This is a genomic window from Micromonospora sp. NPDC049529 (assembly GCF_055586685.1).
Genome location: NZ_JBVJHT010000005.1, coordinates 240,514 through 298,184 on the forward strand (window position 1 = coordinate 240,514; position 57,671 = coordinate 298,184).

The following is a 57,671-nucleotide window of genomic DNA, read 5'->3' on the forward strand; positions in this document are numbered from 1 at the left end:
AGGGACCAACGACCAACCAGGGGCCCTCACCCGCCCCCAACCCCCCCCCCCCCCCCACCACCCCCCCCCCCCCCCAGTTCTGTCACGTACGGGAGAACTGCGATCAGATCGGTACCGACACCCGTGGTGATCAGGTCCTGGACCTGTCCGGCCGTCAAGGTTCCGGTGTCGCCGAGGATGTCGACGGGCCGCCCTCGGCGCCGTACGCCGCACGGGCTTCGAGCAGTTCGGGCAGGTGCTGCCGACTCCAGGCACGGGCGGCGTCGACCAGCGTCAACAGGGTGCGACCGAGCGGGGTGAGCTCGTACTCGACCCGGGGCGGATTCTCGTCGTACGCGGTGCGGGTCACCAGGCCGTCGCGTTCCATCGCCCGCAGGGTCTGGGTGAGCACCTTCGGGGTGATCGCGCGCAGGGGCAGCCTGATCTCCCCGAACCGCCGTCGGCCGTGCTCCAGGCAGAGCAGCACCATCCCGGTCCACTTGTCGCCGATCTGGAACGGCAGAGCACTGCTCGGACACATCGGGTCGAACATGTCCGGGTCCAACGGCTGGGCCATGGGCCGGAACCCTATCCCAGTACCTTTGAGGTAACCAGTATCCCGTGGATAGCGTCTCCGAACATGGCACCGACAACCAGAGACGGGGCGGGATCATGAGCGACATCGTCATCTTCGGCGCCGGTGGCCGAGCCGGCCGGGCGGTCACCGCCGAGGCACGGCGGCGTGGGCACCGGGTGACCGCGGCCGTGCGGGATCCGCAGCGGTACCGACACCTGCCGGCCGAGGGAGTCCGGGTGGTACGCGGCGACGTCACCGACGTACGCGATGTTTCCCTGATCTCGCGCGACCACGACGCCGTGGTCCACGCGGTCTCCCCGGCGTCCGGCCCGGCGGCACTCGCCGCCCTCGACCACTTCGACGCGGAGTTCTTCGTCCGGGCCGCCGACGCCCTACGACAGGGGATGACCGAGGCCGGCGTGCCCCGGCTCGTGGTCGTCGGTCTGTTCGCGAACCTCGACGACGGCGCCGGACGCCCCATCATGGACGATCCCTCGCTCTTTCCCGCCGCTCTCCGGCCGTTCGCCCGAGCCCACGGGGCCGGCCTGGACCGGCTGCGGGCGACGGCCGGTGCGCTCGACTGGGTGATGCTCACCCCACCGGCGATGCTGGACGCCAACGGCCCCCGCACCGGTCACTACCGGATCGGTGGCGACACCCTGCCACCCACCGAGCCCGTGCGGCTCTCCTACGCCGACCTCGCCGTGGCGGTGCTCGACGAGATCGAGGCGGCCCGCCACCACCGCACCCGCGTCTGCGTCTACCACTGACTCGGTCCACGGTGACGCGCGTCGGGTCGGGATCGGCCCGGAACCCGTCGGGGTGGACGCGGGGGCTTGGTCACCTACGGGTCGCTCTCCGGGCCCCAGACCGGCTCCGAACCGTCCGGGCGCGGGTTCACCGCCCACCAGTCGACCCAGCGCCGAGGCGCCCGGCGGGTCCAGACCAACGGCTCCCGGGCGGCGGGCAGCAGCGCCGCACCGGCCGGGGTGAGGCTGACCTCGCGGGTACTGCGCTCGAACAGGGGGCCGCGCAGGTCCTCCTCCAGGCGCCGGATCTGTCGACTCAGCGACGGCTGGGAGACGAAGAGCCGTTCGGCGGCGCGAGTGAAGCCGAGTTCCTCGGCGACCGCGACGAAGTAGCGCAGCAACCGGGTGTCGATGTCCACGTCACCGTCTCCAGGTGGCGCCCGAGAGGGCGTTCGATTGATGCCCCGAGGCTATAACCGTGGGTCTTGGACGACGCCGGACCGCCCGGTGTGTGATGGGTGGGCGGACGGACCACCACCGCCGGCAGCCGCCACGGTGCCGCCGAGCACGGTGAACGAAAGGCTGGGAAGTTGACCACTGAAGCGGGCCGATTCGTACTCATTGCCTGGCTGATCCTGTCGCTGACCGCCTGTACCCACTCGGGGGAAGCCGAGGCACCGCCGGCACCGATCCCGGCCACGACAACTCCGGGCGGCACCCCGGCAACCGGCGGGCCCTCCGGCCCGGCCCCGGCCGCCGCGGACCGGGCGGAGGTGGAGGGGGTGGTGCGGCGATTCGAGGCCGCGGCCAACGCCGGTGACGAGAACGGGGTACGGGCGGTGTTCGCCGAAAGCGCCCGGTTCGACAGTGTGGGCCGGATCTACCCGTCCCGGGCGGACATCATGGACCGTTTCCTCGTACCCGAGGTGCTCCGGGCCGGCGGCCGTTACCAGGTGGTCGACAGCGGCTGGAACGGTGAGCGTTACCGGGTCGACTACGAGTTCGTCACCCGGTCCGGCGGTCGGGAAAGCTTCTTCTACGACTATCTGGTCCGTGACGGTGTGATCCACGACGTCGTCGGTCGGTACAACTGACACCCATCACGATGACGGTCGGGCCCCGGAGCCTGCCCGAACGCGCACCCGGCCCGGCGAAGCCCCTCAACCGGCGTCGACTGCCCTGGCGAGGGCGTCGGCCGTGGCGGCGCGGGCCGGATCCGGATCGGCCCAGGACCAGTTGGGGTGCGCCCGGTTGGTGAGCAGGGCGAGGACGAGTTTGCGGTGCGGGTCGACCACGAGGGACGGGCCGGCGAAACCGGTGTGGCCGAAGGCGCGGGCACTGGCCAGGCGGCCCATGAACCACGGCTGGTTGAGGACGACACCGAGGCCGTGCGCGGAGGTACGGTTCGGGCGCTCGGGGTCGACGGCGGGTTTGCCCGCGTTGGCGTTCTCCAGCATGCGGCGCACGGTGGCCTCGGCGAGGATGCGTTTTCCCCGGTAGGTGCCGCCGTCGAGGAGGAGCTGTCCGATCGCGGCGAGATCGGCGGCGGAGGCGAAGATGCCGGCGTGTCCGGCGATCCCGCCGAGGTGGTTGGCGACATCGTCGTGGACGGTGCCACGGAGCAGACCTCGGGAGGAGCGGGCGTCGGTGGCGACGAGACGGGTCGATCTCGCGGTGGCGGGCAGCCAGGTGTTCGGGGTGAAACCGGTGTCGCGCAGGCCGAGCGGGCCGGTGAGGTTGCTCCTGAGGGCCTGGTCGAGGCGCTGACCGGTGACCTTCTCGACGATCTTCCCGGCGAGCATGAGGCCGACGCTGGAGTAGCGGAACGTGTCGCCGGGGGTGGCACCGGAGACCAGCGGGGTGGTCATGACGGCCTTCCACCGGGCGGCGTTGTCGGGCAACCCGGTGACCTTGGCGCCGACGGGTAGCCCGCCGGTGTGGGTGAGCAGCATGGCGACGGTGACCGCCGGTTTGCCGGTGCCGGTGAACTCGGGCAGGTAGTCGACGACCGGGGCGTCGAGGTCGACCCTGCCCCTGTCGACCTGTTGCAGGAGCAGGATCGCGGTGTAGACCTTGGTGACCGAGGCGAGATCGAAAATCGAGTCGGGGCGCATGGGCACCCGCTGGGCGGCCGGGAGGAGTTTCGGGCCGGCGCCGTAGCGCAGGGCTTCGCCGACGGCGGTGTGGACGGTCGTCCTGCCGTTGACCAGGACGAGGGCCACCGCGCCGGGGAAGCCGGAGTGTTGCACGGTCTGCGGGGTCGCCGGAAGGTGACGCTGGAGGACCCTGGTCACCTCGGCCGCGTACGGCGCCTGGTTCGCGGCGCCGGCCGACGCACCCGCCGTGGCGCTGGCGCCCGGTGAGCCGCTCGGTGCCGAGCCCAGCTTCGCGGTGTCGCCGACGGTGCCGGTCGCGCCCGCCGCACCGGTCGGGTCGGACGATCCGGTCCAGGCCGACCCGCCACCGGCAACGTCGCCGCGACCGCAGCCGGTCACCGTGACAGCGGCGGTGGCCAGACCGGCTCCGAGCAGCGTACGACGGGCCAGCGTACGACGCGACACATGCATGACCGCGATGGTGGCACCACCCGTTCGAGTGCCGCGATCCGGGTCGCCCCGTGACCCGGAGGCGATCAGGCGAGCAGCCGGGTGGCGTCTTCGGGGCGCCCGTCGACGTACGCGGCGAGCACCTCGGCGAACAGGTCGGCGGGCACGATCCGTACGCCCAGTTCCTCGGCCTTGGTCGCCTTGGAGCCGGCGCCCTCGCCGACCACCACCAGATCGGTGCGTTTGGAGACCGAGCCCGACGACTTCCCACCGAGCCGCTCGACCGCCTCGTTGCCCTCGTTGCGGGACAGGCCGGGCACCGAGCCGGTGACGACCACCGTCATCGGGGTGCCGTCGGGGCGTCGCAGCGGCAGGACCGGTGCCGGCGCATCCACCCCGGTCGGGTCGGTGCCGGCACCGGAGTCGACCGGGGCGACCCGGCCGGAACTGCCGGGCTCGGTCATGTTGACGCCCCGGGCGACGAGCTTGTCGATGACCGGGGAGAGGTCGGCCAGCTCGGCGGCGATGGTGACCGCCCGTTCCGGGCCGACGCCCTCGACCTCCTGGAGCTGCTCGACGCTCGCCCGGCGCAGCGCCTCCATCTCGCCGAAGTGGCGGGCCAGCCGACGCGACATCGACCGGCCGGTCATCCGGACACCGAGTCCGGTCAGCACCCGCGACAGCGGTTGGGCCTTGGACCGTTCGAGGTTCGCGACGAGTTTCGTCGCCGAGGTCTCGCCCATCCGGTCCAGTTTCGCCAGGGTCGTGACGTCGAGGTCGTAGAGGTCGGCCGGGTCCGTCACCAGACCGGCCGCGACCACCGCGTTGATGATCTTGTCGCCGACACCCTCGATGTCCATCGAGTCGCGGGCCGCGAAATAGGACAGGGACTCGGCCGCTCCGCAGGCCCGGCCCAGCGTGCACCGCCACCGCTTCTGCGACCGGTCTATCTCGCCACCGCAGCGGGGGCAGTGCGTCGGCGCCTCGAACGGCACCGAATCCGCCGGCCGCTCGTCGAGTTTGGCCCCGGTGACCTCCGGGATCACCTCACCCGCCCGACGTACGAACACGGTGTCGCCGGCCCGCACGTTGCGCCGGACCAGGTCGTCGAAGTTGTGCAGCGTCGCCGAGGTGACCACCACCCCGCCGACCTGCACCGGTGCCAGAACCGCGACCGGGGTGATCAGACCCGTCCGGCCGACCTGCACCTCGATCCGCAGCAGGGTCGTGGTGCGGGTGTCGGCCGGGAACTTGTAGGCGATCCCCCAGCGGGGTGCCCGGCTCGAAAAGCCGGCCAGATCCCGGTCGGCCGCATGGTCGGCCTTGATCACCGCACCGTCGACCGCGAACCCGAGCTGGCCGCGTCGTTCGTTGAGCACCTCGACGGCGGCGAGCGCGTCGTCGATCGTGTCGCAGACCGGCATCCCGGCCGGTGAACCGGCGGTGGTGGCGACACCGAGGCCGCCCACGTACGCCATCTCGGCGGAGTGGCGCCGGTCGGCGTCGACCACGTCGCCCACCACGCCGTACGCGTAGAAGGACAACGGCACCTCGTACGCCCGGTCCTGGGCCCGCAGGCTGCCGGCGGCGGCGCTGCGCGGATTGGCGAACGCCGGCTCACCGTGCCCGGTGCGCAGCTCGTTGGCGCGCTCGAAGTCGGCGTCGGTCATGAAGACCTCGCCCCGGATCTCCACGGTGACCGGCTCGGCCAGCCGCTGCGGCAGGCCCACCACCAGCCGTGCCTGGGTGGTGACGTCCTCACCGGCCCGCCCGTCGCCCCGGGTGACCAGGAGGTTCAGCCGACCGTGCAGGTAACGGGCCGAGACCGCGAGACCGTCGATCTTCGGCTCGACGGTGAAACCACCGGCCGGTCGGCCGAGGAGCTTCTCCAGCCTGGCCCCCCAGGTGCGCAGTTCCTCGGCGCCGAAGACGTTGTCCAGACTCAGCATCGGCACGGTGTGCTCGACGTCGCCGTTGATCCCGACCCCGGCGGCCACCAACCCGGTCGGCGAGTCGTCCAGCCGCCACTGCGGCCGGGCCGCCTCGGTGGCGCTCACCCGGGCCATCAGCGCGTCGTAGCTCGCGTCGTCCATCGCCAGGTCGGTGCCGTTGTAGTAGCTGGCCGCCGCGGCGCGGATCGCGTCGATCGCCGCCCGGTAGTCGGCCTCCGTGTCCAACGGTGCGGCCTGGCTCGCGTCGACGACCGGATCGACGCTGTCGATCAGCTCGGCACTGTCGATCGGCGCGGTGGCGTCGATCGGCTCGGCCGTGTCCGTCGGCACGGCGGTGGCGATCGACTCGGTCACCTGACCGGCACCGGAACTCTCCATCGACGTGGACCTCTTCCCCGTGTCCGTCGACGCCGCAGGCCGGCGCCGACTCGCCCCACCACCGGCAACGCCCGACCGGGCATCGCGATGAATACCAGGCCAGCCTAGAGGCCGGGTACGACACGTACGCCGACCCGGCCGACACCCAGCTCAAGCGGGTACGCAACGGTCGATTCGAGGCGCGGCCGACCGACCGGTGACCCGCTCCTTCCGGCCGGCCGGCGGCACCCCACCCGGCGTCACGGAAAGTCTGCCGGACCGATCCGGCAAACCCGATGAACCGTCCCGACCCAGGTACGTAGTAGGGGAGACCTTCCCCGGTCGAGCGCCGGCTGCCGGCGCCCGCACGAGCCGGGCACGGGACGGCCGGTTCGACGAGGAGAGGTCCACGATGGTCGGTGGCGCCGGACGATGGCGCGGACGGTCGGCGTCGCTGGGTACGCGGGCCGTACTCGCCGGCCTGCTGCTGGTGGTGGTGCCGCTCGGCCAGGCGCGAAGTCCCGAGGCGTACGCGGCGGCAGCCGCGACCGAACCGATCCCCGCGACCGAACCGACGCCCACGACCGATCCGGCTACCGTGGCCGAGCCGAGCGAGCGCTACTACGTGGTCGGACCGGGGGTGGACGGGCAGCGGGAGTACCTGTACGCGATCACGGCGCAGACCCTCGGTGACGGCAACCGCTACCGGGAGATCTTCGAGCTGAACCGGGACCGGTTACAGCCGGACGGTGGGCGGATGACCGACACGCTCGAACTGCGGCCGGGGTGGGTCCTGCTGCTGCCACCCGATGCCAACGGACCCGGCGTCCGGGTGGGCAGCCCGCCGGCCGTACCGACGCCGGGCGGGGACGGCAGCGCCGAACCGGCGCCCGTACCGTCGCCGGAGGCCGCCACCGACGGGTCCCGGGACGGCTTCGTCGGCTACCTGTTCCGGCTCGGCGCGTTCGGGCTGATGGTGCTGCTCCTCGCCGTCGCGTTGGCCGTGATCCGGCACCTTCGCCGTCGCCCGGTGACCGTCGCGGCCCCGGATCCCGCCCCGGCCACAACCGAGCCTGCCCCGACCGAACGCGCCGCCGCCCCGGTGCCGGTCTCGACATCGGATGCCGATCCGGCCGACGTACTCGCGCAGCCGCAGCCGCAGCCGCAGCCGCAATCGCAATCGCAGCCGCCACTGCCGGGAACGGAGCCGGACCTGGACCCGGAGCCGGGAACGGAGTTGGAGACGGAGACGGCGGGTCCGGCGCGGGTGGGGGAGCCTGCGGAGTTGCGGGCGGAGCTGGGGCAGGGGGCGGACCGGGTCGAGGTCCGGCTGATCGGTGCCGGTCGCGCGGGCGATGTCGCGGCGTACGCCTGGTTGCCCGCCGGTGAGCGGTTGCCCGGCGCGATGCCGGTGATCCTGGGGCGGCGCGGACACCTCCGGCTCTGGGCGGATCTGGCCCGGACACCGGAGGTGCTGACCATCAGCGGAGCACCCGAGGACTGTGCGAGGCAGGCACTCGCCATCGTGCGGCAGTTGCGTGACGAGGGGGTCGGCGTCACCGTCGTCGGCGGGGTGCTCGGCGAGGCCGTACCGGACGGCTGCCGCCGGGTCGACGCCTTCCCGACGCTGCCGGCGCAGGAGGCCGGACCGGCCGGTCCGGCGGACGGGCCGGGCATCGTGGTCAGCGGCGGATTGCGGGGCGCCGACCTGCGGGTCGCGCGGGCGATGGCGGCGGCCAGCGGTGGGCGGATGGTGCCGGTGCTGGTCGGGAAGGTGCTCCGGGCCCGCTGGTCGCTGCTGGCCCTCGGCTCCGAGACGGCGCCGGTCCGGGACGAGTGAGATTGAACCGGAGTGCCCGCCGTGCCGTAGTGCGGGCGGGCGCCGGTCGGCGCACGGTGCGGACGATCGCGCCCGAGCGAAGGAGAGTGCCGGTGGCGGCGCAGCGGCGGTCCTCGACCCGGCGATGGTGGTTCCCGGTCCTTGCGGTCGCGGTGCTGCTGGCACTGCCCGCGCGGGCGATCGCCGCCCCGGTCGCACCGGGCGAGGGCTACCTCAAGTACTACGTGGTCACCTCGTCCTACCAGGGCGAACAGGAGACTCTCGACCGGATCTCGCTCCGGTTCCTCGGCACTGCCGAACGGGCCGACGACATCTTCGACCTCAACGTCGGGCGCCGGCAGGCCGACGGCGGCACACTGACCGAGCCCGGTCCACTTCCCGGCGGTTGGCTGATCGTGCTGCCCTGGGACGCGGTCGGCGAGGGAGTCCGGTACGGGCTGCTCTCCGCAGCCCAACTCGGCCCCGGACCCGGTTCCGGACCGGGAACCGGGTCGCCGCCGTCCACCGGTGCTCCGATCGCCCCGCCGGTGGCCACCGCGCCCGGTGCGGGCAGCCCGGCTGGACAGTGTGCCGCCGCCACCCCGGTCACCGGTCCGGCCCGTACCGAGCGGCGGTTGGATCCGGGACCGGCCTGGGCTCGTACCGAGGGCGAGGGCGTGATGGTCGCCGTGGTGGACTCCGGTGTGGACGGCGGCCGGGCGGGGTTGACCGGACGGCTGGCGGCCGGCGTCGACATCACCGAGGGCAGCGCGCGGGGCGACGCGGACTGCCTGGGCTCGGGAACCGTGCTGGCCGGGATCATCGCCGGACGCGACGGCGAGGGCGCGGGCGGCATGGCCCCGGCGGCCACCGTGCTGCCGGTCCGGGTGGTCGCCGGTACGCCGCCGGCCCGGTCGACCGATGTCGAGACCGGGATCCAGGTGGCGATCTCCGCCGGGGCGGGCGTGATCGCGCTCGGTGGCCACATCGCCCTCGACGACCCGGTGGTGACGGCGGCGGTCGAGTCCGCGCTCAGCCACGATGTCGTGGTGGTGGCCGGCGCGGCGGTCGGCGACGGCTCCACCACCGGGTCGTCGACCGAGCCGGCGACGGCGCTGTTACGGGTCGGCGGGATGCGTGCCGACGGCCAGCCGACCGAGGGCTACCGGCCCGGGGCGGTGCAGGTGCTCGTCCCCGGCGTCGACCCGCCCGCGCCGGACGCGGGTACGCCCGCCGCCAGCGGCACCCCGTACGCGGTCGCGTTCGTGGCCGGTACGGCCGCGCTGGTCCGGTCCGCGTTCCCGAACCTGAACGCCGAGCAGGTGGCCCACCGGATCAGGGCGACCGCCGACCCGGTGGCGGTGAAAGCACCGGATCCCGGCACCGGTTGGGGTGTGCTGGATCCGGCTGCCGCCGTCACCGCCGTACTGGTGGAGGAGGGGCGGCCGGCCGGGGCGGCACCCGACGACGGCGGACCGGGACCGGTCCGGGTGACGGTTGTCGTCGTGCTCGTGCTGCTGTTGGCCGGCGCCGCCGTCGTACTGGCCCGGCGAGCGCACCGCACCGCCGCAACCGCCGGGACTGTCGAGGTGCCGGCCGGCCCGGAGCACGTCGACCGTTCCGCTGATCCGGAGCAGGCCGGTCCGGAGCAGGTAGACGGTTCGGCCGGTGCGGAGCAGACAGGGCCGGCCGCCGGTGCCGTACCCGTCGACCTGACGGGCGGGTCCGGCGTGTCCGGATCCCGGCCGTAGGGCCCGGTCGAGCCGTAGGACCGGCCGCAGGGCCGGACAACCCCAAGGAGCTGTCATGGCGGTGCGTGTCCGTAACCGGGCGGTGGGACGGCTGCTCGGCTCGGCGACCTGCACGGTCCTGCTGGTGCTCGGCTCGTCGCCCGGACCCGGGTACGCCGCCGACGGTGAGCCGCCCGCCCTGCCCACGGTGACCAACAGTTGCCTCGGGCCGTCCCCGGTCCCGTTCGCCGGGGTCCCGTGGCCGGTGGCCCGGCTGGCGCCGCAGGCGGTCTGGCCGTTGAGCCGGGGCGCGGGTGTGACGGTGGCGGTGATCGACACCGGGGTCAGCGCGGCGGCGACCGGACTGGCCGGTGTGGTGCTGCCCGGCCGGGACGTGGTGGCCGGTGGCCGGGCCGACCGGGACTGCCGGGGCCGGGGCACCGCGCTCGCCGGCATCGTGGCCGCCCGTCCGGTCACCGGGACCGGTGTGGTCGGGCTGGCGCCGGCGGTGTCGGTGCTGCCCGTGCGGATCGTCGACGACCAGGGCCGGTTGCAGCCGAGGTACCTGGCCGACGGGATCCGGGCGGCGGTGGACCTGGGCGCCGAGGTGATCCTGGTGGGCACCGGGGTCGAGGTCGCCGACGCCGAACTGCGGGCCGCCGTCAACGAGGCGGTGGCCCGCGACATCGTCGTGGTGGCGGCCATCAGCGACCAGCGCGGGGCGAACCCGGCCGCCGGCGCCCCGGTGGTCTGGTACCCGGCCGGTTTCGAGCAGGTCGTCGCCGTCGGCGGGATCGACGCCGACGGCCAGCCCACCGAACCGGTCGTCGAGGAGTCCGGGTTGGACCTGGTCGCGCCGGGGGTGGCGGCGATCAGTGTCGGGCCGAGCGGTCCCGGGCACTACCGGATCGGCGGTGCCGCGGTGGCGGCCGCGTACGTGGCGGGTGCGGCGGCACTGGTCCGGTCGTACCGGCCGGCGATGAGCGCCGCCGACATCCGCGCCCGGCTGGAGTTGACCGCCGAACACCCGCCCGGAGCGGCGCGTACCCCGGCGCTCGGGGCGGGCGTGGTCGACCCGTACGGCGCGGTTTCCGTGCTCGACCCCGGTCAGGCGGCACGCCCGGTCGAGGCCCGGCCGGCCCCGGCGGTGTTGCCGGTCGTGGCCGCGCCGGACCCGGCGGTCGGCCGCGCCGCCGGAGTCGGCGCGGCCGTCGGCGTCGGTACGTTGCTCGCCCTCGCCGCCGCCGTCACGATCCGGGCCGGCCGGCGCCGTCGCTGGCGGGTACGCTGACCGCCCCCTGATCGGCCGGCGGGTCCACCCACGCGGTCTGGATCAGGCGACTGCCCCGCCGGGTGCAGAGCAGTGCCCGACCCGGCGGCAGGATGCGCGGCTTGGTGTTGCCGAGCAGCGGGCCCTCCGACGGTGGGCAGGAGAGCGCCACGTCCGGGCTGTTCGTCTCCTGCAACCGCCGGATCAGCGGGTCCATCGACATTCGCATCACCCCGGCCGCGCCCCGGGTCAGCACCAGGTGGAAACCGATGTCGGTGCCCTGCGGCAGGAACGGGATCAGCGGTTGCAGCGGGCTGTCGTGCCCGCTGAGCAGGTCGTAGTCGTCGACCAGCACGAACAGGCGCGGGCCGGCCCACCAGTCGCGGCGGCGCAGCCGCTCCGGGGTGATGTCCGCACCCGGCACCCGGCTGCGCAGGCCCTCGACGGCCTGCGCGACCGCCTCCTTGGTGGAGTCGGGGGAGACGGAGTAACCCAGCCGGTACTCCGCCGGCACCGACTCGAACAGCTGCCGGCGGAAGTCGACCACCATGATCCGCGCCTCCTTCGGCGTGAACCGTCGGGTCACCGCCGCCGCGAGGTGGCGCAGCAGCGCGGTCTTGCCGCTCTCGGTGTCACCGAGGGCGGTCAGGTGCGGCACCTCCTCGAAGTTGTGCCAGACCGGCCGCATCCGCTCCTCGTCCAGGCCCAGGGCCACCCGAAGGTCACCGTCGGGCGCCGGCAGTTCGGTCGCCGGCAACACCGCCGGCAGCGTACGCACCGACGGGGCGACCGGGCCGTCCCAGAAGTCGCCGACCATCGCCGACAGCCCACGGGCCCCGTCGGCGACCGTGTTCGGGTCGGCCAGCCCGTCGATCCGGGGCAACCCGCCGAGGAAGTGCGTCTTCTGCGCGGTCAGACCCCGGCCGGGAATGTGCGGCACCGTCGCCGCCAGGCGCAGGTCGATCGCGGAGTCGACCGGGTCACCGAGACGCAGTTCCAGCCGGGTGCCGATCTGGTCGCGCATCCCGTGGTGCACCTCCGACCAGCGGGCCGTGGTCAGCAGCAGGTGCACACCGAAGTTCAGGCCCCGGGCGACGACCTGCCGGATCGCCGCCTCGCCCGCCTCGAACTCCTGCCGCAACGTGAACCAGCCGTCCACCACCAGGAACACGTCGCCGTACGGGTCGTCGGTGATCGTGCCGTCGGCCCGGCGCTGCCGGTACGTCGCCATGCTGTCCACCCCGAGGGTGCTGAACCGTCGCTCCCGGTCGGCGATCAGGGCGGCGATCTCGGCCAGCGTCCGGCTCACCCGGTCGGTGTCCAGCCGGCTGGCGACACTGCCCACGTGCGGCAGGTCCGCGATCGACGCCAGCGCGCCGCCACCGAAGTCCAGGCAGTAGAACTGCACCTCGCGCGGGCTGTGGGTCAACGCCAGCGCGCAGATGACCGTACGCAGCAGGGTGCTCTTGCCGCTCTGCGGTCCACCGGCCACGCCGAGGTGCCCGCCGACCCCGGACAGGTCGATCGTCATCAGCTCCCGGACCTGCTCGAACGGCTTGTCGACGAACCCGACCGGCACCACCAGCCGGCCGTTGCCGGGCCAGTCCGGCGCCCGCAGGCCGTCCTCCGGGTCCGGGGCGAGCGCGGGCAGCAACTGGTCCAGGGTGGGTGCGGCACCCAGCGGCGGCAGCCACACCTGGTGCGCCGGCGGTCCCTGGTCGGTGAGCTGGTCCACCACGACCGCCAGCACGCTGGCCGTGTTCGCCTCCGGCTCGGCCCCGTCCGCCGCGTCCGGCGCCACCGGGGTCTCCTCCGGCACCCGGTACGGCACGTGGTCCAGCAGGTACGGCACCACCTGCTGCTGCACCACCTCCTGGCGCACCCGCGCGGTCTTCGGCCGGTACGCCCCGGAGACGTACGCGGCCTTGAACCGGATCAGGGTCGACACGTGCGTACGCAGGTAGCCGTTGCCGGGCTGGGACGGCAGTTCGTGCGCGTCCGGCACCCCGATCACCGACCGGGACTCCATCGCGGAGAAGGTCCGCAGGCCGATCCGGTACGACAGGTGCGATTCGAGCTGGGCGATCCGCCCGTCGTCGAGGCGCTGGCTGGCCAGGAGCAGGTGCACCGCCAGCGACCGGCCCAGCCGGCCGATCATCACGAACAGGTCGATGAACTCGCGGTGCGCGGCGAGCAGTTCGCTGAACTCGTCGACCACGACGAACAGGGTCGGCAGCGGGTCGAGCGGCGCGCCCTGGGCCCGCGCCCGTTCGTAGTCCAGGGCGGAACTGAAACCGCCCGCCTGGCGCAGCAGTTCCTGCCGCCGGACCAGCTCGCCGTGCAGCGCGTCACGCATCCGGCTGACCAGCGCCGCCTCGTCGGCCAGGTTCGTGATCACCGCCGAGGTGTGCGGCAGCCGGTCCAACCCGAGGAACGTCGCCCCGCCCTTGAAGTCGACCAGGATCAGGTTGAGCGTCTCCGAGGAGTGCGTCGTGGCCAGGGCCAGCACCAGCGTACGCAGCAACTCGCTCTTGCCCGACCCGGTGGCGCCGATGAGCATCCCGTGCGGGCCCATCCCGCCCAGCGCCGACTCCTTGATGTCCAACTCCACCGGCACCCCGTCGGAGTCGATCCCGATCGGCACCCGCAGCCGGTCGGCCGGTGCCCGGGTCGCCCACATCCGGGACACGTCCAGCCGGCTCAGGTCGCCGATGTCGAGCAGGGTCGCCAGGTCGAAGTCCGAGGTGAGCGCCTCGGCCGCCGGCTCGGTGGCGATGCTGAGCCGGTACGGCGCCAGGATCCGGGCCACCGCGCGGGCCTTGGCCACGCTCAACCCGTCCGCCTTCGCCAGGGGCGAGCGCGTCTCCCGCCCCACCGAGTCGTGCCGGACCATCTCCACCTGCCCGTCGGCGACGTCCAGCCAGAGCAACTCCCTCGGGGTGGCGCCGGGTGCGGTGCCGAGTTCGACCAGCAGCGCGTTGCGGTAGCCGCCGGAGGCCATCCGGGCGCCGGTCGGGATCCGCCCACCGTCGCAGATCACCAGCACGTACGGCTCGTCGCGGCTCGGGGTGGCGCCCTGCTCGTACCGGGGGCGGGCGGAGAAGGTCTCGCCGAGCAGCCGCTCGACCTCCTCGATGTTCTCCGCGACCAGGCGGGCCGAGCCGGCCGCGTCCTGGTCGACCGGGTGCTGCACGTGCGGCAGCCACTTGGCCCACTCCCAGGCGGTGGCGCCGTCGCCGCCGAGGCAGAGGGCGATCAGCACCTCCTCCGGGGCGTGGAAGGTGGCGAGCTGGGTGACCAGCGCCCGGAGCACCGAGCGGCGTTCGTCGTCGGCGCCGGTGATCCGGATCTGGGCGAAACCGCGCAGGAAGAGGGCGACCGGCTGGTCCTCGATGGTGCTGTACGCCTTGATGAACCGGCGCAGCGACTTGGCCGACAACGGCTCCAGGTCCTCGATCGGCTTGGTCTGCATCGGGGCGATCCGGGTCGCCAGCCGCTGCCGGCCGGTGCCGACCCGCAGTTCCAGGAAGTCGGGGTGGGTGCCGCGCCGTTCCCAGCGCCGGGTGGTCATCGCCACCGACCAGAGGGTGCCCGGCTCCGGGTGCCGCCAGGCGCTGGCGTCGCGCTGCTGCCCCACGTAGCGTCGGACCCGCCGCCGGTTCTGGGCCAGGTAGCGCAGGTAGTCGCGCCGGTCGCCGCCGAGGCGGCGCTTGCGGTCGCCGCCGCTCATCGCCATCTGGCCGACCATCATGCCGCCCATGGCGACGACCAGCAGCCCGGCCATCATCCAGGTCATCGGCCCGCCCCGGGACGGGCCGACGAACATCAGCATCATCACCCCGGACATCAGCATCATCGGCAGGAAGGTCATCGCCCCCCGCAGCCCGCCCGGCTGGATCTCGGGCAGCTCGGGCGGCTCCTGGAGGCTGATCTCACCGGACGGCATCTCCGGCCCGTTGCGTCGGGCCGGGCGCCGGAACACGACCGTGGTCACCGCTGGCTCACCTGTCCGGGGATCGGGCCCTGCGCGCGGGGCCGGCGCGCGGTACAACGGCCCGACACCGGTGTCGGGTCAACCGGTCGGCGAAAAACCTTGGTTGGGCAACGGGTCCGGCAAAAAACCTCGATCGGTGGTGAACCGACGCGCGGGCGGTCCGTAGTGAGGGCGTGACCATCGTCGCCAGTGGAGAGATGTGCCGGTTGGTGGTGTGTGGACCGGACCGGCAGGTCGAGGTTGCCGTACCGGCCCAGGTGCTGGTCGCCGACCTGATGCCGGCGCTGCTGCACCACCTCGGCGAGAACCTGGCCGACACCGGCCTGCTGCACGGCGGCTGGGTGTTGCAGCGGCTCGGGTCGCCGCCGTTCGACGAGGACGGCACCGTCGCCTCGCTCGGCCTGCGCGACGGTGAGGTGGTCCACCTGCGGCCGCGTTCGGAGCAGATCCCGCCGGTCGACTTCGACGACCTGATCGACGGCATCGCCACCGGGGTGCAGTCCCGCGCCGGCCGGTGGCGCCCGGAGATGGTCCGCTGGGCCGCGCACGGCCTGCTCGCGGTCCTGTTCGGGGTCGGGCTGACGGTCCTGGTGCTGGCCGGTCCACCGGGGCCCCGGGCACTGACCGCGGGTGGTCTCGCGCTCGCCTGCCTGGTGACCGCGTTCGCGGTCACCAGGGCCGGCGGAGACCGGGTGTTCGGCCTGATCTGCGCGTTCGCCTCGATCGGGTACGCCGGACTCGCCGGCGCCCTGGTACCGGACCTCGATGCCGCCAGCCTCGGGGTACGACTGGGCGGACCGGAGCTGTTCGCCGGTTCGGTGGCGGCGCTCGCGGCGGCCAGTATCGGCCTGGCCCTGGTCGGCTGGGCCGGTCCGCTCTTCGCCGGGATCCTCGGCACCGGCCTGTTCGCCGCCGGTGGTGCCGCGCTGACCGCGTTCGTACCGCTGCCCACCGACCGGGCCGCGGCGGTGGTCGCGGTCGCCGCGACCGTCGCCGGCACGGCGGCGCCGATGCTCGCGTTCCGCCTCGCCGGACTGCGCCTGGCCCCGCTGCCGACCGAGCCCGAGCACCTCCAGGAGGAGATCGACCCGGAGCCGAGCGAACCGCTGCTCGCCCGCACCGCCGTCGCCGACCGCTACATGACCGGGCTCTACGCCGGGCTGGCGCTCGTCGTCGGGATCGCCCTGGTGCTGGTCGGGTCGGCGGGCGGCTGGGCACCGGCCACCCTGGTCCTGCTCGTCGCGCTGGTCCGGGTGCTGGCCGCCCGGCCGATGAACAGCGGCTGGCACCGGCTGGCGATGGCCGCCCCGGCGGTGGCCGGACTGGTCGCGGTGACCCTGGAGGCGGCGGCCGGCGCCCAGCCGTGGCCCCGGCTGCTGGTGCCGGTCGCGCTGGTGCCGCTCGGCACCGTACTGCTGATGGTGGTGGCCCGGATCATGCCGGGGCGGCGGATGATGCCGTACTGGGGTCGGATCGGTGACCTGAGCCAGACCGTGGCCACGGTGGCGATGTTCCCCGTCCTGCTGGCGGTCCTCGACGTGTACCGCTACGCCCGGTCGCTGGGGGGCTGAGGGCGATGCAGTCGCGTCGGGACCAGGTGCAGGCCCAGTCGTACGTCCTGGGGCGGTTGACCTCCGCGCTGGTGGCGGCGGAGCCGGAGGCGGCGGAGAACCCGCACCGCCGGCTCCTGATCGGCACCGTCGCCGGGACACTGATCGCCGCGCTGGTGGTCGCCGGGTTCGCCGTCTACGGCTTCCTGCGGCCGGGCGGTGCGACCAGTTGGCGCAAGCCGGGCACGGTGGTGGTCGAGAAGGAGACCGGCAGCCGGTACGTCCTCGTCGACGGCCGGCTGCGCCCGGTGCTCAACTACAGCTCCGCGCTGCTCCTGTTCGGCAAGAAGCCGGCCGTCACCAGCGTCTCGGCGGCGTCGCTGCGGTCGGTGCCCCGGGGCCAGTCGGTCGGCATCGTCGGCGCCCCCGACGCGTTGCCCGCCCCGACCGCCCTCAACGGTGCGAGCTGGACGGTCTGCGCGGTCGCCGGTCGCGACGCCGCCGGCACCCTGGCCACGGCCACCACCCTGACCGTGGACCGGAACCCGGCCGGCCCGGCGCTCGGCCCGGATCAGGGCGTGGTCGCCCGAGCGCCCGGCGGGGAAACCTTCCTGGTGTGGCGGGGCCGGCGGTTCGCGCTGACCCAGACCTGGCTGACCCGGGTGTTCGGCTACGACGGCGCACCGGCACCGGTCGAGCCGGGTTGGCTGGACCAGTTGCCGGCCGGCTCCGACATCGGGCCGCTGGCGGTGCCCGGCCGGGGCGAGTCGGGTCCGGTGATCGACGGCGCCCAGACCCAGATCGGCCAGCTGTTCGTGGCCCGGATCGCCGGTACGGCCGAGCGTCACTACCTGCTCCAGCGGGACGGGTTGAGTCAGCTCACCCCGACCGGGGTGGCGGTGGTGTCGAGCGACCCGGAAACCGCGCGGGCGTACGGGGCGCGGCCGGTCGTACCGACCGAGCTGACCGCCGCCGCGCTGGCCGGACTGCCGGGGTCGAAGGAGGCCGTGCTCCCCGGTGACCTGCCGGAGACACCACCGGCGGTCGCACCGGCGGGCCCCGGCCGGGTGTGGTGCGTACGCGGGGGAGAGGCGGGCGGCGGAGTCCGGTTGACCGCCGAGGCGCCACTGCCGCCCGGTGCGGTCGCCGTCGGGGACGGTGTCGGGGTGACCCGTACCGCCCGGACCGCCACCGCGGTCGCGGTCGCGGCCGGTGTCGGCGGCCTGGTCCGGCTCGGTCGGCCCGGTCAGGCGCCCGGCACGAGCTACTTCGTGGTCACCGACGCGGGAATCAAGTATCCGCTCGCCGATCCGTCGGTGGCCCAGGCGCTGGGATATCCCACGTCGGTCGCGGCGACGGTGTCGCCGGCACTGCTGGAGCTGCTGCCCACCGGGCCGCTGCTCGACCCCCGACGGGCGCGGGGGTGACCGAGACGGCAAACCGGTCCGGCAGCACCGATTCCAGCAACAGCCAACCGAACGGTACGAGAGGACGTGTGTGATGACCCAGCCGAACGAGGTAGACGAGGCCAGCATCCGGCAGTTGCTGGCCGCCTTCGAGGTCGCGATGGCCGACTGCAACGCGGCCGACCGCAGTGTCGACGCGGTCTCCGGGTCGACGCCGTGGCACGGCGAGGCGGCGGTCCGCTACATGCAGGAGTTGCAGAACTGGCGCGGCGGCCTGGCCCAGGTGCGCAACGGCCTGGAGCAGCTGCGGGCGTCGATGACCCAGCACCTTCAGGTCTCCAGCAACGCCGAAATGGAATCGGCCGCGCACGCGAAGTGGTACCAGCCCTGATCCCACGGGTGTTCCCCGTGCCGGCGCCCGCCGGCATCCCGGTCGACGACGAGCAATTCCGACGAGTAGCGAGGAGTGACGCATGGCAACCTACGGCCTGAACCCGGACGGCCTGTTGGCCAGCGGTGAGGAACTGCGTGGGGTGACCCGGTCGATCGAGCAGGCGTTGGCCGACCTCGACCAGGTGGTCAACAAGTTCATCACCGCGAACGTGGGTAACACCGCGGCTTCGTACCAGACGGCGCAGAACACCTGGCACCTGGGCATGGGCCAGATGAACGCCGCCCTGAACTCGGGTGCCTCCGCGATCGACCAGATCCGGGACACCTACCAGGTCGCCGACACCCAGGGCGCGGCCCTGTTCGACGGCGCGATCTGAGTCCACCGGCCGGGTGGGTGGCCAGCGGGTCGCCCGCCCGGCGTGGTGCCGATGTTCCACTTCCTTGAGGACGGTGAATCGTGCCGATCAGTGTTGACGAGGCGTTCCTGCGGCGGGTCGCGGCAGAGAACCAGCTGCTCGGGGGCGAGGCCCCCGGTGCGGCGAACGGGCCGATCGACGCCTTGATCATCAAGCCCGGGCATCAGAACTTCGTGGTGGGGCAGAACCTCGCCGCCTCGATCAAGGCACAGGGTGGGGTCGTCAAACAGCGGCTCAACCAGCTCGGGCTGCTCTTCACCACCCGTGGTCAGCAACTGCGGGGATTCGTCGACACCACCGACGACGTCGAGTCGCTCAACGAGATGACGGTCGCCGAGTTCCAGGCGCGCATCCCCAACTTCTAGTCCGTACGCACCTGCCGGCACCGGGCCGGCCGGACCGGCCACCGTCGCCGGACCGGCCGTCCCGGCACCGGTGACCTCTGGAAAGGACGACCCATGACCCAGCCATCACCGGGTATGAACTGGGTGCCGGCGCTGAAGGACATCCTGGGTGCGGACGACGACGTCGACACCACCCGGATCACCAGCCCCGCATGGGTGCAACTGGACACCTCGTACTGGATCTCGGCGAGCACCCAGTACAACACCGAGGGGTCCCACCAGCGGCCGTGGGACCACTGGATGCCGGGCGACCCGGCGCACGCCGGCTGGAACCGGATCACCCTCTACCGCAAACGCAACACCGACACGATCGAGAACTTCCAGCTCATCCGTGGCTTCATCTCGTTCTACGAGGGCGGTGAGACCGGCCCGGCCCGGCAGGCGCAGATGTTCGTCGCGATGAGCGACGAGACCACCTCGCAGATCCTGAGCAACCCGTTCCTGGACCCGCAGAGTCTCTACGACGCCGCGCACCTGTTCTACGAGGTGACGAACTGGCTGATGAACACGGGCCAGCCCAGGGTGCAGTCACTGGTCAGCGAGATCGACCAGGAGTCCAACGGATTCGAGGGCTCGGCCGCGGACGCCTTCATGTTCGCCATGGAGGACATCAACCGGACGATGCTCTACCTGAAGGAGAACATCACCGAACCGGACGACTGGATCGAGTTCATCAACGGCAGCGGGGACGCGGTCGGCACCTTCAAGACCGCGATGGTCGACGCCTGGACCGCGTTCAAGACGTACGAGTTCTACGACCCCAACTGGCTGGTCGGGCAGATCGTCCAGTCGATGGAGCAGCAGGTCGACGCGTACGACCGCACGGTCAAGTTCCCCGGTTTCTTCACCGGCGGCACCACCACCGGCGGGTACGACGAGGTGTGGAACTTCAGCTTCCCGGACCAGAACCTGCCCGGACCGTACGACCTGATGCAGCCCTCGGAGTGGCAGCGGCTCGACGTCGACACCAGGACCCAGTGGAGCAACGAACTCGCCACCCTGAACGCGGCCTCGTTGACGGCCACCAAGGCGTTGATGGACAACTTCGCCACCACCACCGACAAGCTGCAACGGGTGATCCCCGACCTGTACCGGGGCACCTTCTACGTGCCGCCGCCGGACCCGTCGCAGATCCCTCCGCCGGGCGGCGGTGACGGGAACTTCGGCATCAACTCCGGTGGCAACAACGGTGGCATCGACACCTCGGGGTTGGGCAGCGGTGGCAACAGCGGCGGTGGCAACACCGGTGGTATCGACACCTCGGGTCTCGGCTCCGGTGGCAACAGCGGTGGCGGCGGTGGCGGCGGCAACACCGGCGGGATCGACACCTCGGGTCTCGGCGGCAACCAGTTCGCCTCCGGTTCGAACACCGGCGGCCCGGGCGGTATCGACACCTCCGGTCTCGGCGCCGGTGGCGGCAGCACGGGCGGGATCGACACCTCCGGCCTCGGCGGCGGGACGTCGATCGGTGGGATCAGCGGTGGCTCGAACTCCGGTGGCCTGAACCCCGGCGGCCTGGATCCGGGTGGCCTCAACCCCGGCGGTGGCGGGACGTCGATCGGTGGGATCGGCGGTGGCTCGAACTCCGGTGGGGCGGCCGGTGGGATCACCATTCCCGGCCTGGGCAGCGGTGGCTCGTTCACCGGCGGCACCGGCGGCGGTTCCGTCGGTGGCGGCGTCGGGCAGAAACCGCCCGGTCTCGGCTCGGGCCTGGGCTCGGGGATCGGATCCGGTTCGGGGTCCGGCGGCTCCGGCTCCAATTCCGGCTCGGGGATCGGGTCCGGCTCCGAGGAGGGCGGCGGGCTCGGCAGCGGTGGCTGGGCCGGCATTCCCGGCCTCGACGATCCGAGCCTGGGCGGCGGCTCGGTCCCGAGCAGCCAGTTCCCCTCCCAGATCGATCCGGGCAACCTCGGCTCGGGCACCTTCCCCTCGGCCGGCTCCGTGGTCGGCCCCCTCGGCACCCCACCCCCGGGCTATGCCGGCGCGGGCGCGCTCAACGGCCTCGCGATGGGCGGCGTGCCCGGTGGTGGCTTCAACGCCGGTGGTTACGGCCTGGAGAACCTGCCCGGCGCGATCGTCACCCCCGGTCCCGGTGCCAACGGCGCGATGGGCGGCATGGGTGGGATGCCGTTCATGCCACCGATGGGCGGCATGGGCGGGATGGGCAGCCCCGGCAACGGGGACAACAAGGAGCGCGAGCGAACCACCTGGCTGGCCGAGGAGGAGGAGGTCTGGGGCACCGACCCGGACTGCGCGCCGGCCGTCGTCGGGCGCGACGACAGCACCGAGTACGACCAGTCCGAGACCCAGACCCGGCAACCGGCCCCGACCCGTGGGCCACGGTCGCCGTACGGACCCTCGCGGGGCACCACCCGAGGCCGTTCCTGAGCGGAAGGAGTACCCGACCCATGTCCAGCCCGTTGCACAACCAGATCGAGCAGGCGTACGCCGAACTCGAACGCAGCCAGGCCGCGCTCGCCGGGGTGCAGGAGGAACTTGAGGGTGCCCAGACCACGGTGACGTCGAAGAACCGGGCGATCACCGTCACCGTGGACAGCCGTGGGGACCTGGTCGACATCAAGTTCCTCACCAGGTCGTACCGGACGATGCCGTCGGCCGAACTGGCCACCCTGCTGATCGAGACGATCGGCGAGGCGCGGACGAAGGCGCAGGCGGCGGTGGCGGCGACGTTCCAGTCCGTACTGCCGACCGGCATGTCCGCACTGGACATGATCAACGGCACGGTCGACTTCGAGGAGATGATGCGCGAGGCGATCCGGATCGCGAACGAGCCGTTCCCCGGTGACGAGCCGACCGGGCAGCCGAAGGCGGGAGGTGGCAGGTGACCGAGCCGATCATCTCCGCCGACACCGCCCGGCTGCGCGCCGAGGCGTTCGCCAGCTACCTGGAGCACATGAAGGGCGTGGTGGACGAGTTCGACGCGGAGCGGGCCGCGAACACCCCGGTGGTGCTCAGCGTCCGGGGTGAGGTGGACGAGGCGATCGTCAAGGACGTGGACCGGGACCTGCCCGAGACCCTGTTCGTCCTCGCCGGCCTGCGGGACCTGTCCCTCGGTGACGGTTCGCGCGTCGAGGAGCTGCGTCGGCTGCTGGAGACGTACGAGGCGGACAACGTCGACACCGCCGGTGGCTGGAGCGGCAGCGGCGACGGTCCGAGTCTGACGATCTGACCGACCTGCGGGGCACGGACGACGGACGGAGGTGAGCTGACCGAATGGCGATCGAGGCGTCGGACCAGCTTGCCGGTTTCCTCAAGTGGGTCTCCGGGGAGGACTTTCCGGGGGCCAACGAGGATCGGCTGTTCGCGATGTCGCGGGCCTACCAGGGGGCGGCCGACGGGGTCGAGGCGGCGATTCCGTTGCTGGTCAGTGCCGTCGAGTCGATCCGCGAGGGGGTCTCCGGGCAGGCTGACGAGGCGTTCGTCGAGTCGATGCGGGCGTACGTCGACGAGGAGCCCGGCTTCCTCGCCGCCGCCGGCCTGCACATGCGCAAGCTCAGCGCGAAGAGCCAGACCAGCGGCACCCAGGTGCAGTACGTCAAGATGACCCTGATCGGCGCGATTATCCTCCTGCTGATCGAGTTCGCGGTCGCGCTCGCCTTCTCGTTCTTCAACCCCGGCGCGGCGCTCAACTGGCTGGCCGCACGGGTGGCCATCTTCCGCTTCCTGGTCCGTACCCTGCTCGGACGCCTGCTCATGCACGTGGTGATGAACCAGATCATCGGCATCGGCCTTCAGGTGCTGCTGGACCTGATCGTGCAGCGGTTGCAGATGGCGATGGGTACCCGTGACCACATCGACACCTCGCTGACCCGCCAGGCGGCGATCGCCGGTGCCGTGGGTGGCGCCATCGCGACGGTCCTCGGCCCGGCCGCGAACCGGATCTTCCGCCGGTTCGGCGGCGAGGTCGCGGACGCGGTCGTGGACAACATCCCCACCCCGAAGCCGCCACCGAAGACCTTCCTCGACGCCCTCCTCACCCCGGCGCCGAAGCCGACGGCTAGGCAGGCGGTGGTCGAGGGGGCCGAGGAGCTGGTGGTCGAGGCGGGCACCGAGGTCCTCGCCGAGGGCACGGTCAACGCCATCAACGGCGAGGGCTTCAAGGTGACCGGTGCGGCGGCCACCTCCGGCATCCTCTCCGCCGGTGCCAGCATCGCCGGCACGAACGTGGGCAACGCGATTCGCCCCGGTCCGGACTCCGACCAGAACGGCGGCGCCGACCAGCCGACCAAGTCGACGCCGACGGACGTACCGGTGCCGGTGCTCACCCCCGGCGGCCCGCCGCCGGGTGGTCCGAAGGGCGGGCCCGACAATTCGGGTACGGCGACCGGCGGCGGCCCCGACGGTACGGCGGACACCGGCCCCCCCACCTCCACCCCGCCCACGTCGACCCCGACTCCGGTCGGCACCGTCGCCGGTACGGGTCCCACCAACGGCCCCGCCCCCGTGTCGTCCGCGTCGACGGCCGGGCCGGTGTCGAGCTCGAACGATCCGCGCACCCCGAACGACTCCGTTTCGGACGGCTCGGCCAACCCGGACGGTCCCGTTCTCAACGGCCCGCCCGCCAACGGTCCGGTGCCGGGCGGTCCGGCCTTCAACGGTCCGGTGCCGAGCCTTCCGGTCACCTCCGTCGACGGGGTCGGGCCGACAGTCGACGGCGGCGGGTCGGTCGGCGTGACCCCGACCACCACCGCTTCGTTCGACTCCCCGGTGTCCGCCTCGCCGACCATGTCGACGGGGCCAACGGTGACCGGCGCACCCGCCTCGGCCGGCGTCGGTACGGGTGCCACCCCGACCTCCCACACGTCGTCGACGGCGACTGCCAACGGCGTCGGCGGCTCCAGCGGACCGACAGCGGTCTCGCCGAGCGCCGTGTCGAGCAGCACGACGGCAGCCGCGACGAACAACACGCCGGCGAATCCCACCTCCACCTCCAGCGGCACCGCGTCGACCTCCACGACGACACCCTCCAGCGCCAGCACGGCCAGCAGCCCCAGTTCGACCAGCAGCCCCAGCACGGCGGGCAACACCAGTTCGACCAGCAGCGTCAATTCGGCCAGCAGCACGGCCGCGTCCAGCAGCACCACGGCCGCCGGGCCCGGCGGGCGGACGGGTCCGACGGCGATCAGTTCCGCCGCGATCAGTTCCAGCAGCACCGTTCCCGGCGCGATCAGCTCAGGTGCCCCCGTTCCCGGCACGGTCGGATCGACCGCGGCCGGACCCACCGCGGTCGATCCGGCCGGTACCCGCCCCGCGACCTCCCGCCCGGCGCCCACCGCCCCCACCCAGATCGCTCCCACCCAGACCACCCCCGCCCCGACGAGCCCGAGCCCAAACGCGAGCCCGAGCCCAAACGCGAGCCCGAGCCCAAACGCGATCGTGGCTCCGGATCCGACCACGTCGGGCAAGCCGAGCGAACCGACTCCGACTCCGACTCCGGAGAGCGGCCAACCGGCTTCCCGGACCGACCACCAACCGTCGTCCGTCAACGACCCGCCGACGCCTCCGGCCCCCGCACCACCGCCGGTCGCGTACGTGCCGAACCCGACCGGTGTGGACAATCGCCGTCGCCCCGTACGGCACCGGCCGGCGAACCCGCGCGACCGGCGAGCCTGGAACCGGCTGCACCCGCGTACCCGACGGGGGAACGTCTTTCCGTTCACGTCCCTGGTCCGGGGCGGGCCTACACCGGTCACGTCCCCGGTCAAGGCCGGGTTGACCGGCCCGGCCCGGGTGGCCGACCTGACCCGGGGCGCGGACGGCACCTGGTACGCCGACGGCGTACCCCTGATCGTGCGGCCGGTGCCCGGCCGGGCCGGTGTCGGGCTGCTCTCCGACGCCGACTGGGCCCTGGTCCGGGGCCGGCCACTGCCGGACGGCGCGGGAGCGGCGGTGCTGGTGCACGGCGCCGGCGACCGGGTCCGGGCGGCCGTCCGGCACGCCGACGGCACCTCCGCCGAGGTGCTGCTCGATCCCGACCAGGTGGCCCGGATCGTGGCGGAGGTGGCCCCGCCCGACGCGCCGCTGGCGCTGGTCTCGTGCGCACCGACCGCACTGGCCGGGGGGTTCGCGCAGCGGCTCGCCTCGGCCCGGGGGACGGACGTGCTGGCCGCGTCGGGCGACGTGATCGCGGGTACCGGAGGTCCCTCCGGTGGCCTCGTCTCGGTCGGCGGCGACCCGTGGCTGCTCTTCGTTCCCGACGGGCTCGGTGGCGAAGGCTGGGACGTGCTCAACGACGACGTCGACGGCCTGACGCGGCCGTTCGACGGGATCGTCGCGGTAGACGGTCCCGGCCGTGGACCGGGTCTGCGGCTCGGCCCCAACCCGCTGAGCAACCAGGGGGCGTCGACGTCGAGCACACCGCAGCCGAGAAAGCTCGCACCCTGGACCAGACTCAAGGCGACCGCCTCGTCGTCCTCGTCCGCCACCGCTACCCCGACGACGTCGAAGACGCCGGGGGAGACGGGAAAGACGGGGGAGACGGCGAAGACACCGGGCACGGCGGAGGACACCCCGCCGCCGTCGGTTCCGCTGCCGGATATCAGCGCCCTGCTCGGCGTGTACCAGCGGCGCCCGGAGTTGCTGTCCGAGGTCGACGGCGCCGCCGACGTCGACCGGTTGGTGGAGCAGATACGGCAGGGCGTCGAAGCGCGGGTACGGGCGAGGCTGTCCAACCGGCTGGCCCGGATCACGTACGGCGGGCGGCAGGCGCTCACCGTCGACACCACGGCGATCGAACACGCCCTGCGCAACGACCTCCAGTCGTTCTTCACCACCGGTGGGCGGACCTTCGACGTACGGGACGGGTGGCGGCGATGGCATTCCGTCACCATCGCCCCGACCCGGTTCACCGACACCCAGCAGTGGGTGGACCAGAGCGCGGACAAGGCGAAGTACGACACCAGGGGCGACGCCAACGTGGCGCTCAAGGACACCGCGACGGCGGGGGACAGTCTCGCACTCGCCCTGGGTGGCGCGATCGGTGGCAGGTTCGGGCCCGGCGGCGCGCTCTCCGGTGATCTCGCGTTCGCCCGCGCGGCGGAGACCGCCGAATCGAGCGGCACCCTGTCCGACTCACGCAACATCCGCAGCGGCGCCGGCTCCCACGTCGTGCTGGCGTCGGTCCAGTTCGCCATCACGGTGGACCGGGCGGGCCGGCCACCGACGTCGTCGCCCCCGATGCACGAGACCGACGCCGCCCACCAGTTGCGCATGGCCGCCCACCCGCCACCGCCGGGCGGACCGACGGCGACGATCGCCTTCCGCGCCCTGGACGACATCGCGAAGGCCCCGCAGGTCGCCCGGACCGTCCGGTCCAGGCAGGGTCGGTTCGACGTCTCGACGCTGGTGGAGAACCTGTTTCCGGTACGGATCGAGGACGCCCGGTTCGACCGTCAGGACCCGCACGGCAACCCGGTCCCGGCCACCGCCTGGAACGTGGTCGCCGAGGATGTCCTGCGACAGCTTCGGCCGACCGGCACGGTCGGCGAGGGCAGCATCGGTCGGGAGCAGGTCCGTTCGCTGTTGAGCGAGTCGAGCGTGCTGGGGCAGGTGCCGCTGGCCCTCGAAAGTACGGTCCACTCACCGCTGGTGCTCAGCTCGTCGCGCCGCCAGGCGGTGGCCCTGGAGATGACCTCCGAGGTCACCGCGATGGAGGTGATCGAGGACATCCCCAAGTCGTCGTTCCGGTGGCAGCCGGGCGTCACGTCCGTCGGGCGCCAGCAGCACGTCAGTTCCGTCGGTGGCGGCGGCAGCGGTGCGTTCCGGTGGGGCTTCGGGATCGCGTACATCCAGGCTCGGCTGAGTGCGGGTTTCCGCCGGAACACCACCACCAGTGTCAAACAGAGCAGCACCAGCCGGACCGGCACCGAGTTCAAGGACGTGAAGAACGTGCTCGCCCGGGTGAAGGTCCGGCTCACGATCGACGCGTCGACCCGGGTCAACGCGTTCCAGCAGCCGTTCCGCCGGTCCCCGCAGCCGATCGTGGTGGAGCTGACGATGCTGGCCCGGCTGCCGAAGGACAAGGCCGACCAACTGCTGGCCGGCCCACCACCGGACGACGTCGACGCCGACGACACGCCCGGTGTCGACACGTCCGCGCCGGGCGACCGCAAGGGCAAGGCCAGGAGGGTGCCCGACGATTCCGCTCTCGACACGATCTCCGAGGACGAGGGGAGCGCCGAGGGGACCAACGAGGACTCCGTGGGCACGAAACCAGTGCCCGAACCGGATCCGTTACCGCCGCCGTGGGCCAAGAGCGGCGGCAACTCCGTGCCGATCGGAATGGGCAGGTTCCGCGCGGTGCACGACCGTACGGCGGCGTTGGTGCGCGGCATCGGTGGCGGTTTCCTGCCCCGGTTCCGGACCGCCGGTGCGGTCAAGACCATGGGGTACGTGAGTTCGGCCAGCGAGCGACAGAAGAACCAGTCCGAGCTGGACCGGGTGCTCTCGGTACCGGCGTTGCGGCAGAACTACACCGCGCTGCTCAACGGCGGGGTGGCGGCGGTGCTGACCCGGACGAAGTTCTTCCACTCGCGACATGTGGTCATCCACGTCACCGCCCGGCACACCCGGGATCTGACCTACTCCGGGGTGGAAAAAGGCGTCGCCGTACGCAACTTCCAGTCCAACAGCGAACAGGACGGCTCGGCCGCCGGGGCGCAGTGGCGGGCGGCGTTGTCCGTCGAGGGCGCCTTCATCGGGCGTTTCCCGGGGCCGGACGCGAGCGCCGCGGTGATGCCCGGCGGCGCGGTGGAGGGACAGCGGCGCTGGGCCCAGCAGGGTGGCGTCGACACGACAGGGCAGGAGACCGCGCTGCACGGCGGTACGCCCGACTCCCAACGCTTCGACGGTGACCTGGAGCTGGTGGTCACGGTCTACACGTACAAGAATCGGTTGGGTCGCAATCCGCGGGCGCGGCTGGGGCTGGGCCACCGGGCCGGACCGCTGACCCCGACCACCGCGCCCACGGCAGCCTGGGTCGGCGGCGAGGTGGACGTCGGCGGCAGGCTGATCAACCAGTACACGCTCACCTCGAACAAACCGGTTAGCGTGCTGTTCGCGAAAAGCGCGATTCCGCGTCAGGATCTCGAAGAACTGCCGGTGACCCGGATCGACGCCGAGGACGACGCGGACAATGTGCCGCTGCGTCGGCGCACCAGGGCCGATCTGTCGACCCTGCGGGACTTCGTGGACCGGCCGGCACCGCAGCCCCCGCAGCCGCAGCCCCCGCTGCTCCAACCCCAGCCGCTACAGCCCCCGCAGCCGCCTGCTCAGCCACGGTTGGCGGTGACGGACTGGCGGTTCGTGGAGGCGATGCCGGGCAGCGGCGAACTGCTGCGGTTGGCGCAGGAGACGGCCCTGGAGACCCAGCGGTACGAGAACGGCTCGTCCCGACGCCAGCTCGGCGGGCTGCGCGGCGACGTGACCCTGGTCGAGGGGATGCCGGTCTGGGCCGAGTTGGTGGACCGCTTCTCCACCACGCAGCAGGTCGCGAACCTGGGACCGATGACCGAGCAGCAGTGGGACCTGGAACCGATCACCACCGAGGCGGACGGCGGGCGGCTGAACGTGTCGGTGGCCGCCCGGCTCACCCGACCGAGGCTGGCGCCGAACCTGTCCGAGGTCACCACCGAGAACGCGCCCGGTGGCGGGGTGCAGGTGTGGGGGACCCGGACCACGGAGAACCAGGTCCAGGCGCGGGCCCAGTTCGGCGTGTCGGGCCGGGAGACGAGCAACAAGGAGGACAGGTTCAGCGGTGGCGGTACCGCTTCCGGTGGCTACCAGCGGGTCATCTACTCCCGGATGACCCGGCACCGCAAGAAGGTCAGCGGGTTCATCGAACGCAACGTCAACAACCGGAAGGCCAAGACCCGCTCGTACCTGGTGGTGGCTGATCTGCGGGCCAGCGTCGTCGCCGAGGTCACGAATCCGGCCGACCTGCCCAAGTCGCTGCTGCCGGAGCCGCTCCAGCCGGCCAGTTGGGAGCACCACAAGACGGTGACCCGCAGCGCCGTGATCGAGAACGCGGTCTACCTCTGGGTCAGCGAGGACGAGGCGGTCAGGCTCGGTCTGATCGAGCAGCCGGCGAATCCGCCGTTGCCGAGGAGCATCGCGCGGGAGGTGAACGGCAGTGAGTTCGTGCTGCCGCCCGGGCGCTCACCCGGCCTGGGACTTCAGACGTTCCACCAGGTCCCCTCGCTGGTCGGGCCGGCCATCACCGCCCTGCGGGCGGTGGTCGCGGGGGCGAACCCGAATCCGGTGTTCGCCCGGATCCTGGCGACGCTGACCGGCATGGGGTTGTCCGATCCGATGCTCAACCGGCGGCGGCTGCTCAACGTACTGTCCCGGACCGGGCTGCCCCGGCACTGGGCGGCGCTCTTCGACGGCGGGGTGTCGCTGCTCTACCCGGAGACCGGGGTGGTCAGCCAACGGCTGTTCGACATCCGCCTGGTCGCCGCCGTCGACCAGCCACCCGAGGTGCTCCGTTTCGTGGCCGACCACAACGACATCGACGTACGGACGGTGGGCGTCGGGGGCAAGGGCAAGACCGTTCGCAGCGGGCGGGGTGACGCGGTCTTCGGGAACATCGCCGGCTCGGCGATCCTGAACCCGGACGGCAAGGCGGCGGCCCTCGGCGCCGGGCACCAGTACGGCTACGGCTCGCTCGTGCTCAGCTCGAACAGCTCCGAGTCGGAGATCCGGACCACCGACATCAGCTCCGGGCGTGGGGTGAAGGCGAGGACCCGGCTTGAGCCGCGGTTCGAAATCCGGATCTTCTACCGGGGCCGACCGGTACGCGACGCGGCGGTCTCCTTCCAGGCCCCGGTGACGATCGACCGGTGGGCCACCAACCTCCGGATCCGGCAGCCCGGTACGGAGGCCCGGCCGCCCGCCGAACCCGGCGACCCGGGCGCGTACCCGCTTCCGGCGAACCAGCTGCCCGCGCCGGACCAGCGGACCGGCCGGCTCCGGGCGCCCGGCTGGCGGGAGCGCAACCGGATCCTGGTGCCACCCCGGTTCGCGCCGGAGGACCTCGACGGTGCGAAGGTCATCCAGGACGCGGTGAACGCCATGCTCCAGGGGGTGTCGAAGCGGCTGGCCCGGGCCGGCTACGCCGGTGCCCACCAGGTGCACCAGGGGCTGACGCCGGAGCTTCTGCTGCCGAACGCCGGTGACCTGCTGGACGAATTCGGGCTGGAGTTGCCCGAGGTGCCCAGCGCCGACGTGTCGATGAAGGGGGCGGTGGTCCGGGTCCGGCTGGTGCCGGTGGCGGTCCGGCTGGCCGGGGTCGACGCCGGGGTGTACCGGGAGCACGTGAAGCAGGCGACCACGGCCGGGGGCAGCGGCACGAACGCGTTGATCCAGTCCACCCAGGCGCCACGGCTCCTGCTCGGTCGCGGCTACCTGGGTGACCCGTACCAGGCGTTGGAGACCAGCGGTGCCGGGCCCTCCACCGGGGAGACCGCCGCGGTCGCCTCCGGTGAGGAGGGTGGGGCGACCGGGTTCGGCAACGTCAAACCCGAGGGGCCGTCGGCGGCGGTCGCGTACATCTGTCAGCCGGTGATCGAGGTGACCCTGCCCGAGCGGATCCGGGTGCTGCTGCCGGCCCGCCAGCGCACCGACCGCCCGGGAGCCCCGGTGACCGTGGTGCTCCGGATGGGGCTGGAGGACGCCCGGCAGGTGCTGGCCATCGACGACAGCGACGCCGTGGCACCGGGGATGCGGGCCGCCTTCGATCAGATCGTCGCCCAGGACCGGTTGCTGCACGCGGCCGGGGAGCAGTTCGTCGCGGCGACCGACGCCGAGGAGGCGGCCAGGTACCGGCTGCAGAGCGTCCAGGAACCCGTCCTGCGCGAGCAGTCGATGACCCGGTCGGCGGCGATCGACGCGCGTGCCGACGCCCTCCGCGAGTGGCAGGAGGCGGTGCGGGAGCGGGAGCGGATCGAGGCCGAGTGGTGGGAGCTGCTCCAGACCCACTCCCAGCTGCTCGACGACTTCGAGGCCACGTACGTCGCCGTACCGCACCGGATCGCCCTCGGGACGGAAAACGACGGCGACGGTGACATTGACGGTGACGGTGACATTGACGGCGACGACAGCGACAGCGACGGTGGCGACGAGTTGCCGCCGGTTGACCGCGACACGGCTCCGGCCGAGCGGAAGCCCGCTCCGGTCCTGCCCGCCGTGCCGGGCGACCGGTTCGGGGCCACCGACCTGGTCCGGTCCCAACTGGGCCCGCCGCCACCGAGCACACTGACACTCGCCCAACGGCGGGACACCGAGCGGTTCACGGATGCGATGGTCCGGTCGAAGGCCGGCCCGCTCCCGGTCGACACCGGCCTCCTGACCCAGCTCAGAAAGGAGGCCGACGCGACGCTCCGCCAGCGCGCCGAGCCGAAGACCGCCGGGCCGAAGACGACCGGGTCGACGGTTGTTACCGAGCGGGTGCGGACGCTGACGATGCCACCCCGGAAGCCCGGGCCGTCGACCGTCACCCAGCTGCCGACCACCGCGCTGCCCGCGCTCGGGTCGACGTCCGGCAGCAGCCCGAAGTCGACCCATCAGGGAACACCGGTCGTACCGGCGGTGGACAGCTCGTCGGCCCCGCCGGTCCCGGTGACGGAGTTGACCCGGGACAAGGCAGGCACCTGGTTCGCCGATGGCTTACCCCTGGTCGTACGCCCGGCGCCGGGTCAGCGGGCCGGGGTGGCGCTGCTCTCCGACGCCGACTGGGAACTGGTACGCAACCGCCCGCTGCCGTACGGCTCGGGCGGCGCGCTGCTGGTCCACGGTGCCGGTGGATTCGTCGCTGCGCCGGTGCGGTTGGCCGACGGTGGTACCGGCGAGGTGCTGCTCACCCCCGCGCAGGTGTCCCGGATCGTCACGCCACTGGTTCCGCCGGAGGTGTTGCTGGTCCTGGTCGCCTGCCGCACCGACGAACTGGGCGCCGAGTTCGCCCAGGGGTTGGCGACGACCCGGGGCGGAGACGTGCTGGCCGCGTCCGGTGACGTGGTCGTCGGCTCCGAGTTCCACCCGGACAAGGTGCTCAGCATCGGCGGGAGTTCGTGGTCGCTGTTCACGCCGACGAAGCTCGGCGAGGACGGTTGGGACACCCTCAACGACTTCGACGGGCAGCCGATCCCGTTCGACGGGATCGTCGCCGAGGACGGGGACTCCGGGGGCACCGGGCTGCGACTCGGACGCAAGGCCGGGCCGTCCGGTTCCGCCGCCGCCGCACCGACGTCGTCCGCGTCCGCGTCGGCCCCGGCAGCGACCCCGCCGGGTATCCCGGCGACCGCCGCGGAGCTGGGCCTCTACCAGTCCAACCCGGACCTGCTCTACGAGGTGGACGGGGCGTCCGACCTCGACCAACTGGTCGCCGACCTGACCTCGGCGGTCCGGCGCAGCGTACGGGACCGGGTCCCGGCCCGGTACGCCCGACTCACCTGGGGCGGCCGGCAGGGGATCTCGGTCGACACCTCCACGGTCGAGGCGGCGCTACGCGAGGACCTCCAGTCGTTCTTCACCACCGGCGGCCGCACCTTCGACGTGCGCGACGGGTGGCGGAACTGGCACAGCGTCACCATCGTGCCCAGCCGGGACACGACCGGCCAGCGCTGGGTGGACCAGAACGAGGACAGGGCGAAGTTCGACACCCGTAACGACTTCACCATGGCGCAACGGGACACCGCGACGTCGGCGGACAGTTTCGCCATCGGCGGCGGCTTCACCATGGCCAGCCGGATCGGCCCCGGTGGCGGCTTCTCCGCCGAGGCGGCCCTGGCCCAGGCGGCGGAGTCGAGCGAGAACAGTTCCACGCTCTTCGACTCGCACAACGTACGCGGCGGCGCCGGGTCGAACCTGGTCCTGGCGTCGGTCGCGTTCACAGTGACGGCCGGCCGACCGGGCACCGTACCGGCGACGGTGCCGCCGTTCCACCGGGCGGGCGCGGCGGCGCCGAACCCTCCGGCGGCCGCGGTCTACCCGCCGCCCGCGCCGGTGGTGATCGCCCCGATCGGGTTCCAGGCGGTCGAGGACGTCGCCAGGGCCACCGCGCCGGTCGGTGTCAGCCAGGCCAGTGGCGACTTCGACGTCTCCACCCTGGTGGAGAACCTCACCCCGGTCCGGCTGCTGGACGCGAACGTACGGGAGGCGGACGGTCGGTGGGGTGTGCGCCGGGGCTGGAACCAGGTCGCCGAACTGGTCCTGCAACGGATCAGGCGCACCGGCACGGTCGATCCGGGCAGCACCAGCCGGGAGCAGATGCGGGCGCTGCTCAGCGAACCGAGCCTGCTGGGACAGTTGCCGCTGGCGCTGGAGGGCCCGGTGCACTCGCCGCTGCTGCTCAGCCCGTCGCGGCGGCAGGCGGTCTCGGTCCAGATGCGTTCCGAGGTGACCGACCTGGAGGTGCTCGGCGACGTCAAGAAGTCCTCGTTCCGCTGGCAGCCGGGGATCACCGACAACGGGCGTCAGCAGCACGTCAGCATGGTCGGCGGCGGCGGCAGCGTGGTGCCGATCCGGTGGGGCTGGGGCCTGGGGTACGTCCAGCTCCGGTTGTCGGCCGCGTTCCGCCGCAACGCCACCACCACGGTCAAGCAGAGCACCACGACCCGGACCGGCACCGAGTTCAAGGACATCGAGAACGTGCTGGCGAAGGTGACCGTCCGGGTCACCATCGACCCGAGCACCCGGGTCAACACGTTCCAGCACCGGATCCGTCGCCGGACCGGGGTCCGTCCGGTCGAACTCCGACTGAGCGTGCTCGCCCGCCTGCCCAAGGAGAAGGCGGCCGAACTGATCAGCACGGTCCGGCCGGCCGGCACGGCGACGACCAGCGGCAGCGGTACCGGCCAGCCGGCCAGCACGCCGGCCCCGGCCGTCGACCTGAAGGGCAAGACGAAGGCCGTACGGCAGACCGCCGGTGCCGAGCCGGACCGGCCCCGGCACGCGCCGCCGTACGCGTCCTCCGGCGGGCACGCCATGCCGTACGGGATGAGCCGGTTCCGTGCGGTCCAGGAGCGGACGACCGCCCTGATCGGGCAGATCGGTGGCGGGTTCCTGCCGCGCTACCGGGGCGACGGCGTCGTACGCCGAATGGGTTTCTCCAGTTCGGCCAGCGAGCGGCAGAACAACCAGACCGAACTCGACAGCGTCCTGTCCATGCCGGCATTGCGGCAGAACTACACCGCGATGCTCAACGGCGGGGTGACCGCGACCCTGACCAGGACGAAGCAGACGTACTCCCGGCACATCGTGGTCCACGTCGCCGCCCGGCATCCACGGCCGCCGACGTACGCCGGGGAGGAGCCGAACGTCGCGGTCCGCAACTTCCAGTCGAGCAGTGAGCAGGACGGCTCGGCCGCCGGGGCACAGTGGCGGGCCGCCGTCGCGGTCGAGGGCGGGTTCATCGGGCGACTGCCCGGCAGGAACGTGAGCACCTCACTGTCGCCCGGCGGGGCGGTCGAGTTCCAGCAGCGCTGGGCCCGGCAGAGCGGGATCGAGGTGACCGGCCAGGAGACGTCGCTGCACGGCGGCACGCCCGACTCGGAGCGTTTCGAGGGCGATCTGGAACTGGTGGTGACGGTCCACTCGTACACGGTCGGACTGGGTCGGGACCGGCGGGCGCTGTTCGGGTTGGGGCGGCGGGCCAGGCAGATCCAACACAACCTCGTGGCGGGCTTCACCCGACTGCCCGAGACGGTGCAGGTCGGCGACGAGCAGATCCCGCAGTACCGCCTCACCGACACGCACCACGTGAAGGTCCTGCACTCGCGCAGCGCGCTGCCGACCCGCCCGGTCAACTACCCGGTCTCGGTGTCGGGTCGGGAGAACCGTCCGCTGGCCCGGCAGACCCGCGCCGACATCGCCGCGCTGCGGCAGTTCGTCGACCGGACGCCACCGCCCGCGCCGCCCACCCAACCGGCGGGTGGCAGCGGGCGGCGTCGCGAGCAGGCCTGGGACTGGCGGTACGTGGAGGCGATGCCGGGCAGCGCCGAGGTGCTCGGCCTGGCCCAGCAGGCGGTGCTCGACACCCAGCGGTACGCGCCCGACTCGGCCTCCAAACGCAAGCTCGGCGGGCTGCGCGGTGACGCCGCCCTGGCCAAGGGAATGCCGGTGTGGGCGGACCTGGTCAACCGACTGTCGAACTCCCGGCAGATGGCGAACCTGGCCGCGATGACCGAACGGCAGTGGGACCTGGAACCGCTCACCACGGAGACCGACGACGGCCGGCTCGACGTGTCGATCGTGGCCCGACTGGACGCCCCCCGACTCGTCCCCGTCCGGGGCGAGATCAGCACCGAGAACGCGCCCGGCGGCGGGATCCAGGTCTGGGGCAGCCGTACCCGGGAACGGCAGTGGCTGGGCCGGATCCAGTTCGCGCTCGGGCTGCGCAAGCCCGGTAAGCCGGAGCACAAGGCCGGAGGCGGCGGCACCGGCACCGTCGGCTACCAGCACGTCTTCCACTACCGGATGCGGCGCTGGCGGGAGAAGGTCAGCGGGTTCATCGAGCGCAACATCAACAACCGCAAGGGCCGGGCCCGTACCTTCCTGGTCGTGGCCGACCTGCGGGTGACCGCCGTCGCCGAGGTCACCCACTCGGCGGACTTCCCCGCCGCGATGCTGCCGACCGCGATCCAGCCGGACCGGTGGCAGAACCACAAGACGGCCGCGCGCAGCGCCGTCATCCACAACGCGGTGTACCTGCGGGTCACCGAGGACCAGGCCGCCGCCATGGGCCTGCTCGACGGGCCCGGAAAGGCGCTGAACCCGCCACCGCCCCGCCGGATCGGCGCCCGGCCGGCCAAACCGGCGCTCGCCCTGCCCGTCGACCGGTCCGCCGGGTTGGGCCTACAGACCTTCCACCAGGTCCCGTCCCTGGTGGGACCCGCGATCGAGGCACTGGAGCAGGCGGTCGCGGCGCCGAACCCGGTGCCGTTGGCGGCGCCGATCCTGGCCGCGTTGAACGGCACCTCACTGGCCGACCCGATGCTCAACCGCCGCCGCATGCTCAACCTGCTCTCCGCCAAGGGCGTACGCCGCAACTGGGCGGCGCTGTTCGACGGCGGAGTCTCCCTGATCCACGCCGACACCGGCGCGTTCAGCCAGCACCTCTACGACGTACGGCTGCACGCGACACTCAACGACCCGATCGAGCTCGACCGGTTCGTGGCCAACCACGACGACATCGACGTCCGCATGGTCGGGGCGCGTGGAACGGGCAAGCTGGTACGGCGGGCCCGGGGCTGGGCGCTGTACTTCAGTGCCCTCGCCACCGGGGTCATGAACCCCGAGGGGAAGCCCCTGGAGCAGGCGCCCCCGATCCAGGGTCAGACTCCGCCCGACCCGGCGAACCCGGGCGCACAGCCGTCGAACCCGGAGGCGGCCCCGAAGCCGAAGGCCCCGGTGGCGGGCGCGCTCGGCGGCGGCTACGGGTACAACACCGGAAACCTCACCGCCAGCACGAACTTCAACGAGACGGAGCAACGTACCGTCGACATCAGCTCCGGGCGCGGGGTGAAGGCCCGGATCCGCCTCAATCCGCATTTCGAGATCCGGATCTACCACCGGGGCGAGGCGGTGCCGGCGAACACGATCACCTTCCAGCAGGAGGTGACCGTCGACCGGTGGGCCGGGGACCTGCGCAGTGCCCGCCGCAACAGCACGCCGGCCGCCGTCACCGGGCCGGGGGCGTACCCGCCGCTGTCGGATCCGGGGCCGGAGCCGGGCTGGCGGAACCGGGACGGGGTGCTGATCCCACCCCGGTTCGCCCCCGAGGACCTGCACGGAGCGGCCGAGGTGCAGCGGGAAGCGGCGGCGTTGCTGGCCGACGCCGCCCGCCGACTGCGTACGGAGGGTTATCCGGGCACCCAGCAGGTGCACCAGGCGCTCACCCCGGAGATCCTGCTGCCCAACGCCCGGACGCTCCTCTCCGAACAGGGCCTGGTGCTGCCCGAGCTGTCCAGCGCGGAAGCCTCGATGCAGAAGGCGAAGATCACCGTACGACTCGAACCGGTCGCGGTCCGGCTGGCGGGAGTGGACTCCGGCGTGTACCGGGAGCACGCCGAACAGGCCGGCGGTGGCCTCGGCAGCGGCTCGAACGTGCAGAAGCAGACGCTGCACGCCCCCCGCGTGGTGGGCGGACGCGGCTACATCGACGACCCGTACCAGCCCCTGGAGACCGGGGGAGCGGGCCCGTCCAGTGGCGAGACGGCAGCCAACGCGGCGGGGGAGGAGAACTCGGCCACCGGCTTCGGCAACCTCAAGCCGGAGGGGCCGTCGGCCGCCGTCGCGTACGTCTGCCGGCCGGTGATCGAGGTGACCATGCCGGGCAAGTGGTCCCGGCCGCTGCGGAGCCGGCACCGGTCCAACGAGGAGACGGCGGCGCCGCTGGTGACGGTGGTGCTGCGGATGGGGCGCGACGACGCCCGCCGCGTACTCGGTATCGATGACGGGGCGCCGGCGGACGCGCAGGCCGACTTCGACGCGATCGTGGCGCACGAGCAGCAGCTCAAGACCGACGCCGACGCGTTCGTCGAGGCGGGCGAGACCGAGGCGGCCGCCCGGTTCGCCGCGCTGGAGAGCCGGCTGCACGACCAGCATCCGGACGACGACCTGGACCGGGCGTACTTCGCGGCGGTCCGGGACCGGGAGGAGGCCGAGGCAACCTGGTGGCGCTCGGCCCAGCGGCACTATCGACTGCTCGACGACTTCCAGGCCGATTTTGTCGCCGTACCGACGGCCCCGGTGCCGCCGGTGCCACTACCGCCGGCCCCGCTGGACACCTCCTCCTCGGTCACGCCGACGCCGATGTCTCCCGTCCCGCCGGTGCCGACCGTTCCAACTTTTCCCACCGTGCCGTCCGTGCTGTCGAGCCCGCTCGTGCCTCCCCGTTCGCTCGCGTTCCCCGTCCCGTCCACGCTCTCCGGGCCGCACCTGCTCGCCGGGGTGTTGCCGCTGGCGTCCATCGTCGAGGAGGACGCGGAGGATCCCGGTCCGAACCCGGTGTTGTCGGCACCGGTCCCCATCCCGGCGGTGGTCGACCTCGACCCGGAGACGGACGCACCGGCGCCCGTACCGTCGATATCGGTCCTTGTTCCGCCCTCCCCGGTCATTTCCCCGGTCGAGCACTCGTTCGCCCCGGTCGAATTCGCCCCGGTCGTCGAGGACGAGCCGGTTGCCGACCCCTTGGTCAAGTCCGCCCCCGCACTGTCCGAGGTGATGGATCTGGATCGTGAGTACGGGGTGGTGGTCGATCCGAAGCGGGTGAAGTCGGCGGAGATGGCGGATGGTGCGGTTCGGTTGAATCCGATGTGGTATCGGTTGGAGGATTTCAAGCCGGCGTTGTTGGAGCGGTTGGGTGCGCGGTGGCATTACGTGGTGGATGCGGATGGTGGGATTCGGGTGGGGTCGGAGGAGATTCTGACGGTTGTGGAGGATGCGGAGTGGGTGCGGTTGGTGGAGGGGATGCGGTCGGTTGGAACGGACGTGACGGTTGACGATGTGAAGGGTTTGTTGGATGGGCAGGGTCATCCGACGATCGCGGCGGGTTTTGTGGACGGTGGTGGGACCGAGGTTGCGCGGGCTCGGATCAGTGGTGAGTTCGGGTGGAATGCGGTGGCGGGTCGTTGGGAGGTGAATGACAAGTCCGGTCGGTATATGAGCGAGAAGGTCCGGCCGGACCTGGATCCGGTGGACATTGGTCGTTGGTTGGACAACGTCGCCCGCCGGTTGACCGAGAAGTTCGGTGTCGAGGTCCATCCGGTGCTGCTCAAACACGCGGATCCACCCCCGGCACCGATGCCGGAGCCGGCGATCCCGGCAGAGGATCCCGCCCCGGCCAATCCCATCCCCCAGTTTCCCCAGGTGCCCGAGACGGCGCCGGTGAGCTTTCCTCGGGTCCCCGAGACGGCGCCGGTGGTCCGGATGCCGCCGACCGGACGCCCGGCGGTCGGAGTCGCCCAACTGACCGATGCGATCATCCGTCCGTATGCCGGACCGCTACCGGGGCGGCCGGCGCTCATGGCCGAACTGCGCGACCGGGTCACCGCCGCCCTCAACGGCGGGCTCGGCGAGGAGTACGCCGCCCAACTCGCCGCCCGGATCGCGGCGACCCACGGTGGCACCGACGAAACCACCGAACCACTTGGAGAGCCGGTATGAGCGAAAGCGGGCGGCTGGCCGCCTTCCACCACCTGTTACTGCGGGCCGAGAGCACGATGCCCGACGAACTGGTCGCCGAGGCCCGGACCTGGCTCGCCGCCGGGATGCTGGTCGACGTCGCCCAGGCGGTCGTGTTCACCGCCATGACCGGGCGGATCCCGCTCGGCGCGGCGGACATCGCACTGCTCGGCGAGACGCTCGGCGAAGCCGGCGGGGACACGGACCTGCTGACCGAGATCGAGGTCGCCGCCGACGAGACCATGCCACTGTACGGACTCGCACCGGTCGGCCCGGAGGTGCTGGCCGAGCACGGCGAGCTGATTCCGTACAACGTCGATCTGACCCGGTCCGACGGCGGCCCGGCGGGGCCCGACGATGTGGACGTCGCCCTGACCACCGCGATCGACGACGAAACCGGCCCGCTGGCGCTGTGGCGCTGCTGGCGTTACCCGGCCCTGGACACCCAGTGGCCGCCGGCCAAGCGGATGTACCTGGTGTACGCGAGCGGCCCGGCGAGCGGGGACGGTCTGCCCGCCGTCACCGCTCGCCTACAGGGCGTCCTGGTCGACGCGGGTGAGACGGATCCCCTGGTCACGGTCTTCGTCGACCCGGACGCGCTGCCCATGTTCCAGCGCACCGCGCTCGGCTTCGCCGCCCTGCTCTGGACCGCCGAACCACAGCCCGAGATCCGGATCGCCCGGCTGTTCGACCCGCTCGACGGGGACCAGCCGGGCGGCCCGCCCCTCGACCCCGACGAGCGGGACCGGATCCTGCGGTACCTCCGGCAGGGGGTGCCGCTCGTGATCACCACCACGCTGCTCGACGACGTGGTGGAGCCGGACCGGGGCGCGTCCGTGCCGATGAGCTTCCGCACCGACGGGACCTGGGTCTGGAGCGACGCCGTCGGGTACTACCTGGACCAGCACGGGTTGGCGCCGACGGCCGACTTCACCGCCCACATCCGCGATGGCCGGTACACCGTGCCCGAGGTCGACGTGCTGAGCCTGCACCGGGCACTGGCCGCCGTACAGGCACCGGTCGCCGAACCCGCCGCGGACCCGGTCGCACTGGCAGCCGGATGACCCTCGGATCGTCGTGAACCGGACCGGGGTGGCATGCGTAGTGCAGGCGACCGGGCAGTGAACGGCGCCGTCCGCCCGTAACGGCCGGTCGGACCAGGGGCATGCGGGGAGGGGACGGTCCGGTGACCGCAGAGCGCGCCGCGACCCCGGCCGTCGGGCCGGTGGTCGCCGATGCCGCCGGTGACGCGCTCCTGCTGCGAACCGCCGACGAGGACCCGGAACCGCTGATCCGGCTCACCGCCGCCCTGCCGGTCGAACCGGACCGGATCACGGTGCTCGGCACCCCTGCGGTGACCGCCCTACCGGGGCTGTTCACGCTCCTGCCCGATCTCCTCGGCGAGCATCTCGGCGGGAGCGCCGCCGGCATCCGGCTGCTCGGCCTCGGCCCGTACGCCGACCCGCTGCCGGTGCCGCGGCTGGTCCGTGACCTCGCGGACCGGGTCGGGCAGGAGATCATCATGCCCCTGGACCCGCTCGCGGTCGACGACGAGGGGCAGACCCCGACGCTCACCGGCGGGCGGGTGTGGCTCAGCTGCCTGCCGGGCGGGACACCGCGTACGGAGCCGCAGTGGCCGCCCCGACCACCGGCACCGGTGCCCGACCGCACCGCGCGTGACGTTACCGACCCCGCCGAGGGCGACGACGCGCACCGGCGGGCCAGGGTCGCCGCCGACGGCTCGGTGTTCTGGCGTCCCGGCATCGGGCAGTCCGCCGCCGGCCCGACCGCACCCCACTACCTGCCGTACGGCGGCCGGCGTCGCCGGGCGGCGCCGACACCGCCGACCCCCGCCCGTACGCCGACAGCACCCCCGCCCACCGACAGCCGTCCCGCGAGCATGCCCACCGACGGTCGTCCCCCGAGCATCCCCGCCGACAGTCGTCCGGCGAGCACGGTGGCCGTGCCGGAGCGGCAGGCGTCCGGACGGTCCACACCGGCCGGCTGGTCGTTCCTGCCCGAATCCGCGCCGACCTTCGGCAGGGCGTCGGCGGCCGGGTTCGTGGTGCAGGTGGAGATCGGTGCGACCGGCTTCCGGGTGGCCGGCCGCCCGGTGCCGCCGGCCGGGTTGGCCAAGATGATCGTGGCGGCGAAGAGCGGATCGGCTCGACCGGTGGTGCTGCTCAGCTCCGGTCCGTCGCCCGTCGGCTCCGCCGCCGACCTGCTCTTCGGTGGACTGGCGGACGCGCTCGGCGGCCCGGTGTACGGCGCCGACGCGGCGGTGTCGATGACCGTGCACGGACTGCTGGTGACGGAGGGGCAGTTCCATCGGTGGGCGCCCCGGAACACCGCCTCGCCGGGCGGGACCCGGCACCGGGTCGTCGGGCGTGTCCTTCCGGCGCCGGCCGGGGCACGACGCCGCCCGACCAGCCTGCCGTCGGCGCTGCCCGTACCGTCGGCCGGACCGGTCGGCGATGTCCCCACGCCGACCACCCCCGCCCCGGCGCCGACCGTGCCTGCCGGCTCCGGGCCCGTTCCTGCCTCGACCAGTGAGACCGTGCCGGCAGAGACCGTTGCGGTGGCGATCGTGCCGGCAGAAGCCGTTACGGCGGCGATCGAGCCGGTGGAGATCGGTGCGGCGGGGACCGGGCCGGCGGGGATCGGGCCGGCGGGGATCGGGCCGGCGGGGACCGGGCCGGCGGGGACCGGGTCGGGAGGCAGTGAGCCGGTGCCGGTCGGGTCGGTGGCCCTGCTGGACATGACCCGCTGGCGGGTCACCCCGCCCGCGCTGGAGGCGCACCCGCCGGCGCACCCGCCGAGCCCGCTCCCGGTCGACCCGGTGCCCGCCGTGCCGGTGCCGTCGACAGCGAGCCAAAGCGCCACGGCGCCGCCGGTGGCGGCGGTGGTGGACAGCGGTGTCACCCGGCCGGAGTCGAACGCGGTGGCGCGTCGGCAGCCCGCGCCGGACGAGGGCGCCCCGGCGACACCGATCCCCATCGGCGTCCACTTCGGCGACCCGGGCAGTCCGGCACTGCTCGGTGTGCCGGCCGGCACCGACAATCCCGCGCCGGACCGCACCGACCGGGCGGTGTCAGCCGGCACCGGCCCTGCGGGTGGCGCACGGGCCGAGGTCGACGCCGTCGGCGGCGCACCGGTGGCGGTGGTACGGGAGACCGGGCCGCTCGTCGACCGCACCGGATCCGGCAACCACGGCGAAGGGCCCCCGCTCCCCGTCCCGGCGGCACGGTCGCCCCGGCCCGAGCCGGAGCCCGCACCGGTGTCCGAGCCCGTACCGGTCGGGTCGGTGCCGTACTGGCTCACCGAGCAGGTCTGGGACCCGGCGGATCGCGGTCGCCTGCGGGACAGCCTCAACGGGCGGTACGACGCACACGTACGGGTCATCACCCGAACCCTGGCCGAGGAGCCGGGGATGCGCGCGGCGGGACCCTCCGTCGAGATGATCGCCGGGCTGGTGGCGCTGCGGGCGTACCACGACGGCGAACGGGAGACGGTGAACCGGGAACTGCGCACCGGCGGCCCGGTGGAGGGCGTCGCGCGTACGGTCGGCGAGGCGGCCGAGCGGGCCCGGCTGCTGGCCCGTGGCGCCGCGTACGGGCTGCGCCGCCTCCCCACCGTGCTCGGGCCGGTCTACGCGTCGGCACTGGTGCCGGCACCCGCTCTCGCCGGCTACCGGCCCGGTCTGGACCTGGTCGAGCCGGCGTTCCTCGACGTCGAGCTGGGCGCCGGTCCGGCACCGGAGGCAACCGTGCACTTCGTCATCTGGTCCGCCAGTGCGCGTCGGCTGGACCGAATCAGTCCCGGTGCGACCACCGCCGCGCTCTTCCCGCCCGGTAGCCGCTTCGCGGTGCTCGCCGTCGACCGCCCGGACGACGAGCGGGAGCCGACCCGGGTGTTGCTGCGGGACCTGGCCGGCAACGGGGCGCGGGGGGAGCGGGGCACGGATCGGCTGCTTGAGCGGCTGCGTGCCGCCCGTACGCCCGATCCTGCGGCCGGACCGTCCCGGTGCCTGGAGTTCGCCCCCGGCCTGGACCGGTCGGGGCGGGTCTTCGCCATTCCGTCGCAGCTCGCCCGAACCGGTGCTGCCGAACCGCAGCCGCCGACCGGGCACAGTGGAGGTACCCGCGCGTGAGCCAGGACATGCTGTCGGTTTCCCAGACCGACCCCACCTGCCCGTCCAGGATCTCCGACGCGCTGGCGGCGGCCGCGCCGGGCGCCACCATCGTGGTCCAACCGGGGACGTACCGGGAGCAGTTGCGGCTGCTGGCCGACGTGACCGTGGTCGCCGAGGACGGTCGCGGCACCGTGACGATCCTGGCGGAGCAGGGCGTGGCGGTGTTCGTCGGGGGCGGCTCGGCCACCCTGCGCGGCCTCGCGGTCAGCGGCGGCAGTGACCGGTTCCCGGCGGTGCAGATCGGCGGCGGCACCCTCCGGATGACCGGCTGTGACGTACGCGCGGAGGGGATCGTGGCCGTGCACGCCGTGGGCGGGCGGCTGGAGATGGACGACTGCGCGGTGACGAACCCGGCCGGCGCCGGGTTCCTGGTCGAGCAGGAGGGGGCCGGTACGGTCGCCCAGACCGAGATCAGCGACATCGGCGGTGCGGCGATCGTCATCGCCGGTGGCGCGGACCCGGAGTTCGTCGGTTGCACCGTGACCGGGGTGCGGGGCGCCGGGGTGCTGTCCACCCGCGCCGGCCGGGGCACCGTACGCGGCTGTGAGATCAGCGCGGTCGACGGCCCGGCGGTGGCGGTCGAGGAGGACGGGGCGGTCCGGGTCCTGGACACGGTCGTGCGGGACACCCCCGGCTCCGGGTTCGTCGCCACCGGCGGCAGCCCCACCCTGGAGGACTGCGAGTTCCACGGCATCGGCGGCCACGGGCTGGTCTGGTCCGGCACGGCCGCCCCCGAGGTGCGCCGCTGCCGGGTGACCGGCACCGCCGGCCACGGCGCCTACCTGCTCGACAGCGCTGCCGGTCTGCTCGACGGGTGCGAGTTCGCCGAAACGGGTGCGGCGGCCGTCGCGGTCACCGGTACCGCCGCGCCGAGAATCGAGGGCGGTCGGGTCGCCGGCGGTGACGGCGTCGCCCTGCTCTTCGACGGGTCGGTGACCGGCGAGGTGACCGGCACCGAGGTGGCGGGCGGCGAGACCGGGGTGGTCCTGCGGGCCGGCGCCGACCCGCAGCTGACCGGTCTGACCATCAGGGGCAGCACCGGGTACGGGCTCCAGTCCGTCGACGGCGGCCGGGGCACCGTACGCCGGCTCCGGGTGTCGGACTGCGCGACGGCGGCGGTCCGGATCGGCGCCGAGGCGGTGCTGACGATGGTCGACACGAACCTGCTGGGCGGCCGGTTCGGGCTGCTCGTCACGGCCGGCGGCACCGCCACCGTGACCTCCTGCGACATCGGCGAGGCGCAGGAGGCCGGGGTCACCGTCGAGGCGGCCTCGCAGGTGACCCTCCGGGAGACCCGCGTGCACCACGGCCGGGGGGTCGGGATCCGGTTCGCCGCCCGGTCCCGGGGTCGGCTGGAACGCTGCGACATCTTCGACAACACCGGCGACGGGGTGTGGCTGGAGACGGTCGAGCCGGTGACGATGCCGGAGACCACGGTCCGGGGCAACGGCGGCCAGCAGGTACGCCAGGGCGGACCCGCTGGTGCACCCGAGCCCGCGCGCCCCGGTGCGGACCTGCCGGCGCGGCCGGGTCCGGCCGAGACCCCGGAGCCGGGCGAGTCGACACCGGACCCGGTGCCGGCGGAGCGTGCGACCGAGGATCCGGTCACCCCGCTGCTGGCCCAGCTGCACGCCCTGGTCGGGTTGGCCGGGGTCAAGCAGGAGGTGGCCACCCTGGTCGGGCTGCACCGGATCAGCGCCCGGCGCAGCGCGGCCGGGCTGCCGATGCCGCCGATGTCCCGGCACCTGGTCTTCGCGGGTGCGCCCGGAACCGGCAAGACCACCGTCGCCCGGCTCTACGGGCAGATCCTGGCCGCGCTGGGCGTCCTTCCCGGTGGGCAGCTCGTCGAGGTCGCGCGGGCCGACCTGGTGGCCGAGCACATCGGCGGGACCGCGGTGAAGACGACGCAGAAGTTCACCGAGGCGATCGGCGGGGTGCTCTTCCTCGACGAGGCGTACGCGCTCGCTCCGGTCGAGGGCGGTTCCGGCCACGACTTCGGCCGGGAGGCGATCGACACCCTGGTCAAGCTGATGGAGGACCACCGGGACGAGGTCGTGGTGGTGGTCGCCGGCTACTCCCCGCAGATGCGTACGTTCCTCGCCTCGAACCCCGGTCTGGCCTCCCGGTTCTCCCGGACGGTCGAGTTCGACTCCTACACCACCGACGAGCTGGTGACGATCGTCGAACGGCTGTGCAGCACCCACCACTACGCCCTGGAGTACGACACCCGGCTGGCCCTGGCCCAGTTGTTCGACACGATGCCCCGTACCGAGTCGTTCGGCAACGCCCGGGTGGCCCGGCGGGTGTTCGAGGAGATGATCGGGCGGCAGGCGTACCGGCTGTCGGAGGCGGGCGCGTCCTCCGGGGTCGAGTTGGCGCAACTGCTGCCGCAGGACCTCGGCGCGGCGGCGGCCTCGGCGGTGAGCGCCGGTGCGCCCCGCGCGGCTGAGGTGGACGCCCTGTTGGCGCAGCTGAACAACATGATCGGGTTGGCCGGGGTGAAGCGTGAGGTGTCCGACCTGATCGACCTGCTGGCGAACGTACGGGCCCGGGTGCGGGCGGGTCTGCCGGTCCCGCCGGTCTCCCGGCACCTGGTCTTCTCCGGCCCGCCCGGAACCGGGAAGACGACGGTGGCCCGGCTCTACGGGCGGCTGCTGACCGCCCTCGGTGTGCTCAGCGGCGGGCAGTTGGTCGAGGTGGCCCGCGCCGACCTGGTCGGCGAGTACGTCGGGCACACCGCGCACCGGACCCGTGAGGCGTTCGACCGGGCGCGGGGCGGGGTGCTGTTCATCGACGAGGCGTACACGCTCGCCCCGGCGGACAGTCGGAACGACTTCGGCCGGGAGGCGATCGACACGCTGGTCAAGCTGATGGAGGACCACCGGGACGAGGTGGTGGTGATCGCGGCGGGCTACGACGAGGAGATGGCCGCCTTCCTCGCGGCCAACGCCGGCCTCCAGTCGCGGTTCACCCGGCACATCCACTTTGTCCACTACCAGGCCGACGAGCTGGTGGCGATCTTCGAGGGGCTGGCCCGGGCGAGTGGATACGAGTGCCCCGGCGACACCCTGGTGGCGTTGCGGGCGCACTTCGAGCGGGTGCCGACCGGCCGCTCGTTCGGCAACGGCCGGTACGCCCGGCAGCTGCTCGACGAGGCGGTGACCCGCCAGGCCGGCCGGCTGCGGTCGGTAGCTTCGCCCAGTGTGGACGATCTGCGGATCCTGCGCGTATCGGATGTGTCGCCAGTGGTGGGCGCCAATGTCTGAGAACTGAGCAGTCCGGTCCGTAGGCCGGAAAGCCTTGCCACACACCAAGATTCATCTCCAAGACATTCATGTGTCTCCTTACCTCCACCGTCGGTCACACCGGACATCGGAACGTGGCGGCAGTCGTCGGGCGTCCGCCCGGTGGCGTTGGCGGGCGGGGAGGCAACTCGGTGGTTGCGGTGTGCAATGAGGCCGGTACGACGGTGTCGCCCTCGACCGGTCGGGACCTCGTCGACCCGTCCCAGCCGGACCGGAGTCTCACCGACGCCCGGATGGTCGTCCTGTACGAGCTGCACGCCGAGCCGCTGTTCCGGTTCCTGCTGCGGCTGACGCTGGGTGCCCGGCACCTGGCCGAGGACCTGCTCCAGGAGACGATGGTGCGCGCCTGGCGGAGCATCGACGCGCTCGCCGCCGACCAGGAGTCCCAGCGCCGGTGGCTGTTCACGGTGGCGCGGCGGATCGCCATCGACGCCGCCCGTGCCCGGCAGGCCCGGCCCACCGAGGTGGGGGCGGTCGACATGTCGCGGCTCCCGGCGACCAACGACGCGATGGAGGGCGTGGTCGCGGCGCACACCGTACGCGAGGCGTTGCCGAAGCTGAAGCCGGAACACCGTACGGTCCTGGTCGACCTGTACTTCCACGGTCTGTCGACCGGTGAGGTCGCCGCCCGGCTCGGCATCCCGGAGGGCACGGTGAAGTCACGTGCCCACTACGGCCTGCGGGCGCTGCGGGCGGCCGTCGGCTCGACGAACGCCGACTGACCTCGGCCCGGCCCCGCCCGGCCGGGGCCGCCCATCACCATTACCCGTGGACCGCCGCTGCGGGCGGGCCGACCGGAGTCGACCCGCCCGGCAACTCATGCGGGCGGCGCGTCCGCGTTCCGGTGGGTGAGCCGGTACGTTGCCTCCACCGCGTCTGCCTCCAGGATCACCGTCACCGGCCCGGCCGGCAGCGAACAGGTGATCGTCCGTACCACGGCGTCCCCGGTCGGGCCGCAGTACCGGCTTCCGGTGGCGTCGTACACCGACACCCGCGCGTCGCCGCTACCGGCGATCCGCTGATAGGTGATCGACTCCCGAGCGGCCCGCTGGTCGGCCGGGATCGAGAAGCAGACCGCGAACCGGTCCGCGCCGGTGGCGGCGGTGACCCCTTCCACGCCCGCCGCCAGCACCGGGCAGGCCGGCGGACCATCGGTACGGGCGAAGGCCAGCGCGTACGGGCCGGTCGGTGCCGCGTTAGACGAGTTCAGCACCGCGAAGAACGGTGCCTGACCGGTCAACTCGCAGTAGTACTGGCGTAGCCCCCACGAAGAGTCGCAGATGTACGCTCCGGTCGAGTCGACCACGGCCACCTCCGGAGAACCGGCGCCGGTGGCGTTGCCCGGCAGCAGTTCCACCACCCGGGAGTTGGCCGGGGAGGTCAGTTGGAGGCAGTCGTACTGGCCGGCGGAGGTGAACTCGCCCCGGTGCGGCGCGTCCTGCCATCCGGTGTCGGCGACCGTCGGACAACTCGACGGCGTCCAGGGCAGCAGGGCCACCGCGTACTGGAAGTCGTTGTCGATGACCGAGTTCTCGCCACTGCCACCAAGCACCAGGGTGTACTGCCCGGCGGCCGGCAGTTGGCACCAGATGTCGGTGCAGAGCTTGTGCCCGCTGGTGTCGTAGACGGTGGCGTACTCGCGGTAGTTTTCGTTGTTGACCGCCTTCACCCGATAGGTGCCCCCGGCGGCGATGTCCAGGGTGCGGCAACGGATGTTGCCGGGCGCTCCGGCGGGCGCCGCGTTGTAGGCCCCGGGAGCGATGCCGGGACAGCCGACCGGGGTGGAGAGCCGGCGGACCTGCATCCGGTAGGTCAGGTCGGTGTCCTCGGCATTCCAGGACCGCAGGTGGGAGATCACCCGGAAGGTGCCGCTGGCCGGCAGCAGGCAACCGTCCTCCTCCGAGTACTCCGTGCACAGGACGGCGCCCTGCTCGTCGACCAGCCAGGCGGCCAGGTCGTTGTACGCGACCGGTGCCCGGTACACCATGATCCGCTCGCCGGCCTGGCCCTGGAACGGCTGGCAGTTGGTCTGCACCGCCGAGGTCTGGTGCACCAGCAGGGCGGGCTGGTCCCAGTTCGTGCCGGTGGTCGCGGCACAACCGGCGACGCCGTTCAGCGACGTCACCGCCACCTGGTACGGCACCGGCTCCCAGTGCTGGCTCTGCATCAGCAGCGTGTACTTGCCGGCGGCCGGCAGGGCGCAGGAGCGGGCGGAGGTTCCCTCGTTGCAGACCTCGGTGCCGTTGGCGTCGTACAGCGTCCACCAAAGGTACTGGTCGGCGAACTGGTTGAAGCGGACCACGACCGCACCGGGCGCGCTGGCCTTCACCACGTGGCAGGCCACCCCGTTCGACTCCAGCGAGCCGGTGCCGACCGACGTGCCCGGGTCGCCGAAGCCGGTCAACGGCACGGCCGGACAACCGACCGGCTGGGACAGCCGGCGCAGCTTGATCGTGTAGGTGGTCTCGTCGCCGTACGTCTCCTGGATGAACATCCGGTACGGGCCCGGCCGGCTCAGCTCGCACCGGCCGCTGTAGTCCATGCTGCACAGCACCTCGTGGTTGGCGTCCAGGATGTTGCCGCGCAGGCTTCCGGTGCCGGTTGCCTGGGCGGACTGCAGCACGGTGCCGGTGGGCTGGTCGAACGTGAAGCAGTCGGCGGCCAGGCCGGCGGGAAGCGTGCCGGAGCGCCCGGTCGAGGCGAAGGAGAAGACCCGGTCCGGCAGGCTGACACACTTCGACGGGGCGCGGGTGGACTCGGCCGAGAGGGTGTACGCACCCTCACCGGTTCCGTAGCTGAGCGACACCGTGATCCGGTAGAGGCCGGCGGAGCCGAGCTGGCACTCGCTCAGGTAGGTGCTGACGTAGCAGACGACGTTGCCCGCGCTGTCGGTCACCCGGGCACCGACACCGTCGCCCGACACATGGTCCAGACGAGCGAGGAGCCTGTCCTGGTCGACGGTCGAGGTGACCTTCCAGACGTGCTCCTCGGCGCCGCTGATGGACGGGCAGCTCCTGACCTTGCCGAACGGCAGCCGACCGCTGCAGTCGCCGGTGGTGGTCTCGGTGTCGGCCGGGCGTGCGGCGCTGGCCGGCCGGGTGGACGTCACGGTGGTGCCGGTCGCGGTGGGGTTCGCCACGCGCGTGGTCGCACCGACGGTGGTGGATGCGGTGGAGAGGGTTCCGGCTGCCCCGGACGGGGAGTCCGTGGCGGCGGTCGGGGCCGCCGTGGCGGCGGACGGTCCGATGAGGACGCCGCCGATCGCGGCGGCCACGGCGGCGACCAGCACCAGGCGTGACGGTGCGGTTCTCCGTCCGGTCGACCAGCCTCTGAACAGGGTTGTAGGCAAGGTTCACTCCCCCGTGAAGACCCTGCGCGATCTGCGCGGGCGAGCAGATCTTCCCATGGTGGTCTGACGTCGACAATCGCCTTCTCGACCGTCCAACGTGTGGTGCGCATCGTCTCCCGACACCTGACGGGCCCGAGAGCCTGCGCGGTCGAACGCCCGAGCGTCAGGGTCTAGTCTGGGAGTGGCGGCGCCGAGCGGCGCGTCCCGTCCGAGCAGATCCGGCGGATCCGTGACCGACCCCGATCCCCATCTCGACCCCGAGCACACGAACTCGACCCATCCGGCCGGGCTGTACCTCCTCGGGGCGCTGGATGCCGCCGCCGAGGCCGCTTTCGAGCGGCACCTCGCCGGCTGTTCCCGTTGCCAGGACGAGTGTGACCGGCTCGGGCCGGTGGTCACCGCATTGGGGCGCTTCGACGCCGACGAGGTCCGGCAGGTCACCGACGAGGTTCGCGAGACCACCGGCAGGGTCCGGCAGGTCACCGACGAGGTTCGCGAGATCACCGGCAGGGTCCGGGAGGGCATCGGCGAGGTTTCGCCGCCGGCCGCTGGTGCCGGGCCACCCGTGCCCTGACCGGCAGGGTGCCGGTCAGCCGCGCCACCACTTCTGGTTGGCGTCGCCGCTGCACTGCCAGAGCTGCAACCGGGCCCCGTTGGCGCTGTTCCAGTCCTGTACGTCCACACACTTGTCGGCCAGCTTGTTGACCAGGTCGTGGGCGTTGTTCAGGGTGAACCGCTGGGCCGGGCCGCCGTTGCAGACAGCGAGCTGGACCCTGGTCCCGTCGGCGGTCGACGCCCACGCCGCGTCCATGCACTTGCCGTGCGCCCGCACACTCCCGTCGGAGGCGAACGTCCATCGCTGGTTGGCCGAGCCGTTGCAGGTCCAGAGCCGCAACGGGGTCCCGTCCGCCGAACTCGGCGCGTCGATGCACTTGTCGACGTACCCGTGGATGGTGACCCCGGACGGGGCCGGCTTGGTGGTTGTCGGGGAAGGTTTGGGTGAACTGACCGGCGCCGGCGGTGGCAACACTGCCGGTGGCGGGGCAGCCGGTGGCGGGGCAGCCGGTGGCGGCGCCGCCGCGACCGGCGGCGCGGCCGGTTGACCGGGCGGCGGTGTGGCCGGCGGCGGTGCGGCCCCGGCGAGCGGCGGCGCCGCCGGGCCACCGGATGGCGGGAGCGGGGTGCCGTTCGGTGGGCCGCCGGGGTTCTGCGGACCACCGGGGTTGGGCGGGCCGGGGTTCGGCGGGCCACCCAGCCGTGGATCGTGGGCGTAGTGGTCGGCGTAGTTGAGCACCATGGCGGTGTGTTCCCGCAGGCCGGGCGAGTCGGGCAGGCCGCCGGCCTGCTGGACCACACCGCTACCCCAGTGGTACGCGGCGATCGCCATCGGGTACGGATCCGGCCCGAGCCCGGACAGTTCGCGGGTGAGCACGCACATCGCCCGGCCGAGCGTGGGGATCGCGGAGCCGGGGTCCCACGGGGAGGCGCCCGGCGGCGCGTACCGGGACCAGGACACGGGCAGGAACTGGGCCACCCCCTGACCACCGCCGGCACTGAGCAGGTTCGGATTGAAGCCGGAGGAGGCCATCAACTGTGCCGCGACCCGGGCCGGGGTGACCTCGGCGCAGACCTGACCGGCCGCCAGCACCAGCGGCAGATAGCCGTCCGGAACCGGGATCGGGGCGGTGCCCGGGGTGGGCACCACTCCCACGGCGCGCGGGGTGGGACTCGGGCTGCCGGCGGTCAGGTCGGGTTGCCGCTCGTACCAGGTCGCGTACGCGGCCACGGTGTCGACGTACACCCGGGCCGCGGGCGGGACGCCGTTCGTCGTCCGTACGGCCGGCACCCCCGACCGGTACGCGGCCAGCGCCAGTCGCCACGGGTCCCCGGCGACACCGGCCTGACGTACCTGTCCGGCCAGGTCACACATGTGGTGGGCGAGGGCGACGATGTTCGCGCCGGTGTCCAGCCGGGGTGCCTTCGGCCACGGGGCCCAGGCCCGCCACGTGCTGTCGGTCAACGCGGCGATGCCCGGCCCACCGGTGTCCCGCGCGCGCAGGTTCACCTCGAAACCCGAGGCGGCCATCAACTGCGCGGCCACCCTGGCCGGGCTCAGGACCGGGCAGGACAGTGCGGCGGCAGCGATGGTCGGCACCTGCTCCGCCGGCACCGGGATGGCCGGGCGGCCGTTCTCCCGCGCCGCCGCGTCACCGAACCCGGAGCCGGCGGCCACCGCGCACACCCCGACCAGTCCCAGTACGGCGGTGACCGCGACCCCCCGCCGCAGCCGCCGGCCGAGCCGCAGGTGCCGTACGGGCAGCCGGCCGAGTCCGGCCACGGCCCACCGGCCGAGGCGTCGTACGGCCTCGCCACCACCCGTTGCCCGCACGGGCACCTCCCTCGTCACCCTGACCCGTTCCCCACAACGGCCCGTGCCCGGCGTCGGTTCATGGTCGGCACGGGTTCCCGTCACGACCGGTCCACCCCGTTCCGCCCGGGCACCCGCACCGGCTCATCCGACACCGGCACCGGCAACACCCGGACCGGCGCACCCCCGATGTGTCGGCGTCGGTCCGGGTGCCGGTCAGCGGCTCAGTCGCCGGTAGCGGGCGACCGCGAGCGGTGCGAAGACCGCGATGAGCAGCAGCGGCCATCCGACGGCCAGCAGCACCGGGTGCCGGGCGACGAACGAGTCGCCGCCGAGACCGGGATTGCCGAACAGTTCGCGGGCCGCCGCCACGGTGGCCGACAGCGGGTTCCAGGTCGAGACCGCGCCGATCCAGTCCGGCATCAGTTCCGGCGCGACGAAGACGTTGGAGAGCGCGGTGAGCGGGAACGCGAGCGGGAACACGATCACCGAGACGGTCTCCGGGTTCGGCACCACCAGCCCGAGGTAGATCCCGACCCAGGTGAGCGCGACCCGCAGCAGCAGGATGAGCGCCACCGCGAGCAGCGCGTCGGTCAGCCCGTGACGCCACTGCCAGCCCACCAGTAGTCCGCAGACGACCAGGGTGGACATTTCCAGCAGGGCACGCAGCAGGTCGGCCACGCTCCGACCGGTCAGCAGCGCCGAACGGCTCACCGGCATCGACCGGAACCGGTCGATCACGCCCTTGTTGACGTCGGTGGCGATGCCGGTGGCGGTCGCGCCGAGGCCGTACAGCATGGTCATCACGAACACGCCGGGCAGCAGGAACTCCCGGTAGTTGCCGCCGCCCGGAACCGCCATGCCGCTGCCGAAGACGTACCCGAAGACCAGCACGAACATGATCGGAAGGCTGAAGTAGAGGATGAGTTCCTCCGGTGCCCGGACCACGTGCGTCATGTAGCGCCCGGTCATCGCACGGGCGTCGGAGACCGCCCAGCGCAGTCGGGTCGAGGCGGTCGGCTCCGGCGCCGGACCGGTCCCGGCGGGTACGCCGGTACGGCTGTCCAGTGTGGTGGTCATCGTCGATCGGCCTCGTCTGTGGTGGCGGGAAGAGCGGAACCGGCGGGAACAGCGGAACCGGTGGAACCGGTGGGACCGCCGGTGAGGTGCAGGAACGCCTCGTCGAGGGTGGGGCGGCGCAGTCCGATGTCCTCGACCGGGACGCCCGCGTCGACCAGCGCCCGCATCACCTCGGTGAGCGCGGCGACCCGGTCGGTGACCGGGGCGCTGAGCCGGCGGGTCTCGGGGTCCCGGTCCGGTGTCGCGGCGCAGACCCGCCCGACGATCCCGGCGGCGGTCTCCAGGTCGGCCGCGTCGTGCAGGACCACCTCGATCCGGTCGCCACCGATCTTCGACTTCAGCTCGTCCGGGCTGCCCTCGGCGACCACCCGACCGGCGTCGACCACCGAGATCCGGTCGGCCAACTGGTCCGCCTCCTCCAGGTACTGGGTGGTGAGCAGCACGGTGGTGCCGCCCCGGACCAGGTCCCGTACGGCGTCCCAGAGCCGGTTGCGGCTGCGCGGGTCGAGGCCGGTGGTCGGCTCGTCCAGGAACAGCACCTCCGGCGTGCGGATCAGGCTGGCGGCGAGGTCGAGCCGGCGACGCATCCCGCCGGAGTACTCGCTCGCCGACCGGCCGGCCGCGTCGGCGAGGCCGAACTGTTCCAGCAACTCGTCGGCCCGGCGCCGGGCGGCGCGGGGACCGAGGTGGTGCAGCCGGCCGAACAGGGTCAGGTTCTGCCGGCCGCTGAGGATCTCGTCGACGGCCGCGTACTGTCCGGTGAGTCCGATCCGGCCCCGTACCCGGGCCGCCTGCCGGGTGACGTCGAGACCGGCCACCTCCGCCCGGCCGGCGTCGAAGCTGAGCAGGGTGGCGAGGACGCGTACCGCCGTGGTCTTGCCGGCGCCGTTCGGTCCCAGCAGGCCGTGCACCGTGCCGGCCGGCACGGCCAGGTCGAACCCGTCGAGCGCCCAGGTGGGGCCGTACCGCTTGCGTAGCCCTTCGGTCAGGACCGCTGGTCGTGAAGTTGTCATGGGCCGAGCCTGGGGCGGGGTGCTGACCGGTCACGCACCAGCCGCTGACGGGCCCGCGCCGGTCACTGACCGGTCGGCGGCCGGCCGCACCGTCACCGCCCGTCGATCACCCGGAGCGCCTCGTCGCGGCCGAGCGCCGCACCCCGGACGAAGGCCGGCTCGTACGCCGGATCGCCGAGCACCGCCCTGGTGCGCTCGGCGATCCGGGTGAGCTCGACCGCGCCGGCCACCGTGACACCGCTCAGCACCCGAGCGACGGCGCCGAGCAGCAGCGCGGCCCCGGTCGGGTCGGGGGCGGCCAGGTCGAGCCGGACCAGGCCCTCGACGGCGTCGCCGAGCGGCGGCAGGCTGTCCAGCCCGAGCGTGCTGGTCAGCGCCCGGGCGTACCAGGTCCGCGCGCTGTCGGCCCCCTCGCTCACCTCGGCGATCCGGGCGAGCGTGACGAGCAGGTCCAGCCGGGTGCCGGCGGCGGCGAACCAGCCCTGCGGGCACTCCGCCAACGCGGCCTCGCACAGCTCACGGGCCTCGTCGAGGTCGCCCCGGCGGCGGGCGATGTCGCCGAGACCGAGCCGGGCGGCGGCGGTCAGTTCGGGCGCCCCGGCCCGCCGGGCGAGGTGTCCCGCCCGGACGAAGTCGGCGTGCGCGCCGACCAGGTCACCGGCGTGGATCCGGACGGTGCCCCGGGTGCGCAGGAGGTCCGAGATGTCCACGGTCGAGCCGAGCTGTTCGGCCAGCGGCAACGCCTCGGCCAGCGAGGCCAGCGACGCCCGGTGGTCACCGCGCCCGGCGCTCAGTTCGGCCGTCGTGGCCAGTGCCAGTACGGTTCCCCACCGGTCACCGAGGGCGCGCAGTCCGCGCAGCCCCCGCGCCAGTTCGGCTTCGGCCGGCTCGACCTGCCCGGCGAACAGCCAGGTCAGGCCCAGACCGATCGAGGTGAGCGCCCGTGCCCACGGGTCCGCGCCGAGCAGCCCGTCCTCGGCGATCATCGCGAGCAGCGCTTCGGTGCTGTCCGCCGGTGGGCCGGCGGCCACCGCCGACAGGTAGAGCAGGAACGGCTGGCGGGGTGGTCGGCCCAGGGAACGCAGCATCCACTCGGCCGGGTTGCGCCCGTTCGGCGGCTGTTGCCGGGCGAACCCGCCCAGTGAGGTGTTCAGCTGGCAGAGGATGTGTTCCTCCAGCAACCCCGAGGGGGGCTCCGGGCCGATCGCGTCGAGCAGGTCCCCGGCCAGCACGGCCGCCTCGCCGCGCAGGCCGCGCAGCCACCAGTAGAACGACAGGGCCGCGACCAGCCGGAGCGCGGTGCCCGGATCGGTGTCGCGGGTGGACCGGCGCAGCGCGGCGTGCAGGTTGTCCCGTTCGGCGTCCAGCCGTTCGAGCCAGTCCAACTGCTCCGACCGGCGCAGGTGCGGGTCCGCGGTCTGGGCGAGGTCCAGGAACCACCGCGCGTGCGCCCGGTGCAGCCGGTCGACCTCGCCGGCCTCGGCCAGCCGCTCGGCGCCGTACGCGCGCACGGTGTCCAGCATCCGGTAGCGCCCGTCGTGCACCTCGACCAGGGACTTGTCGACCAGTCCGGCCAGCACCTCGACCACGTCGTGGCCGGGCAGCCCGCAGACACCCTCGGCGGATTCGATGGTGGCGCCGCCGGTGAAGACGGTCAGCCGGCGGGCCAGCACCCGCTCGGTCGGGTCGAGCAGGTCCCAGCTCCACTCGACCGCCGCGCGCAGGGTCCGGTGCCGGGGCAGGGCGGTGCGGCTGCCGCGCGACAGCAACCGGAACCGGTCGTCGAGCCGGGCGGCGATCTCCGTCACCGGCAGGGTCCGCAGCCGGGCGGCGGCCAGCTCGATCGCCAGCGGCAGCCCGTCGAGGGTACGGCAGATGCGCAGGACGCCGTCGACGTTGGCAGCGGTGAGGTCGAAGTCCGGTGCCACGTCGACGGCCCGTTCGACGAACAGCCGTACGGCCGGGTAGTCGCGGGCGTCCGCCGGGGTGCACTGCCCCGGCGGCAGGGGCAGCCCGGTCACCGGGCAGAGCGCCTCACCGGTGAGCCGCAGCGGTTCCCGGCTGGTGGTGAGGATCCGCAGCCGGGGGCAGGCGTGCAGCAGTCCGGCGGTGAGCCGGGCCGCCTCGGCGACGACGTGCTCGCAGTTGTCCAGCACCAGCAGCAGCGGCCGGTCGGCCAGTGCCGCGATCAGCCGGTCGATGGTGTCCCGGTGCTCGGCCGGGGTGCGCAGGCCCGCGTCGCGCAGGCCGAGCGCGCTGAGTACGGCCTGCGCCAGGTTCGTGCCGGGGCTCGCCGCGGCGAGTTCGACGAAGCAGACCTCACCGGACTGGCGGCCGGCGGTCTCGATCGCCAGTCGGGTCTTGCCGGCGCCGCCCGGCCCGGTGAGGGTGACCAGCCGCGCCTCGCCGAGCAGCTTGCCGACCCGGCGCAGTTCCTCCTCCCGCCCGACGAAGCTGGTGAGCTGGCCGGGCAGCCCCGGTCGGCCGGTCGGCGCGGGTGTCGGTGGGTTCGGGGACCGGTCGGCCCGGAGCACCGCGAGGTGTACCGCGACCAGTTCGGCCGAGGGGTCGGCCCCGAGTTCGTCGGCGAGCGTACGGCGCGCGTCCTCGTACGCCCGCAGCGCCTCGGCCGGTCGGCCGGCCTCGTACAGGGCCCGCATCAGCAGGGCCCGCAGCCGTTCGCGCAGTGGGTGGGCGGTGATCAGTTCGCGTAGTTCCCCGATCGGCGGTGCCCGGTCGGGGAGCCCGAGTTCGGCGTCGATCCGGTCCTCGACGGCGTCGAGTCGCAGTTCGTCCAGGCGGGCGGCGTGCGCCCGGCCGGCCGGGGTGTCGGCGATGTCGGCGAGCGGTTCGCCGCGCCAGAGGGCGAGTGCCTCGTGGAGCAGGGCGGCGGCCGTCGGCCGGTCACCGGCGCGCAGCGCCCGGCGGCCGGCGGTGGCGAGTCGGTCGAACCGAAACGCGTCGACCTGCTCGGGTTCCACCGCGAGCCGGTAGCCGGTCTGGTGGAACTCCACCAGCGGGTG

The 57,671-nt window shown here is 73.0% G+C and carries 29 protein-coding genes (1 of these 29 running past the window's edge); 19 read left to right on the forward strand and 10 right to left on the reverse strand.

Annotation, left to right across the window (positions count from 1 at the left end):
* Positions 1 to 154 precede the first annotated feature (154 nt).
* A complete protein-coding gene (locus tag ACZ6QQ_RS10670; protein WP_465875719.1) occupies positions 155 to 556 on the reverse strand; it encodes a winged helix-turn-helix transcriptional regulator in 402 nt (133 codons plus the stop codon).
* Positions 557 to 651: 95 nt separating this feature from the next.
* Here ACZ6QQ_RS10670 and ACZ6QQ_RS10675 point away from each other — a divergent pair, with 95 nt between their 5' ends.
* Positions 652 to 1,326: an NAD(P)-dependent oxidoreductase gene (locus ACZ6QQ_RS10675; RefSeq protein ID WP_465875720.1), complete on the forward strand. Its 675-nt coding sequence runs from the start codon at positions 652 to 654 to the stop codon at positions 1,324 to 1,326.
* Between the two features lie 74 nt (positions 1,327 to 1,400).
* Here the strand turns inward: ACZ6QQ_RS10675 and ACZ6QQ_RS10680 are convergent, their stop codons facing one another.
* Complete coding sequence (locus ACZ6QQ_RS10680) at positions 1,401 to 1,724, reverse strand: helix-turn-helix domain-containing protein (RefSeq protein ID WP_465875721.1); 324 nt, start codon at positions 1,722 to 1,724, stop codon at positions 1,401 to 1,403.
* A 171-nt stretch (positions 1,725 to 1,895) separates the two neighbouring features.
* Here ACZ6QQ_RS10680 and ACZ6QQ_RS10685 point away from each other — a divergent pair, with 171 nt between their 5' ends.
* On the forward strand, positions 1,896 to 2,399 hold the full coding sequence (locus ACZ6QQ_RS10685) for a Cif family virulence factor (protein ID WP_465875722.1): 504 nt from the start codon (positions 1,896 to 1,898) through the stop codon (positions 2,397 to 2,399).
* A gap of 66 nt (positions 2,400 to 2,465) precedes the next feature.
* Here ACZ6QQ_RS10685 and ACZ6QQ_RS10690 read toward each other — a convergent pair whose 3' ends face one another.
* Together ACZ6QQ_RS10690 and ligA are read right to left on the reverse strand one after the other, a co-directional pair.
* Positions 2,466 to 3,872 carry a serine hydrolase domain-containing protein gene (locus tag ACZ6QQ_RS10690; protein WP_465875723.1) on the reverse strand — a complete coding sequence of 469 codons (1,407 nt, stop codon included), beginning with the start codon at positions 3,870 to 3,872 and terminating at the stop codon, positions 2,466 to 2,468.
* 65 nt (positions 3,873 to 3,937) lie between these two features.
* Positions 3,938 to 6,181 carry an NAD-dependent DNA ligase LigA gene (gene ligA, locus ACZ6QQ_RS10695; protein ID WP_465875724.1) on the reverse strand — a complete coding sequence of 748 codons (2,244 nt, stop codon included), beginning with the start codon at positions 6,179 to 6,181 and terminating at the stop codon, positions 3,938 to 3,940.
* Positions 6,182 to 6,572: 391 nt separating this feature from the next.
* On the opposite strand from ligA, the gene ACZ6QQ_RS10700 reads away from it, so the two are divergent.
* From ACZ6QQ_RS10700 to ACZ6QQ_RS10710, 3 genes are all read left to right on the forward strand, one after another.
* Positions 6,573 to 8,000: a LysM peptidoglycan-binding domain-containing protein gene (locus ACZ6QQ_RS10700; RefSeq protein ID WP_465875725.1), complete on the forward strand. Its 1,428-nt coding sequence runs from the start codon at positions 6,573 to 6,575 to the stop codon at positions 7,998 to 8,000.
* Between the two features lie 92 nt (positions 8,001 to 8,092).
* A complete protein-coding gene (locus ACZ6QQ_RS10705; protein WP_465875726.1) occupies positions 8,093 to 9,730 on the forward strand; it encodes a S8 family serine peptidase in 1,638 nt (545 codons plus the stop codon).
* 55 nt (positions 9,731 to 9,785) lie between these two features.
* Positions 9,786 to 11,000, forward strand: coding sequence for a S8 family serine peptidase (locus ACZ6QQ_RS10710; protein ID WP_465875727.1), 1,215 nt, complete (start codon positions 9,786 to 9,788; stop codon positions 10,998 to 11,000).
* Here the strand turns inward: ACZ6QQ_RS10710 and eccCa are convergent.
* Positions 10,957 to 14,925 (reverse strand): type VII secretion protein EccCa, encoded by a 3,969-nt coding sequence (gene eccCa, locus ACZ6QQ_RS10715; protein WP_465875873.1) that lies wholly within the window; start codon positions 14,923 to 14,925, stop codon positions 10,957 to 10,959. The two genes, ACZ6QQ_RS10710 and eccCa, sit on opposite strands and share 44 nt — an antisense overlap.
* A gap of 221 nt (positions 14,926 to 15,146) precedes the next feature.
* Here eccCa and eccD point away from each other — a divergent pair, with 221 nt between their 5' ends.
* The 13 genes from eccD (at position 15,147) to ACZ6QQ_RS10780 (ending at position 47,560) form a co-directional block, all read left to right on the forward strand.
* Positions 15,147 to 16,544: a type VII secretion integral membrane protein EccD gene (eccD, locus tag ACZ6QQ_RS10720; RefSeq protein ID WP_465875728.1), complete on the forward strand. Its 1,398-nt coding sequence runs from the start codon at positions 15,147 to 15,149 to the stop codon at positions 16,542 to 16,544.
* Positions 16,545 to 16,549: 5 nt separating this feature from the next.
* Positions 16,550 to 17,950 carry a type VII secretion protein EccB gene (eccB, locus tag ACZ6QQ_RS10725; RefSeq protein ID WP_465875729.1) on the forward strand — a complete coding sequence of 467 codons (1,401 nt, stop codon included), beginning with the start codon at positions 16,550 to 16,552 and terminating at the stop codon, positions 17,948 to 17,950.
* Between the two features lie 73 nt (positions 17,951 to 18,023).
* Positions 18,024 to 18,320: a hypothetical protein gene (locus ACZ6QQ_RS10730; RefSeq protein WP_465875730.1), complete on the forward strand. Its 297-nt coding sequence runs from the start codon at positions 18,024 to 18,026 to the stop codon at positions 18,318 to 18,320.
* 82 nt (positions 18,321 to 18,402) lie between these two features.
* Complete coding sequence (locus ACZ6QQ_RS10735; RefSeq protein WP_329110964.1) at positions 18,403 to 18,699, forward strand: WXG100 family type VII secretion target; 297 nt, start codon at positions 18,403 to 18,405, stop codon at positions 18,697 to 18,699.
* An 80-nt stretch (positions 18,700 to 18,779) separates the two neighbouring features.
* On the forward strand, positions 18,780 to 19,103 hold the full coding sequence (locus tag ACZ6QQ_RS10740; protein WP_465875731.1) for a hypothetical protein: 324 nt from the start codon (positions 18,780 to 18,782) through the stop codon (positions 19,101 to 19,103).
* A gap of 93 nt (positions 19,104 to 19,196) precedes the next feature.
* Positions 19,197 to 21,530, forward strand: a complete 2,334-nt coding sequence (locus ACZ6QQ_RS10745; RefSeq protein WP_465875732.1) for a hypothetical protein — start codon at positions 19,197 to 19,199, stop codon at positions 21,528 to 21,530.
* A 20-nt stretch (positions 21,531 to 21,550) separates the two neighbouring features.
* Positions 21,551 to 21,988, forward strand: a complete 438-nt coding sequence (locus ACZ6QQ_RS10750) for a YbaB/EbfC family nucleoid-associated protein (RefSeq protein ID WP_465875733.1) — start codon at positions 21,551 to 21,553, stop codon at positions 21,986 to 21,988.
* Complete coding sequence (locus ACZ6QQ_RS10755; RefSeq protein ID WP_465875734.1) at positions 21,985 to 22,332, forward strand: hypothetical protein; 348 nt, start codon at positions 21,985 to 21,987, stop codon at positions 22,330 to 22,332. Before ACZ6QQ_RS10750 ends, ACZ6QQ_RS10755 begins: the two co-directional genes overlap by 4 nt.
* Positions 22,333 to 22,376: 44 nt before the next feature.
* A complete protein-coding gene (locus ACZ6QQ_RS10760) occupies positions 22,377 to 39,323 on the forward strand; it encodes a WXG100-like domain-containing protein (RefSeq protein WP_465875735.1) in 16,947 nt (5,648 codons plus the stop codon).
* Entirely contained in the window at positions 39,320 to 40,405 is a 1,086-nt protein-coding gene (locus ACZ6QQ_RS10765; protein WP_465875736.1) for a hypothetical protein, read from the forward strand. Before ACZ6QQ_RS10760 ends, ACZ6QQ_RS10765 begins: the two co-directional genes overlap by 4 nt.
* Positions 40,406 to 40,527: 122 nt before the next feature.
* A complete protein-coding gene (locus tag ACZ6QQ_RS10770) occupies positions 40,528 to 43,491 on the forward strand; it encodes a hypothetical protein (RefSeq protein ID WP_465875737.1) in 2,964 nt (987 codons plus the stop codon).
* Entirely contained in the window at positions 43,488 to 46,799 is a 3,312-nt protein-coding gene (locus tag ACZ6QQ_RS10775; protein WP_465875738.1) for a right-handed parallel beta-helix repeat-containing protein, read from the forward strand. The genes ACZ6QQ_RS10770 and ACZ6QQ_RS10775 overlap by 4 nt, the downstream gene beginning before the upstream one ends.
* 179 nt (positions 46,800 to 46,978) lie before the next feature.
* Positions 46,979 to 47,560, forward strand: a complete 582-nt coding sequence (locus ACZ6QQ_RS10780; RefSeq protein ID WP_465875739.1) for a sigma-70 family RNA polymerase sigma factor — start codon at positions 46,979 to 46,981, stop codon at positions 47,558 to 47,560.
* A gap of 95 nt (positions 47,561 to 47,655) precedes the next feature.
* Here the strand turns inward: ACZ6QQ_RS10780 and ACZ6QQ_RS10785 are convergent, their stop codons facing one another.
* Positions 47,656 to 50,127 (reverse strand): hypothetical protein, encoded by a 2,472-nt coding sequence (locus tag ACZ6QQ_RS10785; RefSeq protein ID WP_465875740.1) that lies wholly within the window; start codon positions 50,125 to 50,127, stop codon positions 47,656 to 47,658.
* Between the two features lie 289 nt (positions 50,128 to 50,416).
* On the opposite strand from ACZ6QQ_RS10785, the gene ACZ6QQ_RS10790 reads away from it, so the two are divergent.
* Complete coding sequence (locus tag ACZ6QQ_RS10790) at positions 50,417 to 50,761, forward strand: zf-HC2 domain-containing protein (RefSeq protein ID WP_465875741.1); 345 nt, start codon at positions 50,417 to 50,419, stop codon at positions 50,759 to 50,761.
* A 15-nt stretch (positions 50,762 to 50,776) separates the two neighbouring features.
* Here ACZ6QQ_RS10790 and ACZ6QQ_RS10795 read toward each other — a convergent pair whose 3' ends face one another.
* The 4 genes from ACZ6QQ_RS10795 to ACZ6QQ_RS10810 form a co-directional block, all read right to left on the reverse strand.
* The gene (locus tag ACZ6QQ_RS10795; protein WP_465875742.1) at positions 50,777 to 52,576 is read right to left on the reverse strand and encodes a ricin-type beta-trefoil lectin domain protein; all 1,800 of its coding nucleotides are present in this window, start codon (positions 52,574 to 52,576) and stop codon (positions 50,777 to 50,779) included.
* Between the two features lie 195 nt (positions 52,577 to 52,771).
* On the reverse strand, positions 52,772 to 53,527 hold the full coding sequence (locus ACZ6QQ_RS10800; RefSeq protein ID WP_465875874.1) for an ABC transporter permease: 756 nt from the start codon (positions 53,525 to 53,527) through the stop codon (positions 52,772 to 52,774).
* A gap of 104 nt (positions 53,528 to 53,631) precedes the next feature.
* A complete protein-coding gene (locus ACZ6QQ_RS10805) occupies positions 53,632 to 54,648 on the reverse strand; it encodes an ATP-binding cassette domain-containing protein (protein ID WP_465875743.1) in 1,017 nt (338 codons plus the stop codon).
* A gap of 92 nt (positions 54,649 to 54,740) precedes the next feature.
* Positions 54,741 to 57,671 carry the 3' portion of an AfsR/SARP family transcriptional regulator gene (locus ACZ6QQ_RS10810; RefSeq protein ID WP_465875744.1) on the reverse strand. It continues 240 nt past the right edge of the window, so 2,931 of the gene's 3,171 nt are visible here — the last part of the coding sequence; the start codon falls outside the window, past its right edge; the stop codon is at positions 54,741 to 54,743.

What these genes read in the sequence shown, in the direction of transcription:
- ACZ6QQ_RS10670 (WP_465875719.1), bottom strand. Translation starts at nt 556, where the DNA reads ATGGCCCAGCCGTTGGACCCGGACATGTTCGACCCGATGTGTCCGAGC.
- ACZ6QQ_RS10675 (WP_465875720.1), top strand. Translation starts at nt 652, where the DNA reads ATGAGCGACATCGTCATCTTCGGCGCCGGTGGCCGAGCCGGCCGGGCG.
- ACZ6QQ_RS10690 (WP_465875723.1), bottom strand. Translation starts at nt 3,872, where the DNA reads ATGCATGTGTCGCGTCGTACGCTGGCCCGTCGTACGCTGCTCGGAGCC.
- ligA (WP_465875724.1), bottom strand. Translation starts at nt 6,181, where the DNA reads ATGGAGAGTTCCGGTGCCGGTCAGGTGACCGAGTCGATCGCCACCGCC.
- ACZ6QQ_RS10700 (WP_465875725.1), top strand. Translation starts at nt 6,573, where the DNA reads ATGGTCGGTGGCGCCGGACGATGGCGCGGACGGTCGGCGTCGCTGGGT.
- ACZ6QQ_RS10710 (WP_465875727.1), top strand. Translation starts at nt 9,786, where the DNA reads ATGGCGGTGCGTGTCCGTAACCGGGCGGTGGGACGGCTGCTCGGCTCG.
- eccCa (WP_465875873.1), bottom strand. Translation starts at nt 14,925, where the DNA reads ATGCCGTCCGGTGAGATCAGCCTCCAGGAGCCGCCCGAGCTGCCCGAG.
- eccB (WP_465875729.1), top strand. Translation starts at nt 16,550, where the DNA reads ATGCAGTCGCGTCGGGACCAGGTGCAGGCCCAGTCGTACGTCCTGGGG.
- ACZ6QQ_RS10730 (WP_465875730.1), top strand. Translation starts at nt 18,024, where the DNA reads ATGACCCAGCCGAACGAGGTAGACGAGGCCAGCATCCGGCAGTTGCTG.
- ACZ6QQ_RS10735 (WP_329110964.1), top strand. Translation starts at nt 18,403, where the DNA reads ATGGCAACCTACGGCCTGAACCCGGACGGCCTGTTGGCCAGCGGTGAG.
- ACZ6QQ_RS10745 (WP_465875732.1), top strand. Translation starts at nt 19,197, where the DNA reads ATGACCCAGCCATCACCGGGTATGAACTGGGTGCCGGCGCTGAAGGAC.
- ACZ6QQ_RS10750 (WP_465875733.1), top strand. Translation starts at nt 21,551, where the DNA reads ATGTCCAGCCCGTTGCACAACCAGATCGAGCAGGCGTACGCCGAACTC.
- ACZ6QQ_RS10760 (WP_465875735.1), top strand. Translation starts at nt 22,377, where the DNA reads ATGGCGATCGAGGCGTCGGACCAGCTTGCCGGTTTCCTCAAGTGGGTC.
- ACZ6QQ_RS10765 (WP_465875736.1), top strand. Translation starts at nt 39,320, where the DNA reads ATGAGCGAAAGCGGGCGGCTGGCCGCCTTCCACCACCTGTTACTGCGG.
- ACZ6QQ_RS10800 (WP_465875874.1), bottom strand. Translation starts at nt 53,527, where the DNA reads ATGACCGGGCGCTACATGACGCACGTGGTCCGGGCACCGGAGGAACTC.
- ACZ6QQ_RS10805 (WP_465875743.1), bottom strand. Translation starts at nt 54,648, where the DNA reads ATGACAACTTCACGACCAGCGGTCCTGACCGAAGGGCTACGCAAGCGG.